At 63.5% G+C, this 56702-nt stretch carries 52 protein-coding genes and 2 pseudogenes (1 of these 54 running past the window's edge); 36 read left to right on the top strand and 18 right to left on the bottom strand.

Annotated elements, in window-relative coordinates; all coding sequences use genetic code 11:
* The 5 genes from ACP7E3_RS29880 to ACP7E3_RS29900 all read right to left on the bottom strand — a co-directional run.
* A partial coding sequence (locus ACP7E3_RS29880) for a substrate-binding domain-containing protein (protein WP_426125293.1) occupies nt 1–590 on the bottom strand: 590 nt, incomplete at its 3' end.
* 161 nt (nt 591–751) lie between these two features.
* Nucleotides 752–1615 carry an SMP-30/gluconolactonase/LRE family protein gene (locus tag ACP7E3_RS29885; protein WP_046383883.1) on the bottom strand — a complete coding sequence of 288 codons (864 nt, stop codon included), beginning with the start codon at nt 1613–1615 and terminating at the stop codon, nt 752–754.
* 36 nt (nt 1616–1651) lie between these two features.
* Nucleotides 1652–3232 (bottom strand): aldehyde dehydrogenase (NADP(+)), encoded by a 1581-nt coding sequence (locus ACP7E3_RS29890; protein WP_057006023.1) that lies wholly within the window; start codon nt 3230–3232, stop codon nt 1652–1654.
* Between the two features lie 11 nt (nt 3233–3243).
* On the bottom strand, nt 3244–4236 hold the full coding sequence (gene araD1, locus ACP7E3_RS29895; RefSeq protein ID WP_046383885.1) for an AraD1 family protein: 993 nt from the start codon (nt 4234–4236) through the stop codon (nt 3244–3246).
* A 15-nt stretch (nt 4237–4251) separates the two neighbouring features.
* Entirely contained in the window at nt 4252–5574 is a 1323-nt protein-coding gene (locus ACP7E3_RS29900) for an MFS transporter (protein WP_017847889.1), read from the bottom strand.
* A gap of 193 nt (nt 5575–5767) precedes the next feature.
* Between ACP7E3_RS29900 and ACP7E3_RS29905 the strand changes: the two genes are divergently transcribed.
* Together ACP7E3_RS29905 and ACP7E3_RS29910 are read left to right on the top strand one after the other, a co-directional pair.
* A complete protein-coding gene (locus ACP7E3_RS29905; protein WP_017847890.1) occupies nt 5768–7504 on the top strand; it encodes an IlvD/Edd family dehydratase in 1737 nt (578 codons plus the stop codon).
* Nucleotides 7505–7551: 47 nt separating this feature from the next.
* Nucleotides 7552–8274 carry a FadR/GntR family transcriptional regulator gene (locus ACP7E3_RS29910; protein ID WP_017847891.1) on the top strand — a complete coding sequence of 241 codons (723 nt, stop codon included), beginning with the start codon at nt 7552–7554 and terminating at the stop codon, nt 8272–8274.
* A 180-nt stretch (nt 8275–8454) separates the two neighbouring features.
* Here ACP7E3_RS29910 and ACP7E3_RS29915 read toward each other — a convergent pair whose 3' ends face one another.
* Complete coding sequence (locus tag ACP7E3_RS29915) at nt 8455–9546, bottom strand: NADH:flavin oxidoreductase/NADH oxidase (protein ID WP_126589593.1); 1092 nt, start codon at nt 9544–9546, stop codon at nt 8455–8457.
* 89 nt (nt 9547–9635) lie between these two features.
* On the opposite strand from ACP7E3_RS29915, the gene ACP7E3_RS29920 reads away from it, so the two are divergent.
* Nucleotides 9636–9935, top strand: coding sequence for an ArsR/SmtB family transcription factor (locus tag ACP7E3_RS29920; protein ID WP_032804674.1), 300 nt, complete (start codon nt 9636–9638; stop codon nt 9933–9935).
* A gap of 44 nt (nt 9936–9979) precedes the next feature.
* Here the strand turns inward: ACP7E3_RS29920 and ACP7E3_RS29925 are convergent, their stop codons facing one another.
* The gene (locus ACP7E3_RS29925) at nt 9980–10735 is read right to left on the bottom strand and encodes a Fic/DOC family protein (RefSeq protein ID WP_017847894.1); all 756 of its coding nucleotides are present in this window, start codon (nt 10733–10735) and stop codon (nt 9980–9982) included.
* Nucleotides 10732–10995 carry a hypothetical protein gene (locus ACP7E3_RS29930; protein ID WP_017847895.1) on the bottom strand — a complete coding sequence of 88 codons (264 nt, stop codon included), beginning with the start codon at nt 10993–10995 and terminating at the stop codon, nt 10732–10734. The genes ACP7E3_RS29925 and ACP7E3_RS29930 overlap by 4 nt, the downstream gene beginning before the upstream one ends.
* A 180-nt stretch (nt 10996–11175) precedes the next feature.
* On the opposite strand from ACP7E3_RS29930, the gene ACP7E3_RS29935 reads away from it, so the two are divergent.
* The 10 genes and pseudogenes from ACP7E3_RS29935 (at nt 11176) to ACP7E3_RS29980 (ending at nt 19595) form a co-directional block, all read left to right on the top strand.
* Complete coding sequence (locus ACP7E3_RS29935) at nt 11176–12066, top strand: bestrophin family protein (protein ID WP_017847896.1); 891 nt, start codon at nt 11176–11178, stop codon at nt 12064–12066.
* A 132-nt stretch (nt 12067–12198) separates the two neighbouring features.
* A pseudogene (locus ACP7E3_RS29940) lies at nt 12199–13281 on the top strand (HAMP domain-containing protein); the annotation flags it as partial.
* A 318-nt stretch (nt 13282–13599) separates the two neighbouring features.
* A pseudogene (locus ACP7E3_RS29945) lies at nt 13600–14142 on the top strand (methyl-accepting chemotaxis protein); the annotation flags it as partial.
* Nucleotides 14143–14407: 265 nt separating this feature from the next.
* Nucleotides 14408–14998, top strand: a complete 591-nt coding sequence (locus ACP7E3_RS29950) for an amino acid synthesis family protein (protein WP_046383889.1) — start codon at nt 14408–14410, stop codon at nt 14996–14998.
* A gap of 42 nt (nt 14999–15040) precedes the next feature.
* Complete coding sequence (locus ACP7E3_RS29955; RefSeq protein WP_046383890.1) at nt 15041–15874, top strand: alpha/beta fold hydrolase; 834 nt, start codon at nt 15041–15043, stop codon at nt 15872–15874.
* Nucleotides 15871–17352, top strand: a complete 1482-nt coding sequence (locus ACP7E3_RS29960; protein WP_046383891.1) for an aldehyde dehydrogenase — start codon at nt 15871–15873, stop codon at nt 17350–17352. Before ACP7E3_RS29955 ends, ACP7E3_RS29960 begins: the two co-directional genes overlap by 4 nt.
* 12 nt (nt 17353–17364) lie before the next feature.
* Complete coding sequence (locus ACP7E3_RS29965; RefSeq protein WP_010567340.1) at nt 17365–17850, top strand: flavin reductase family protein; 486 nt, start codon at nt 17365–17367, stop codon at nt 17848–17850.
* Nucleotides 17851–17863: 13 nt separating this feature from the next.
* Nucleotides 17864–18253 (top strand): carboxymuconolactone decarboxylase family protein, encoded by a 390-nt coding sequence (locus ACP7E3_RS29970; RefSeq protein WP_046383892.1) that lies wholly within the window; start codon nt 17864–17866, stop codon nt 18251–18253.
* A 23-nt stretch (nt 18254–18276) separates the two neighbouring features.
* Nucleotides 18277–19029: a GntR family transcriptional regulator gene (locus ACP7E3_RS29975; RefSeq protein ID WP_010567342.1), complete on the top strand. Its 753-nt coding sequence runs from the start codon at nt 18277–18279 to the stop codon at nt 19027–19029.
* 2 nt (nt 19030–19031) lie between these two features.
* The gene (locus tag ACP7E3_RS29980) at nt 19032–19595 is read left to right on the top strand and encodes an NUDIX hydrolase (protein ID WP_046383893.1); all 564 of its coding nucleotides are present in this window, start codon (nt 19032–19034) and stop codon (nt 19593–19595) included.
* A gap of 311 nt (nt 19596–19906) precedes the next feature.
* Here ACP7E3_RS29980 and ACP7E3_RS29985 read toward each other — a convergent pair whose 3' ends face one another.
* Entirely contained in the window at nt 19907–20200 is a 294-nt protein-coding gene (locus ACP7E3_RS29985) for a DUF1330 domain-containing protein (protein ID WP_426125300.1), read from the bottom strand.
* A 69-nt stretch (nt 20201–20269) separates the two neighbouring features.
* On the opposite strand from ACP7E3_RS29985, the gene ribBA reads away from it, so the two are divergent.
* The 5 genes from ribBA to ACP7E3_RS30010 all read left to right on the top strand — a co-directional run bounded on the left by ribBA (nt 20270) and on the right by ACP7E3_RS30010 (nt 25533).
* A complete protein-coding gene (gene ribBA, locus ACP7E3_RS29990; RefSeq protein ID WP_108526657.1) occupies nt 20270–21379 on the top strand; it encodes a bifunctional 3,4-dihydroxy-2-butanone-4-phosphate synthase/GTP cyclohydrolase II in 1110 nt (369 codons plus the stop codon).
* Nucleotides 21380–21605: 226 nt separating this feature from the next.
* Entirely contained in the window at nt 21606–22631 is a 1026-nt protein-coding gene (locus tag ACP7E3_RS29995; protein WP_126589596.1) for an ABC transporter substrate-binding protein, read from the top strand.
* A complete protein-coding gene (locus tag ACP7E3_RS30000) occupies nt 22628–23545 on the top strand; it encodes an ABC transporter permease (RefSeq protein WP_046383897.1) in 918 nt (305 codons plus the stop codon). Before ACP7E3_RS29995 ends, ACP7E3_RS30000 begins: the two co-directional genes overlap by 4 nt.
* A gap of 6 nt (nt 23546–23551) precedes the next feature.
* Nucleotides 23552–24361 (top strand): ABC transporter permease, encoded by an 810-nt coding sequence (locus ACP7E3_RS30005; protein ID WP_079443540.1) that lies wholly within the window; start codon nt 23552–23554, stop codon nt 24359–24361.
* Nucleotides 24362–24378: 17 nt separating this feature from the next.
* Nucleotides 24379–25533 carry an ABC transporter ATP-binding protein gene (locus ACP7E3_RS30010; protein WP_232566498.1) on the top strand — a complete coding sequence of 385 codons (1155 nt, stop codon included), beginning with the start codon at nt 24379–24381 and terminating at the stop codon, nt 25531–25533.
* 809 nt (nt 25534–26342) lie between these two features.
* Here ACP7E3_RS30010 and ACP7E3_RS30015 read toward each other — a convergent pair.
* From ACP7E3_RS30015 to ACP7E3_RS30025, 3 genes are read right to left on the bottom strand one after another with little or no spacing between them, the layout of a single operon-like run.
* Entirely contained in the window at nt 26343–27089 is a 747-nt protein-coding gene (locus ACP7E3_RS30015; protein WP_169865983.1) for a PAS domain-containing protein, read from the bottom strand.
* A complete protein-coding gene (locus ACP7E3_RS30020) occupies nt 27090–27749 on the bottom strand; it encodes a response regulator (RefSeq protein WP_046383903.1) in 660 nt (219 codons plus the stop codon).
* The gene (locus tag ACP7E3_RS30025; protein ID WP_232591586.1) at nt 27718–28830 is read right to left on the bottom strand and encodes a sensor histidine kinase; all 1113 of its coding nucleotides are present in this window, start codon (nt 28828–28830) and stop codon (nt 27718–27720) included. Before ACP7E3_RS30025 ends, ACP7E3_RS30020 begins: the two co-directional genes overlap by 32 nt.
* 182 nt (nt 28831–29012) lie before the next feature.
* On the opposite strand from ACP7E3_RS30025, the gene ACP7E3_RS30030 reads away from it, so the two are divergent.
* From ACP7E3_RS30030 to folD (ACP7E3_RS30070), 9 genes are all read left to right on the top strand, one after another.
* Nucleotides 29013–29459 (top strand): dimethylamine monooxygenase subunit DmmA family protein, encoded by a 447-nt coding sequence (locus ACP7E3_RS30030; protein WP_046383904.1) that lies wholly within the window; start codon nt 29013–29015, stop codon nt 29457–29459.
* Nucleotides 29456–30385: a PDR/VanB family oxidoreductase gene (locus ACP7E3_RS30035; protein ID WP_046383905.1), complete on the top strand. Its 930-nt coding sequence runs from the start codon at nt 29456–29458 to the stop codon at nt 30383–30385. The genes ACP7E3_RS30030 and ACP7E3_RS30035 overlap by 4 nt, the downstream gene beginning before the upstream one ends.
* 11 nt (nt 30386–30396) lie before the next feature.
* Nucleotides 30397–31413: a heme-dependent oxidative N-demethylase family protein gene (locus tag ACP7E3_RS30040; protein WP_102618264.1), complete on the top strand. Its 1017-nt coding sequence runs from the start codon at nt 30397–30399 to the stop codon at nt 31411–31413.
* A gap of 40 nt (nt 31414–31453) precedes the next feature.
* Entirely contained in the window at nt 31454–32584 is a 1131-nt protein-coding gene (locus ACP7E3_RS30045) for an aminomethyltransferase family protein (protein ID WP_057006012.1), read from the top strand.
* Between the two features lie 30 nt (nt 32585–32614).
* Nucleotides 32615–33481: a formyltetrahydrofolate deformylase gene (purU, locus tag ACP7E3_RS30050; protein ID WP_046383908.1), complete on the top strand. Its 867-nt coding sequence runs from the start codon at nt 32615–32617 to the stop codon at nt 33479–33481.
* 21 nt (nt 33482–33502) lie between these two features.
* Nucleotides 33503–34870: an NAD(P)-binding domain-containing protein gene (locus ACP7E3_RS30055; RefSeq protein ID WP_046383909.1), complete on the top strand. Its 1368-nt coding sequence runs from the start codon at nt 33503–33505 to the stop codon at nt 34868–34870.
* 13 nt (nt 34871–34883) lie between these two features.
* Nucleotides 34884–37193 carry a DUF1989 domain-containing protein gene (locus ACP7E3_RS30060; protein WP_128192585.1) on the top strand — a complete coding sequence of 770 codons (2310 nt, stop codon included), beginning with the start codon at nt 34884–34886 and terminating at the stop codon, nt 37191–37193.
* Between the two features lie 88 nt (nt 37194–37281).
* A complete protein-coding gene (locus ACP7E3_RS30065; RefSeq protein WP_046383910.1) occupies nt 37282–38961 on the top strand; it encodes an APC family permease in 1680 nt (559 codons plus the stop codon).
* 63 nt (nt 38962–39024) lie between these two features.
* Nucleotides 39025–39942, top strand: a complete 918-nt coding sequence (folD, locus tag ACP7E3_RS30070; protein WP_256823823.1) for a bifunctional methylenetetrahydrofolate dehydrogenase/methenyltetrahydrofolate cyclohydrolase FolD — start codon at nt 39025–39027, stop codon at nt 39940–39942.
* 754 nt (nt 39943–40696) lie between these two features.
* Here the strand turns inward: folD (ACP7E3_RS30070) and ACP7E3_RS30075 are convergent.
* From ACP7E3_RS30075 to glnT, 5 genes are all read right to left on the bottom strand, one after another.
* Nucleotides 40697–42022: an ammonium transporter gene (locus ACP7E3_RS30075; RefSeq protein WP_046383912.1), complete on the bottom strand. Its 1326-nt coding sequence runs from the start codon at nt 42020–42022 to the stop codon at nt 40697–40699.
* A 188-nt stretch (nt 42023–42210) separates the two neighbouring features.
* Entirely contained in the window at nt 42211–43533 is a 1323-nt protein-coding gene (locus tag ACP7E3_RS30080) for an FMN-binding glutamate synthase family protein (RefSeq protein ID WP_046383913.1), read from the bottom strand.
* A 15-nt stretch (nt 43534–43548) separates the two neighbouring features.
* The gene (locus ACP7E3_RS30085) at nt 43549–44223 is read right to left on the bottom strand and encodes a protein glxC (RefSeq protein ID WP_046383914.1); all 675 of its coding nucleotides are present in this window, start codon (nt 44221–44223) and stop codon (nt 43549–43551) included.
* Nucleotides 44224–44234: 11 nt separating this feature from the next.
* Entirely contained in the window at nt 44235–45140 is a 906-nt protein-coding gene (locus ACP7E3_RS30090) for a class II glutamine amidotransferase (protein ID WP_108526650.1), read from the bottom strand.
* Between the two features lie 22 nt (nt 45141–45162).
* Nucleotides 45163–46497 (bottom strand): type III glutamate--ammonia ligase, encoded by a 1335-nt coding sequence (gene glnT, locus ACP7E3_RS30095; protein ID WP_057005902.1) that lies wholly within the window; start codon nt 46495–46497, stop codon nt 45163–45165.
* A 282-nt stretch (nt 46498–46779) separates the two neighbouring features.
* Between glnT and ACP7E3_RS30100 the strand changes: the two genes are divergently transcribed.
* The 8 genes from ACP7E3_RS30100 to ACP7E3_RS30135 all read left to right on the top strand — a co-directional run bounded on the left by ACP7E3_RS30100 (nt 46780) and on the right by ACP7E3_RS30135 (nt 55634).
* Nucleotides 46780–47379, top strand: coding sequence for a helix-turn-helix domain-containing protein (locus ACP7E3_RS30100; RefSeq protein ID WP_046383917.1), 600 nt, complete (start codon nt 46780–46782; stop codon nt 47377–47379).
* Between the two features lie 284 nt (nt 47380–47663).
* On the top strand, nt 47664–48530 hold the full coding sequence (gene purU / locus ACP7E3_RS30105; protein ID WP_046383918.1) for a formyltetrahydrofolate deformylase: 867 nt from the start codon (nt 47664–47666) through the stop codon (nt 48528–48530).
* Nucleotides 48527–49432, top strand: a complete 906-nt coding sequence (gene folD / locus ACP7E3_RS30110) for a bifunctional methylenetetrahydrofolate dehydrogenase/methenyltetrahydrofolate cyclohydrolase FolD (protein WP_079443521.1) — start codon at nt 48527–48529, stop codon at nt 49430–49432. Before purU (ACP7E3_RS30105) ends, folD (ACP7E3_RS30110) begins: the two co-directional genes overlap by 4 nt.
* Entirely contained in the window at nt 49414–50655 is a 1242-nt protein-coding gene (locus ACP7E3_RS30115; RefSeq protein WP_046383920.1) for an FAD-dependent oxidoreductase, read from the top strand. Before folD (ACP7E3_RS30110) ends, ACP7E3_RS30115 begins: the two co-directional genes overlap by 19 nt.
* A gap of 13 nt (nt 50656–50668) precedes the next feature.
* Nucleotides 50669–50968 carry a sarcosine oxidase subunit delta gene (locus ACP7E3_RS30120; RefSeq protein ID WP_046383921.1) on the top strand — a complete coding sequence of 100 codons (300 nt, stop codon included), beginning with the start codon at nt 50669–50671 and terminating at the stop codon, nt 50966–50968.
* Complete coding sequence (locus ACP7E3_RS30125; protein ID WP_426125311.1) at nt 50965–53862, top strand: 2Fe-2S iron-sulfur cluster-binding protein; 2898 nt, start codon at nt 50965–50967, stop codon at nt 53860–53862. The genes ACP7E3_RS30120 and ACP7E3_RS30125 overlap by 4 nt, the downstream gene beginning before the upstream one ends.
* A gap of 3 nt (nt 53863–53865) precedes the next feature.
* Nucleotides 53866–54438, top strand: coding sequence for a sarcosine oxidase subunit gamma (locus ACP7E3_RS30130; protein ID WP_104903464.1), 573 nt, complete (start codon nt 53866–53868; stop codon nt 54436–54438).
* Nucleotides 54439–55148: 710 nt separating this feature from the next.
* A complete protein-coding gene (locus tag ACP7E3_RS30135; protein ID WP_046383924.1) occupies nt 55149–55634 on the top strand; it encodes a flavin reductase family protein in 486 nt (161 codons plus the stop codon).
* A gap of 53 nt (nt 55635–55687) precedes the next feature.
* Here the strand turns inward: ACP7E3_RS30135 and ACP7E3_RS30140 are convergent, their stop codons facing one another.
* On the bottom strand, nt 55688–55906 hold the full coding sequence (locus ACP7E3_RS30140; protein ID WP_046383925.1) for a hypothetical protein: 219 nt from the start codon (nt 55904–55906) through the stop codon (nt 55688–55690).
* Nucleotides 55907–56094: 188 nt separating this feature from the next.
* Here ACP7E3_RS30140 and ACP7E3_RS30145 point away from each other — a divergent pair, with 188 nt between their 5' ends.
* Nucleotides 56095–56702, top strand: partial view of an LLM class flavin-dependent oxidoreductase gene (locus tag ACP7E3_RS30145; protein ID WP_046383926.1) — the 5' portion only. 436 nt of this gene lie beyond the right edge of the window; 608 of the gene's 1044 nt are visible here — the first part of the coding sequence; the start codon lies at nt 56095–56097; the stop codon falls past the right edge of the window.

Here is a 56702-nt window from a genome sequence, read left to right on the forward strand (position 1 = left end):
TGGTCTTTGGGGATGCCGGCTTCTTCGAGGGATTTGATCGAACCGTCGGTGCGTTTTTTACCGGTGTCGAGTTCGTTGAAGGTGTTGATCACCGCGTAGGTGTCCTTCCAGTCCCAACCGCGTTTCTTCGCCTCGGCGGCCATCGCCGCGCCTTGCTTCTGGCCGACTTCGAACGCGGCCATGCCCAGGTACGGCACGTCTTCCATGAAATTGCCCTTGGCGTCGACGAAGCGATCATCCACGGCCATGACTTTCAAGCCGTTGACCTTGGCCTTGGCGACAATGGCCGGGCCGAGGGACACGTCCGGCGGGCAGATCACAAAGCCCTTGGCGCCGTTGGCGGCCAGGCTGTCGATGGCCGAGAGGGTCTTCTCGCCGTCGGGCACAGCGATCTTGATCACAGTGAAACCATGTTCCTTGCCGGCTTTTTCGGCGAAGGCCCATTCGGTCTGGAACCAGGGTTCTTCGGCTTGTTTGACCAGGAAGCCGATTTTTACTGCTTCAGCGGCCAGCGACAGCCCACTCAAGCTGATGGCCGAGACCGCCACAGCGGCGCAGCACAAGGAACGGATAGCACGACGACGATTCATACGGTTGACTCCTTATTGTTGTTTTCTTTTTTTTGTAGGAGCGAGCTTGCTCGCGAAAAGCCAGAGAGCGCCGCGTGCATTCAGGATGCGCGCGTCATCGTTAACGTTTTTCGCGAGCAAGCTCGCTCCTACAGGGGTAAAGCGGTGAAGCGGTATAGCGTTCAGCCAGCAAAGCGGTGACACGGTTTGCCGGGCACATCGACCTCCATGGCCAACACCGCACCGTCCAAGGGGTGATCCAAGGGGCTGGCGGCGCTGGTGATGTACAGGGTGGTGAGGTCGGGCCCGCCGAACACGCAACTGGTGGGGCGGCTGACGGGCAGTTCGACGATGCGATCGACTTCACCGTCCGGCGTCAGGCGCAGCAGGCAACTGCCGTTCCAGCGCGCGTTCCAGATGTAGCCCTGACTGTCCATCGCCGACCCGTCCGGCCCGCCGCGCCCATGCGGGCCGAACCAGGGCTGGGCGGGGTCGAGTTGGCCGTTCGCTTGGATCGCATGCCGATACAGCGTGCCGTCGAGGCTGTCGCCGAAATGCACCTGGCGGCCGTCGTCGCTCCACAGCAAGGTGTTGGGAATGCCCAGGCCGTGCAGCAGCGGCGTGACCCGCGCATCGGCATCCACGCGAAACAGCCCGCCGGAACGTCGCGTAACGGGCAGGTCTTCGCCGTGCTCGCCGATGTTGTTCTGCATGGTGCCCAGCCACAGGCGGCCCTGGGCGTCGCAGCGCGCTTCATTGCCACGGTTGCCCGCGTGCGGGTCGGCCACGCAGAACAGGCTCAAGGCGGCGCTCGCCAGGTCCAGTCGGTAGACGCCGCTGCTCAAGGTCACCAGCGCATCGCCGCGTTCACACGGGATAAACGCGGACACATGCTCCGGCAACCGCCAGGCCTGCAACTGCCCGTCCAGCAGGCGCAGCGCCTGTTTGCCAGCGATGTCGACCCAATACAGGGCCTGGGTGGGCACGTCCCAGAACGGGCCCTCCCCCAGTTGCGCACGGTGTGCGCTGACGGCGTGAAACGACATGTTGCCTCCTGGATTGTTATTGTTCTCAGGTGCGCGTTACAGCGAGTCGCGTGACGGTGTGCCATCCACCAGGCGCTGGATACGCAACGGGTTGGCGTTTTTCAACGCGTCGGGCAGCAGGCTGTCCGGGTAGTTCTGGAAACACACCGGGCGCAGGAAGCGGTCGATGGCCAGGCTGCCGACCGAGGTGCCACGCGCATCCGACGTCGCCGGGTACGGCCCGCCATGCACCATCGCATCGCAGACTTCCACGCCGGTCGGGTAACCATTGAGCAGGATACGCCCGACTTTCTGCTCCAGCAGCGGCGTGAGTTCGGCGAACTGTTGCAGGTCGGCCGGCTCGCCGATGATCGTCGCCGTGAGCTGGCCGTGCAGGCCATGCAAGGCGGCGCTGAGCTGGGCCTGGTCGGCGACTTCGACGAACACCGTGGTGGGGCCGAACACTTCCTCTTGCAGCACTTCATCGCCGTCGATCAGCAGGCTGACATCGGCCTTGAACAACTGCGGCCGTGCCTGATGCCCGGCTTGAGCCTGACCGGCCAGGTGTTGGATGCCGGGGTGCGCCAGCAGTTTTTGCAGGCCCTTGTCATAGCTGCTCAAGGTGCCGGCATTGAGCATGGTCTGCGCCGGCTGATCGCCGATCAGTTGCGCCACCTGCTGGGTGAACGCGCTGAAGGCCGGCGACGCGAGGCCGATCACCAGACCGGGGTTGGTACAGAACTGGCCGCAGCCTTGCACCACCGAGGCAGTCAGCTCGCGTGCCACGGTTTCGGCCCGCGCCTGCAGGGCCTGGGGCAACACGATGACCGGGTTGATGCTCGACATCTCGGCGAATACCGGGATCGGCTGCGGACGCGCCGCCGCCATGTCGCACAGGGCGCGCCCGCCCTTGAGCGAGCCGGTAAAGCCGACCGCCTGGATCGCCGGGTGCTTGACCAGCGCTTCACCGACGCCGCCACCAAAGATCATGTTGAACACGCCCGCCGGCATCTCGGTGGTCTCGGCCGCGCGAATGATCGCATCGGCGACGCGCTCGGCCGTGGCCATATGCCCACTGTGGGCCTTGAACACCACCGGGCAGCCGGCCGCCAGCGCGGCGGCGGTATCCCCGCCCGCCGTGGAAAACGCCAGGGGGAAGTTGCTCGCGCCAAACACCGCAACCGGGCCCAGACCGATGCGGTATTGGCGCAGGTCCGGGCGTGGCAGCGGCTGGCGATCCGGCAGTGCCTTGTCGATGCGCGCGCCGTAGAAATCGCCGCGACGCAACACCGTGGCGAACAGCCGCATCTGCCCGCTGGTGCGGCCGCGCTCGCCTTTGATACGCGCAGCGGGCAGCGCGGTTTCACGGCAGACCAGTTCGACGAAGGCATCGCCCAGCGCGTCCAGCTCATCGGCGATCGCGTCAAGGAACTGCGCGCGGCGCGATGCACTCAGGGCGCGGTACGCCGGGTAAGCCGCTGCCGCGGCCTTGGCGGCGGCGTCGACTTCCTGCGGGGTCGCCTGGTAGAAATCCTGGGGCAAGGCTTCGCCGGTCGCCGCATCGACGCTCTGCAGCTTGAGGCTGCCGTTGGCGCTGCGCTGGCCGCCGATGTAGTTGTGACCAAGGAACTGGGGCATGTGGCTCTCCTTTAAAGGGTGATGACGTCGCCGGGTTCGAAGACGGCGTCGGCACTGCCGACGCGATTGACAAGCGGCGCGCCGAACTCGGCCTGGCTGATCTCGAACACATCGCCCGGTTGGGTACGTATACCGTCGGCGAATGACAGGGTGGCGGTGCCGAAGAAATGAATGTGTACATCGCCGGGTTTGAGGAACTGGCTGTACTTGAAGTGGTGGTACTCAAGGTTTTCCAGACTGTGGCACATATTGGCCTCGCCACTGAGGAACTCGTTCTGCCAGATCGCCTCGCCGTTGCGCAGGATGCGGCTGGTGCCCGCAAGATGCCGGGGCAACTCGCCCACGCGCAACTCCGGGCCGTAGCTGCAACTGCGCAGTTTGGAATGGGCCAGGTACAGGTAGTTCTTGCGTTCCATCACATGGTCGGAGAACTCGTTGCCCACCGCGAAACCCAGGCGATAGGGCTTGCGGTCGTGGCCGATCACATACAGCCCGCCGATCTCCGGCTCTTCGCCGGCGTCTTCGGCAAAGGGCGGCACCGGGAACGCCGCGCCGGGGCGCACCACGATGCTGCCATCGCCCTTGTAGAACCACTCCGGCTGCACGCCCGCCTGGCCGGCCGCCGGTTTGCCGCCTTCCACGCCCCACTTGAAGATACGCATGGTGTCGGTCAACGCGCTGTCGTCACCGGCCTGCTGGTGCATCTTGTCCCGCGCCGACGCGCTGCCCAGGTGGGTCAGGCCGGTGCCGCTGATCAGCATATGGGCCGGGTCCGGGTGGTCCAGCGGTGGCAGGATCTTCAGGTCGGCCAGCAGCTCGGCGTAATGATGACTGTCGCCCAGGCCGAGGCTCTGCACCTGCTGCACCAGGCCCACGCCGGCTTCGATCGCGGCCAGCGCCAACTCGCGCACACTGTGGGCGCTGAGCACTTCGCGCACCTGGCTGCCCTCCACCACACCGACCCGGCGCTCGCCGTTGGACACCTCGAACTGAACTAAACGCATGAAACTTCTCCTCGATTAAGTACGTGTGGCGCCACGGGCACTGGCGGCAAATTGCTCGGCAGGCAGCACATGCTTGCGCTCCAGCACGCGGTAGACCACGCCGGTCAAGACCAGCCCGAACACCATCACCAGGGACAAAAAGTACAAGCCCGAAGCCAGGTTGCCGGTGTATTCCTTGAGCGCGCCGATCACGAACGGGCCGATATAGCCGCCGAGGTTGCCCACCGAGTTGATCAACGCAATGCCCGCTGCCGCACTGGCGCCGGCGAAAAACCGCCCCGGCAGGGTCCAGAACACCGCCGTGCAGGAAAACAGCGCGAACGCCGCCAGGCACAGCGCGGCCATTTGCAGCACCGGCACACTCAGCCAGGCACTGCAGAACAGGCCGATGGCACCCAGTACATAGAGCACCGCCAGGTGGCCATAGCGGTCGTTCAAACGGTCGGAACTGCGCGGGATGATCAACAGCCCGACGATGCCGAAGATATACGGCACCGCCGACACAAAGCCGGTAACCAGGTCCGTGCCGCCGAACTGCTTGATCAGGGTCGGCAACCACAGGCCCAGGCCGTAGATGCTCAGGGTCACCGGCAGGTAGAACAGCGCCAGCAGCAACACGCGCTTGTCCTTGAGGGCGTGCAGTGGATTGCCGTGGCGGGTCTGGCCGTAGGCTTGCAGGTCCTTGGCCAGTTCGCCGGTGAGCCAGGTTTTTTCGTCCTCGCTCATCCAGTTGACCTGCTTGGGGCCGTCCGGCAGGTAGCGCAGCACCGGCCAGGTGAGCAGGAGCGCCGGGGTGCCGATGACGATGAACAGCCATTGCCAGCCGTGCAGGCCGAGGACGCCGTCCATGCCCAGCAGGCCGCCGGACACGGGGCCGGTGATCATCATCGCGATCGGCTGGGAGAGGATGAACAGCCCGAGGATCTTGCCGCGATGGCGCACCGGGAACCACTGAGTGATGTAGTACAGAACGCCGGGAAAGAACCCCGCCTCCGCCGCGCCGAGCAGAAAGCGCATCACATAGAAGCTGTGTGGCCCCTGCACGAACGCCATGCCGATGGTGATGGCGCCCCAGGTGAGCATGATGCGCGCGAACCAGCGCCGCGCGCCGAAGCGATCGAGCATCAGGTTGCTGGGAATCTCGAACAGGAAATAGCCAATGAAGAACAGACCCGCGCCCAAACCGTAGGCCGCATCACCGATGCCGACGTCGGCGCCCATGTGCAGCTTGGCGAAGCCCACGGCGGAGCGGTCCACGTAGGCGATCAGGTACAGCAGGATGAGGAAGGGAATCAGTTTCAGCGTGATGCGCCGTATAAGCCGCAGTTCCTGGCTCATGGGGGTCGATCTCCGATTGTTGTTTTTATAGAAGCTCGGGGGACGCCTCTCGCGAAAATCCGCCAGGGCCATACCTCAGTTAAGCCAGACTATATAGTAGGACTATTTGCAAAACAACTCTTCCAAAGCTTCGATTTTGCGCTTATGTTTAAGCACGCATAGAACATATAGTCATACAATAAGAGAAACCATCATGCCTGATAAAAAGCCCGGCCTACGCTCCGCCCAGTGGTTCGGTACCGCCGACAAGAACGGCTTCATGTACCGCAGCTGGATGAAGAACCAGGGCATCGCCGACCATCAGTTCCATGGCAAACCGATCATCGGTATCTGCAATACCTGGTCGGAATTGACGCCGTGCAACGCGCATTTCCGCCAGATCGCCGAGCATGTCAAACGCGGCGTGATCGAGGCCGGCGGCTTCCCCGTGGAATTCCCGGTGTTCTCCAATGGCGAATCGAACCTGCGCCCTACCGCCATGCTCACGCGCAACCTGGCGAGCATGGACGTGGAAGAAGCGATTCGCGGCAACCCCATCGACGGCGTGGTGTTGCTGACCGGCTGCGACAAAACCACCCCGGCGCTGCTGATGGGCGCGGCCAGTTGCGACGTGCCGGCCATCGTGGTCACCGGCGGGCCGATGCTCAACGGCAAGCACAAGGGCCAGGACATCGGCTCGGGCACGGTGGTGTGGCAGCTCAGCGAACAGGTCAAGGCCGGCACCATCAGCCTGGATGACTTCCTCGCGGCCGAGGGCGGCATGTCGCGTTCGGCGGGCACCTGCAACACCATGGGCACCGCGTCGACCATGGCCTGCATGGCCGAGGCACTCGGCACCTCCCTGCCCCACAACGCGGCGATCCCGGCGGTGGATGCACGGCGTTATGTGCTGGCGCATATGTCCGGCATGCGTGCGGTGGAGATGGTGCGCGAAGACTTGAAGCTGTCGAAGATCCTCACCAAGGAAGCCTTCGAAAACGCGATCCGCGTGAACGCGGCCATCGGCGGTTCGACCAATGCGGTGATCCACCTCAAAGCCATCGCCGGGCGCATCGGCGTGGAGCTGGACCTGGACGACTGGACGCGCATCGGGCGCGGCATGCCGACCATCGTCGACCTGCAACCGTCCGGGCGTTTCTTGATGGAAGAGTTCTACTACGCCGGTGGCCTGCCGGCGGTGCTGCGCCGGCTCGGTGAAGCCAACCTGATCCCGCACCCGAACGCCTTGACCGTCAACGGCAAGTCGCTGGGCGAGAACACCAAGGACTCGCCGATCTACGGCCAGGACGAAGTGATCCGCACCCTCGACAACCCGATCCGCGCCGACGGCGGCATCTGTGTGCTGCGCGGCAACCTGGCCCCGCTGGGCGCGGTGCTCAAGCCGTCGGCCGCCAGCGCGGAGCTGATGCAGCACCGTGGCCGCGCCGTGGTGTTCGAGGATTTCGACATGTACAAGGCGCGCATCAACGACCCGGAACTGGAGGTGGACGCCCACTCGATCCTGGTCATGAAAAACTGTGGGCCCAAGGGTTATCCGGGCATGGCCGAAGTCGGCAACATGGGCCTGCCCGCCAAGCTGCTGGCCCAGGGCGTGACCGACATGGTGCGGATTTCCGATGCGCGCATGAGCGGCACGGCGTATGGCACGGTGGTCTTGCACGTCGCACCGGAAGCCGCTGCCGGCGGGCCGTTGGCTGCGGTGCGCGAAGGCGACTGGATCGAACTCGACTGCGCCAACGGGCGCTTGCACCTGGACATCCCCGACGCCGAGCTGGCGGCGCGCATGGCTGACCTGAAACCACCGCAGAAGCTGATCGTCGGCGGCTATCGCCAGCTGTACATCGACCATGTGCTGCAGGCGGACCAGGGCTGCGACTTCGATTTCCTGGTGGGTTGCCGCGGGGCCGAAGTCCCACGTCATTCCCACTAATTGGGATGCTATGATGCCGCCTATTTAGCCAGAGCATCCCTGTCGTTATGGATCACCAGCCGTCCAAGCCGCGCAAGAGCATGCATGCCCAGATCGTCCAGGACTTGGGCATGCACATCGTTTCCGGTCGCTTCAAGCCAGAAGAACGACTGCCCATGGAGGCCACGCTGTGTGAGGAGTACAAGGTCAGCCGCTCGGTATTGCGCGAGGCGACCCGGGTGCTCAGCGCCAAGGGCCTGGTGTATTCCAAGCCACGGGTAGGCGCGGTGGTGCGGCCGCGGGTGAAGTGGCACCTGCTCGACCCGGACGTACTGTCCTGGTTGATGCAGTCCACCCCCCATAGCGAGTTCTTCAACACCCTGGCTGGCGTGCGGCGCATCCTCGAACCGGAAATCGCCGCCATGGCCGCGACCACCGCGACCGCTGAAGACATCGCCACCATCGAAAAAGCCTACCTCGGCATGGAAACCGCGCAGACCCACGACGCGCTGCTACAGGCCGACCTGGACTTCCACCGTGCGATTGCCGACGCCACGCGCAACGACCTGCTGGCGTATATGTGCAACATGCTGTCGCTGCCGCTGCGCGAGTCGATCAACATCACCAACCGCCGCCCGGATATCCAGGGCCTGAGCCTGCCCCGGCACAAGGCGATCCTCACCGCGATCCAGAACCGCGATGCCCTCGGCGCCCGGCATGCCTCGCTGGTGCAACTGGACGACACGCGGGTGGCGCTGGATACGGTGATGAATGTGCTGACGCCGTTATAAGCCCCACCCTCGCTCGACAACCGTGAGGCTCGACGGCACCCGCAAGGCGGGGCGCAAGAACACTTTCTGTCAGCCCTGGAGATCAAATGTGGGAGATGTCGAGCTTTAGCGAGGCTTCGATGGCGGCGGGCCTGCCGGCATCGGTGTGACATCTCCCACAGGTCGGGCTGAGCGGCCGCCTCAGCGATAGCGTTCCAACCAATAGGCATACGGCGCTGGCAAGGTCCAGGAGGCGTTCTCTACCCCCAGTTCCTTGGCGGCAAAGTACGCCCAATGCGGATCAGCCAGATGCGCGCGCCCCACCGAGACCAAATCCACCTGCCCGGCCTGCAACGCACCTTCCGCCAATTGCGGCGTGCCAAACCCCCAGGCCGAAGTGACCGGGATGCCGGCTTCGCGACGCACGCGCTCAGCGATCGGCCCCAGGAACGCCGGGCCCCACGGGATCTGGGTGTCAGCAATGGTGAAGCCGACGCTGACGCTCAGCAGGTCGAGGCCACCGGCCTTGAAGCGACGGGCCAGTTCGATGGATTCGGTCAGCGTCTGCTCGTCACGGCCGTCGTATTCGATCACGCCGAAACGCGCGGTCAACGGCAGGTTTTCCGGCCAGACTTCGCGCACCGCGGCCAGGGTTTCCAGGAGGAAACGGCTGCGATTGTCGAAGCTGCCGCCGTAGGCGTCGGTGCGCTGGTTGGAATGTTCGGAGAAAAAGCTCTGGCCCAGGTAACCGTGGGCGAAGTGCAGTTCGATCCATTCAAAACCGGCGTCGCGGGCACGGCGGGCGGCGTCGACGAAGTCCTGGCGCACGCGGGCGATGTCGTCCAGGGTCATGGCGCGCGGCACGTTAGGCAGGTTGGCGCCGAACGCAATGGCCGAAGGCGCAATGGTCTCCCAGCTGCGCGCATCGGAAGCGGGGATATGGTCGTCGCCTTCCCATGGGCGGTTGGCACTGGCCTTGCGGCCGGCGTGGGCGATCTGAATGCCTGGCACCGCGCCAGCAGCCTTGATGGTCTTGACCATCGGCACGAACGCCTGGGCGTGGGCATCGCTCCAGATACCTGCACAACCGGGAGTGATACGGCCTTCAGGAGACACCGCGGTGGCTTCGACCACCAGCAAACCGGCGCCGCCACGGGCCATGCTGGCCAGGTGAACGTGGTGCCAGTCGTTGACGATGCCATCGTTGGCCATGTACTGGCACATCGGCGGGATCGCGATGCGATTGCGCAAGGTCACGTCTTTGAGTTTGTAGGGTTCAAACAAGGCAGCCATCAGGCACCTCCAGGAGCGAGTGATTGATTCGATAGTTCGATGGTATTCGAACTATGGTATTCAACACCAGCCCTGTTATCATTTGTTTTATGCGAGCCTTCAAACACCCCGCCCTGCAAGACCTGACACTCGAACGCGTGCTCTACGCCTTGAGCGACCCGGTGCGCCTGGAAATCATCCGCTACCTGGCCGACGTGCCCGAGGCCACCTGCGGCGAACTGGACGGCGGACGGCCGAAATCCAGCATGTCCCACCACTTCCGCGTGCTGCGCGATGCCGGGCTGGTCCACACCCGCAGCGTCGGCACCACGCATCTGAATTCGTTGCGCGCGGATGTGCTTGAGGCGCGTTTTCCCGGGTTGCTGGCGAGTGTTCTGGCTCAGCGGTAAACGATAGGATCAGGACAGCGATCCGAGCGTATTACGTCACTGCTCTATTTTGCGGACGGGGGCGTATCGATCAGTTGTGCTCGATAGGTTTTGTAGATCTGTTGAACCTCAGGATCGTCCAGATTTTCGTAAGTTATCCCTTCTTTATCCAGGCCATCCAATCCCTTGATGCCACCTATCATCCCCGGCCATTCATCACGGTGGGCAATATCGACGACAAAGGGTTTCAAGTAATTATTCAGATGCCCCTTGAACGGTGCCCTGAGCTCTTCGCTAAGTGCCCGAAGATAATCGTCCTTGTTCGTTTTCGACCACTCAATGGCGAACTTGGCGCGATAACAAAGCTCCATGAAAACAAGCAGAATCGTGCGCCCATTACCATCAAGAAAAGGGTGCGCAAATGCTAGTTGCCCCATCACATCGCCAGGACGCTCTCTGAAGCGCTTCTTGTTCGACGCCAGTTCAAGCGCATAGTCAATGGAGCGCTTGATCGAGCCAGGATGTTCAAAGACAGTATGCCAAGGATCGTCGTGGGAACCCTTGAATACGGCAAGATGCGGCACCAGATCATTTCGATCTTTACCCGCCCAGTGATAGAAATCAGAAAACAAGATTTCGTGTACTTTGAGGACCGACTTGTAATCAATCGGTTTTTTCTTGGCCAAATAACCCAGTGCATCTTCCATGCTCAACTCAAAGGACAGATGCTCAGACTCCTTGACCTCCATAGGATCTTTAAGCTGTAACGCGTTTTGAAGATATCCAGCGGTATCAAAATCTCCGAAAGGATCAAAACTCATGCGCTGAGTTTCTTCTTGGCGCGGCGCTTCTCCTGAAGATAACTGCCTTGAAGTGCAAGGGTTTCCGACTTGCTCAAAATACCCTTGCGCTTAAGGTTGACCAATAACTGTTCCACACCATCCAATTCGACCGCATCACCAGCCAGTCCGGTGATGGCAACCGCCATTCGGCTGATGCTGTCACGTTCAGCGGTGACATGATGCGCTTTAGCCAGCCTGCGCACTTTGCTGGCAATACTGACATCGGTTGTACTCGTCATTTGGAATCCCTCTGTTAGCTTTTCGAGCATAGCATGGTGGTGGTCCTTGCTCTCTACCCAGCTCGACGGGCGCAATCATTGATTTGATCCGGTGTACCGCCCTCCTTCACCGAACCTTTCACGGCAAACCAACGTCCGAGCTTAGGCACTGTTGCTTACCGCTCGCCGCGAGGTCTCCGTTTGAAAGCCGCCATCGTCAAAAAATACCGCCTGATCATCAAAACCATGGGTTATGTCGGTTGGGCCCTGTTCTGGCTGTTGCTGTGGGACGTCGCCGTCACCGTGGACTTCATGCTGTTTCTCACCACCAAGATCAACCTGCCGCTGATGCCCCTGACCTTGCTCGGCTCAGCGCTGGTGGTGCTGATCAGTTTTCGTAACAGCAGCGCCTACAACCGCTGGTGGGAAGCGCGCACCTTATGGGGCGCGATGGTCAACAATTCGCGCAGTTTCGCGCGGCAGGTGCTGACGCTATTGGATGACCTCGGCAACGACGTGAACCCGGTAAAGGCCACCCTGTTGCGCCGCCATGTGGCCTATGTGAACTGCCTGGCCGCCCATCTCAAGGGCCGGCCGTGCCCGGACGAGGTGCGGGCATTTATCCCGGCCGAGGAATTTGCGCGCAACGGCGCCACCAACAATTTCGCCAATGACATCCTCACCGGCTCGGCGGCGCTGTTGGCCAGGGAATACAAGGCCGGGCACCTGGACAGCATCCGCCTGGCGCGGCTGGAGTCGACGCTGGTGGATTTGTCCAACGCCCAGGGCGGCATGGAACGCATCGCCAATACCCCGCTGCCCTACCCTTACGTGTACTTCCCGCGCCTGTTCATTTCGTTGTTCTGCCTGATCGTGCCGGTGGGCCTGGTCGAATCCCTGGGCTGGTTCACCCCGCTGGCCTCCACGGTGGTGGGCTTCATGCTGCTGGCCATCGAGCGCATCGGCACCGACCTGCAAAGCCCGTTTCATTCCAGCGAACATCAGATCCAGATGGAAACCATCTGCGAAACCATCGAGAACAACCTGCAGTCGATGCAGCGCGATGCGCTGGGCGGCAACCGTATCGGCTGAACGCCTCCACGGCCTCAAGTGCGTGCCCCGACGGTCGATATAAGGGGTACGCATGGGCGCACCCCTCATAACAATACATGCGACGCTACTGTTTTCCCCTTGCCAAAACTATAAATACCCGCGGGAGAAGTCATGAATATCAAGCAAAAGCTGACCTGGGCGTTTGCGGCCATCGCGTGCGTGCCGGTTATCCTGGTGGCGGTGCTGGTGGTGCTGAACCTGCGCGAGGCGGCTGTGGCCAATTTCCTCGACAGCAGCGGCCGCGAGATCCGCCAGATCGATAACGGCATGAAGCAGTTCTTCGACGGCATCAGCCAGAACGTCGAGTACGTGGCCAAAGACCCTCGCGTTGTCGCGGCCAAGGAGCTGAAGAACTACGCCGGTGCCGACGCCGCACAAATCCCGCTGACGCCAACGAATAAAGAGCTGCTGGCGATATTCGAGCAGTTCGCCAAAAGCCATCCAAGCACCGCCTACCTGTCCCTGGGCCTGAGCGACGGCGGTTATGCGAGCTGGCCTGACGACACCAAACTGAACAACTACGACCCGCGTGTACGCCCCTGGTACAAAGCCGCCGTGGCCGCTCCGGGCACCACCGTGCGGACCGGGGCCTATTACTGGGCGCCGGACGATGTGGTGCTGATCGGCACGGTCCACACCGTGGTCGACGCCAGCGGCACCCTGCTCGGCGTGGTCGGCCTGGACGTCTCGCTCAAGCAGCTCACCGAACTGGTGCGCAACATCAAGCTGGGCGACAGCGGCTACCTGATGCTGGTGGAAGCCAACGGCAACGTGCTGGTGGACCCCAGCGATGCCAAGCACAACTTCAAGCCGATGACCGAACTCGGCGCCAACTACGCCGAACTGGCCAAGCGCGGTGACGGCGTGACCCGAGTGGATATTGATGGTGTGGCTTACATGGCCAACGTGGTCAGCTCCAAAGACCTGGGCTGGCGCTTTATCGGCTTGATCAAGCGCGACGAAGTCATGGCCGACGCCACCCGCCTGACCTGGCTGATCGCAGCCATCGCAGCGGTACTCGCCGTGGTCTTCGCGATTGTCGGCGCGAGCTTCGCCAGCATGATCGTGCGCCCGATTCGCGGGGTCGCCGACGGTCTGCAAGAAATCGCCGAAGGTGAAGGCGACCTCACCCGCCAACTCAAGGTGCAAGGCAAGGACGAAACCGCTAGCCTGGCCGGCTGGTTCAACCAGTTCCTGGGCATGATCGCCCAGTTGGTACAGCGCATCGGCAGCGCATCCTCCGACCTGCAAAGCGCCGCCGCCGACACCCGCGAAGTGGCCAACAACCTGAACCAGGCCGCCGGTCGCCAACGTGAAGCCGTGGAGCTGGTGAGTACCGCATTCAACGAAATGGTGGCCACCGCCAACGAAGTCGCCCGCTCCTGCAGCGCCGCCGCGTCCAGCGCCGACGCAGGCTACCGCGATGTACACGACGGCCAGCAGCATATCGGCGAAGCCACCGGCAGCGTGCTCAAACTGAGCGAAGACCTGCAGAAGTCGACCCAGACCATGCAGCAGTTGGAGCAGGACAGCAAAAACATCAACACCATCCTCGACACGATCCGCTCGATTGCCGAGCAGACCAACCTGCTGGCGCTCAACGCGGCGATTGAAGCCGCGCGCGCCGGTGACCAGGGCCGCGGCTTCGCGGTGGTCGCCGACGAAGTGCGCGCCCTGGCCCGCCGCACCGCCGACTCCACCGGCGAGATTGACAGCCTGCTCGGCAACCTCGCGCGCCGCACCCAGGAAGTCACCCTGCAGATGCAGGGCAGCCTGCAGGTGTCGCAAACCAGTGTGGAACGCATCCAGCAGGCCCGCGACAGCTTCGACAAGATCCAAGGCTCGGTGGACTCGATCCGCGACCAGAACACCCAGATCGCCACCGCCGCCGAGGAACAGCACCAGGTCGCCGAACAGATCAACCAGCACATCGCGCAAATCCACGCCGATGCCCAACTGGTGGAAGACTTTGCCCACTCGGCGCAGACCGGCTCTGGCCGTTTGACGGATATCTCCGGGCAGCTCAAAGGCCTGGTAGGCCGCTTCAAGTTCTAACCCCCGCCAATGCAAGGCGGTGAGCCACTCACCGCCTCTGCTGCTTACCCCACGCCAGCCTCTACCTTGAGCCCGACCGCGCAACCGGTCGCCTTGAGGTGCATCAACACGCCAATACCTCCCGCCGACCTCGGCGTCACTGTCCGCATCCGCGGATAAGGCTGGCGTGCAACCGCCGATCATTCGAACGTGCTGACGTCTATTGCGATTCTCGTATTATGGTATACCATCATACGCAGACCTCTCACATCAGACGGAGCAGCCCATGAGTTTCGAAATCCGCAAGATCGTCAGCTACGTAGAAGAAACCTTTATCGAAGGCGGTAAAGCCGCGGACACTCCCGTGACCATGGTCGGCCTGGCCGTGGTGCTGAAAAACCCTTGGCTGGGTCGCGGTTTCGTCGAAGACCTCAAGCCTGAGATCCGTGCCAATTGCTCCGACCTCGGCGCGCTGATGGTCGAGCGCCTGGTGGGCATCATCGGCGGCGCGGAAAAAATCGAGGCCTACGGCAAGGCGGCAGTGGTCGGTGCCGACGGCGAGATCGAACATGCCAGCGCGATCATCCACACCCTGCGCTTCGGCAACCACTACCGTGAGGCGGTCAAGGCCAAGAGCTACCTGAGTTTTACCAACAAGCGCGGCGGCCCGGGCACGTCGATCCAGATCCCGATGATGCACAAGGACGACGAAGGCCTGCGTTCGCACTACATCACCCTGGAGATGCAGATCGAAGATGCGCCGCGTGCCGACGAAATCGTCGTGGTCCTGGGTTGCGCCGATGGCGGCCGCCTGCATCCGCGCATCGGCAACCGTTATATCGACCTGGAAGAGCTGGCGGCTGAAAAAGCCCAGTAAGCAAGACCGGCCACCCCAACAAAAAGCATGCAGGAGCGCTCCATGATTCGGCTCACCGCTGAACGCACCCCGGCTGGCACCAGTTATCTGGCGACCGGCCAAGGCCAGCCTGTGGTTTTGATCCACGGCGTGGGCCTGAATAAAGAAATGTGGGGCGGGCAAGTCGTTGGCCTGGCCACGAACTACCGCGTGATCACCTATGACATGCTCGGCCATGGCGCCAGCCCGCGCCCGGCCGCCGACACCCCGCTGCTCGGCTATGCCGATCAGTTGCTGGAACTGCTCGACCACCTGCAACTGCCCCAGGCCACGGTGATCGGGTTTTCCATGGGCGGCCTGGTCGCGCGGGCGTTTGCCTTGCATTACCCCGAGCGTCTGAAGGGCCTGGTGGTGCTCAACAGTGTGTTCAACCGCAGCCCTGAACAGCGTGCCGGGGTCATCGCACGTACCGCCCAGGCCGCCGAACACGGCCCCGACGCGAATGCCGAAGCCGCACTGTCGCGCTGGTTCAGCCGTGAATACCAGGCGGCCAACCCGGCGCAGATCGCCGCGCTGCGTGAAACCCTGGCGGGCAACGACCCCCAGGGTTACCTGACCACCTATGAACTGTTTGCGACCCAGGACATGTACCGTGCCGACGACCTCCCGGGGTTGCGCGCACCGACCCTGGTCGCCACCGGCGAACTCGACCCTGGCTCGACCCCGGAAATGGCCCGGCAACTGGCCGATCGCATTCCCGGCGCCAGCGTTGCGGTGCTGGCCGAGCAACGGCATATGATGCCGGTAGAATCGCCGCGCCTGGTCAACCAGTTGCTGCTGGGGTTCCTCGACACGGTGTACGCCCAAAACACTCCAATCAAGGGGATCGTTGCATGACACTCGCACGCTTCCAGATGTGCATCGGCGGTGAATGGGTCGATGCCCTCTCCGGCAAGACCTTCGACAGCCTCAACCCGGCCCTGGCCGAACCCTGGGCGCAATTGCCCGACGCCGACGAAGCCGACGTGGAGCGCGCCGTGCAGGCCGCGCAAAGTGCCTTCGACAGCCCGGCCTGGCGCGGCCTCACCGCCACCGCGCGGGGCAAACTGCTGCGCCGCCTGGGTGACCTGATCGCCGCGAACAAGGAACACCTGGCCCAGCTGGAAAGCCGCGACAACGGCAAGCTGATCCGCGAAACCCGTGGCCAGGTCAGCTACCTGCCGGAGTTTTTCCACTATACCGCCGGCCTGGCCGACAAGCTCGAAGGCGGCACCCTGCCGTTGGACAAGCCCGACCTGTTCGCCTACACCGTGCATGAAGCCATGGGCGTAGTCGCTGCGATCATTCCGTGGAACAGCCCGCTGTACCTGACCGCGATCAAACTCGCGCCGGCCCTGGCGGCGGGCAATACCATCGTGATCAAGCCGTCGGAACATGCCTCGGCGACCGTCCTGGAACTGGCGCGCCTGGCCCTCGAAGCCGGCATTCCAGCGGGCGTGGTCAACGTGGTCACAGGCTTTGGCCCCAGCACCGGCGCCGCCCTCACCCGCCACCCGCTGGTGCGCAAGATCGCCTTCACCGGCGGCGCGGCCACGGCAAGGCATGTGGTGCGCAGCAGCGCGGAGAACTTCGCCAAACTCTCCCTGGAACTGGGCGGCAAGTCGCCGAATATCATTTTTGCCGACGCCGACCTCGACAGCGCCATCAATGGTGCAATCGCCGGCATCTACGCGGCGTCCGGGCAGAGTTGCGTCTCCGGTTCGCGCCTGCTGGTGCAGGACGCTATCTACGACGAATTCGTCGAGCGCCTGGTAGCGCGCGCCCAACGCATCCGCATCGGCAACCCGCAAGACGACGCCAGCGAAATGGGCCCCATGGCCACCGCGCAGCAACTGGCCGTGGTCGAAGGCCTGGTGGCGGACGCCATCGCCGAAGGGGCACGCCTGCGCACCGGCGGCAAGCGCCCGCAGAACCTCGGCGAAGGCTGGTTCTATGAGCCGACGCTGTTCGAGTGCGACCGCAACTCGATGAAGATCATGCAAGAGGAAGTATTCGGGCCGGTGGCCTCGGTCATCCGTTTCAAGGACGAAGCCGAAGCACTGGCCATCGCCAACGACTCGCAGTTCGGCCTCGCTGCCGGTATCTGGACCCGCGACCTCGGGCGCGCCCACCGCCTGGCGCGCGACGTGCGCTCGGGGATCATCTGGGTCAACACCTACCGCGCGGTGTCGGCCATGGCGCCCATCGGCGGCTTCAAGAACAGCGGCTACGGACGCGAAAGCGGCATCGATTCAGTGCTGGCCTACACCGAGCTGAAGACGGTGTGGATCAACCTCTCCCAGGCGCCCATGCCTGATCCTTTTGTGATGCGTTAAGAGTCCACAACCATGATCGAACCCGGCATTTACAAAGACGTCATGAGCTCGTTCCCGTCCGGGGTCACGGTGGTCACCACCCTCGACCCGGACGGCGGCATCGTCGGCATCACCGCCAGCGCGTTCAGCGCGCTGTCGATCGACCCGGCCCTGGTGCTGTTCTGCCCCAACTATGCGTCGGACACCTACCCGATCCTGCGTGACAGCAAGCGCTTTGCGATCCACTTGCTGTCCGCCGACCAGACCGCCGAAGCCTATGCCTTCGCCAGCAAAGGCAAGGAAAAAGCCAAGGGTATCGAGTGGCACCTGAGCGAATTGGGCAACCCGCTGCTGGCCAAGGCCACGGCGATCATCGAGTGCGAGCTGTGGCGCGAATACGACGGCGGCGATCACGCGATCATCGTCGGCGCCGTGAAGAACCTGATCCTGCCCGAGCAACCGGTCACGCCGATGATCTATCACAAAGGCAAGCTGGGCCCGCTGCCCACCCTGGCTTGAGGAGCTGTGTGCAATGAGCAACGAAAAGTATGAGCAGGGGCTGAAGATCCGCACCCAGGTGCTGGGCGAAGCCTATGTGCAGCGCTCGATCGAGAACGCCGACGACTTCACCCGCCCCTTGCAAGAGATGGTCACCGAATACTGCTGGGGCCATGTGTGGGGCCGGGAGGGTTTGTCGCTTAAAGAACGCAGCATGATAAACTTGGCAATGATTTCGGCCCTCAATCGGCCTCACGAGCTCAAGCTGCATGTGCGCGGCGCCTTGCGTAACGGCCTGAGTCGTGAACAAATACGCGAAATTCTGCTTCAGGTCGGCATCTATTGCGGGGTTCCCGCCGCCGTGGACAGCTTCCGGCTGGCCCGGGAAGCCTTCGCCGAAGCCGATGCCGAGGCCTCCCGTTAACCGCCCCATTCAGAGCAGCCCCCATGAAACGCCTGCCCCTCGACGACAGCTTCAAGGTCAATCACAACCCGGTCACCCTGCGCGAAATCGTGCTGGAGAAACTGCGCAGCGCCATCATGAACTTCCAGCTGCTGCCGGGTGATCGCCTGGTGGAACGCGACCTGTGCGACCGCCTCGGCGTCAGCCGTACCTCGGTGCGCGAAGCCTTGCGTCACCTGGAGTCCGAAGGCCTGGTGGAATTCGCCGATGCCAAGGGGCCCCAGGTGGCGATCATCACCCTGGCCGATGCCGTCGACATCTATGAACTGCGCTGCGTGCTCGAAGGTTTGATCGTGCAGTTGTTCACCCTGCGCGCCAAGGCCAAGGACATCAAGGCCCTGGAAAAAGCCCTGGAGGAAAACCGCAAGGCCCTCAAGGACGGCGAACTGCAACAGGTCATCGATTCGGTACAGGGGTTCTACGACGTGTTGCTCGAAGGCTCCGGCAACCACGTGGCCGCCACCCAGTTGCGTCAGTTGCAGGCGCGTATCAGCTACCTGCGTGCGACGTCGGTGTCCCAGGAAAACCGTCGCGGCACCAGCAATCAGGAAATGGAACGCATGGTCCAGGCGATCAAGAGCGGCGACCCACTCGCCGCCCACCAGGCCTGCGTCGATCACGTGCGCGCTGCGGCGGCCGTGGCCCTGGATTACCTCAAGCGCAAACAGGAAGAGACCGGCAAGATCCCCGAGATCACCCTGCCCATCGCCCTCAAAGAACCGCGTATAGGTCACTGACCGTGTTCAGGCCAAGCTTTTGCCCCAAATGCGGCGGCAGTGACCTCGGTCACCAGCTGCCTCCGGGTGATACGCATGAGCGCCTGATGTGCCGCGGTTGCGGCTATATCCACTACATCAATCCCAAGATCATCGCCGGCTGCATCATCGAGCAGGACGGCAAGTACCTGCTGTGCCAACGGGCGATCCCACCGCGCCCCGGCACCTGGACCCTGCCGGCCGGTTTCATGGAAGGCGGCGAGACCACCGAGCAGGCCGCGTTGCGCGAAGTCTGGGAAGAAAGCGGCGTGCGCGCCGAGATCGTCTCGCCCTACTCGATCTTCAGCGTGCCGAAGATCAGCGAGGTGTACATCATCTTCCGCGCCATCGCGCTGGAGATCACCGGCCAGTTCGGGCCGGAGACCCTCGACTATCAATTCTTCGCGCCCGAGGACATTCCCTGGGACAGCATCTACTACCCGGCGATCCGGCAGATCCTCGAACGCTACATCGAGGAACGCCAGGCCGGGGTGTATGGCATCTACATCGGGAATGACGACAGCGGCAAGATCCACTTCATCCGCTGATCCTCAAGCTGAACTCGGTTCAAATGTGGGAGGGGGCTTGCCCCCGATGGCAGTGGTTCAGTCACCTCATTCAGTGGCTGACACACCGCTATCGGGGGCAAGCCCCCTCCCACATTGGGTTCGGTGGTGTGGAATAGGATGCGTTGCAGCGCCCTGGTTTCGACGATGAGCAGGGCTGATTCACGCGCTTCAAACTGTGGGAGGGGGCTTGCCCCCGATAGCGGTGTGTCAGCCAACGGCGATGTTGAATGTGCCACTGCCATCGGGAGCAAGCCCCCTCCCACATTTGGACAATACTTGGACTGATATACCTAAGGCGCCAGCCCTTCCACGATGATGATCTGCGCCTCCCCCACGCCCTCACGGTGGGCCTTCGCCGCCTGATACTCGGCGGATTCGTAACACGCCACCGCCTGCTCATAGCTATCGAACTCAATCACCACATTACGCTGCCGCGCCGGCCCGCCTTCCATCGCTTCGCTGCGCCCGCCCCTGGCCAGAAACCGCCCGCCAAACTGCGCAAACGCCGCCGGCGCGCGTTGGGTGTACTGCGTGTACTGCTCTGCATCGGACACATCTACATGGGCAATCCAGTAGGCCTTCATCGCGACATCCTCTTGCTTGGTTTTTGTGGTATACCATAATACATACAACCAACAAATCGAGCACCCAACATGTCCTTCAACAGCATCGCAGACATCATCGAAGACTACCGCCAAGGCAAGATGGTGCTCCTGGTAGACGACGAAGACCGGGAAAACGAAGGCGACCTGCTGCTGCCTGCGGCGTGCTGCAGTGCCGAGGCTATCAGTTTCATGGCCCGTGAAGCCCGTGGTCTGATCTGCCTGACCCTCACCGACGAACACTGCCAGCGCCTGGGCCTTGAGCAGATGGTACCGAGCAATGGCAGCGCGTTCAGCACCGCGTTTACCGTGTCCATCGAAGCGGCCAGCGGTGTGACCACCGGTATCTCTGCCGCCGACCGCGCACGCACGGTGGCGGCAGCCGTGGACGTGAATGCCGGGCCGGCCGATATCGTGCAGCCCGGGCACATCTTTCCGTTGCGCGCCAAAGACGGCGGCGTGCTGACCCGCGCCGGCCACACCGAAGCCGGCTGTGACCTGGCACGCCTGGCCGGGCATACGCCAGCCTCGGTGATCGTCGAAGTGATGAACGACGATGGCACCATGGCCCGCCGGCCTGAGCTGGAGATCTTCGCGCGCAAGCACGGGATCAAGATCGGCACTATCGCCGACCTGATTCACTACCGCCTCAGCACCGAACGCACCGTGGCGCGCATTGGTGAACGCGACCTGCCCACGGTGCATGGCACGTTCCGCCTGATCACCTTTGAAGACCGCATCGACGGTGGCGTACACATGGCCATGGTGATGGGCCCGTTGCGCCACGATGAACCTACGCTGGTGCGCGTGCATGTGATCGACCCGCTGCGCGACCTGGTCGGCGCCGACTACAGCGGTCCGTCCAACTGGACGCTGTGGGCCGCCCTGCAACGCGTCGCGGCCGAAGGTCGTGGCGTGGTGGTGGTGCTGGCCAATCATGAATCGTCCCAGGCGCTGCTGGAGCGCGTACCGCAACTGACCCAGGCGCCGCGCCAGTTCAACCGTTCGCAATCGCGGATTTATTCGGAAGTCGGCACCGGGGCGCAGATATTGCAGGACCTGGGCGTCGGCAAGCTGCGTCACCTCGGCCCGCCCCTGAAATACGCCGGGCTGACTGGCTACGACCTGGAGGTGGTCGAGAGCATTCCCTTCACCGAGTGACGGATAACCGGTAAGGCAAAATGCTTGCACAAAGTTTGGAATACCATAATATGATATTCCATAGACCGAACGCTTTCGCCAAGTGCGCCCGCCAGGGACAGCACCAATAAAAGCCCTTGGCACGGTCGCCTTTTGGGCCTCGATTAGAGGCTCCGATGGACCTACTGCTCCCGATAGGCGGGCATTACCAAGCCCGCTCAAAAACACAACAAATGAGGGCGTGAAAATGGTGTTGAACAAACGTGCAACCGCAGTGCTGTTCGCGGGTTTATTGGCTACGGTCACTCACGCGGCCCTGGCGGCCGAAAGCGTGAATTTCGTGAGCTGGGGCGGTAGCACCCAGGATGCGCAGAAGCAGGCGTGGGCCGACCCTTTCAGCAAGGCCAGCGGCATCACCGTGGTGCAGGACGGCCCGACCGACTACGGCAAGCTCAAGGCCATGGTCGAAAGCGGCAACGTGCAGTGGGACGTGGTAGACGTCGAGGCCGACTTCGCCTTGCGTGCCGCCGCCGAAGGCCTGCTCGAACCGCTGGACTTCTCGGTGATCCAGCGCGACAAGATCGACCCGCGCTTCGTCTCCGACCATGGCGTCGGTTCGTTCTTCTTCTCCTTCGTGCTCGGCTACAACGAAGGCAAGCTCGGCGCCGCCAAGCCCCAGGATTGGACCGCGCTGTTCGACACCAAGACCTACCCCGGCAAACGCGCCCTCTACAAATGGCCCAGCCCTGGCGTGCTCGAACTGGCCCTGCTCGCCGACGGCGTGCCCGCCGACAAGCTCTACCCCCTGGACCTGGACCGCGCCTTCAAGAAACTCGACACCATCAAAAAAGACATCGTCTGGTGGGGCGGCGGCGCGCAATCGCAGCAACTGCTGGCCTCCGGCGAAGTCAGCATGGGCCAGTTCTGGAACGGTCGCATCCACGCCCTGCAGGAAGATGGCGCACCGGTGGGCGTCAGCTGGAAGCAGAACCTGGTCATGGCCGACATCCTCGTCGTGCCTAAGGGCACCAAAAACAAAGCCGCCGCGATGAAGTTCCTGGCCAGTGCCAGCAGCGCCAAGGGCCAGGCCGATTTCTCCAACCTGACCGCCTATGCACCGGTGAACATCGACAGCGTGCAGCGCCTGGATTCAGTCCTGGCGCCCAACCTGCCGACGGCGTATGCCAAGGACCAGATCACCCTCGATTTCGCCTACTGGGCCAAGAACGGTCCGGCCATTGCGACACGGTGGAATGAATGGCTAGTCAAATGAAAATGACGGCAACCACACCGACCGGGAGCGCCCTCGGCGCTGCCGGCGCGGTTTGCAGCAAAGCCGTATCGCCGCCCCTGGCCCAGCGCTGGCGCGGGGCGGGCAACCTGATCCCGGCCCTGCTGTTCCTCGGCCTGTTCTTCCTCGCACCGCTGATCGGGCTGTTGCTGCGCGGCGTGCTGGAGCCCGTGCCGGGCCTGGGCAACTATGAACAGCTGTTCGCCAACTCGGCCTACGCCCGCGTGCTGCTCAACACCTTTTCGGTGGCGGGCCTGGTGACCCTGTTCAGCCTGTTGCTGGGCTTCCCGCTGGCCTGGGCGATTACCCTGGTGCCACGCGGCTGGGGCCGCTGGATGCTGAATATCGTGCTGCTGTCGATGTGGACCAGCCTGCTGGCCCGCACCTATTCCTGGCTGGTGCTGCTGCAAGCCTCGGGGGTGATCAACAAGGCGCTGCTGGCCATGGGCATCATCGATGTGCCCCTGGAGATGGTGCACAACCTGACGGGCGTGGTGATCGGCATGAGCTACATCATGATCCCGTTCATCGTGCTGCCGTTGCAGGCGACCATGCAGGCCATCGACCCGATGATCCTGCAGGCCGGCTCCATCTGTGGCGCGAGCCCGTGGACCAACTTCTTCCGGGTGTTCCTGCCGCTGTGCCGGCCGGGGTTGTTTTCCGGCGGGTTGATGGTGTTCGTGATGTCCCTCGGTTACTACGTCACCCCGGCGCTGCTCGGCGGTGCGCAGAACATGATGCTGCCCGAGTTCATCATCCAGCAGGTGCAGTCGTTCCTCAATTGGGGCCTGGCCAGTGCCGGTGCCGCGTTGCTGATCTTCATCACGCTGGTGCTGTTCTACTTCTACCTGAAGCTTCAGCCGGAATCCCCGGTTGGCGCCAGCCATGCGAGGTAAGCCGTCATGCTGCTGACTCCGAATGCCATGAGCCGCAGGATGCGTCTGGGCCTCTACGCCACCACCGGTTTGATTGGGCTGTTCCTGCTGCTGCCGATCGTGTTTATCGTGCTGCTGTCGTTCGGCTCGTCGCAATGGCTGGTGTTCCCGCCACCGGGCTGGACGCTGAAATGGTACGGCCAGTTCTTCTCCAACGCCGACTGGATGAACGCGGCGCTGGCCAGCCTCAAGGTCGCCGTGCTGACCACCGTGTTCGCCGTGGCGCTGGGCCTGCCCACCGCATTTGCCCTGGTGCGCGGGCGCTTCCCCGGCCGCGAACTGCTCTATGGCCTGTTCACCCTGCCGATGATCGTGCCACTAGTGATCATCGCCGTGGCGGTGTACGCGCTGTTCCTCAAGCTCGGCTACACCGGCACGATGTTCGCCTTTGTGGTCAGCCACGTGATTGTCGCGTTGCCGTTCACCATCATCTCGATCATCAACTCGCTGAAACTGTTCGATCAGTCGATTGAAGACGCCGCGGTGATCTGCGGCGCGTCGCGCCTGCAGGCGGTGTTCAAGGTGACCTTCCCGGCGATTCGCCCGGGGATGGTGGCCGGTGCGCTGTTCGCCTTTCTCGTGTCATGGGACGAAGTGGTGCTCAGCGTGATGATGGCCAGCCCGACCCTGCAAACCCTTCCCGTGAAAATGTGGACCACCCTGCGTCAGGACCTGACACCCGTGATCGCCGTCGCCTCGACGCTGCTGATCGGCCTCTCGGTGCTGGTCATGGTCATCGCCGCCGCCGTTCGCCGGCGCACAGAAACCCGCGCTTGAGCGCCCAGGAGCAGAACATGAGTGCAGTGATCCAAGATGCCGCGCAGAACCCTGGCCAACCCCTGGTCAGCCTGCGCAACCTGAACAAGTTCTATGGCGAATTCGCCGCCGTGGACAACATCTCGCTGGACATCAAGGACGGCGAGTTCCTCACCTTCCTCGGCTCCAGCGGCTCGGGCAAAAGCACCACCCTGTCGATGCTCGCCGGTTTTGAAACGCCGAGCAGCGGCGAGATCTTGGTGAGCGGCCAATCGCTGGTCAACGTACCGCCGCACAAGCGCGACATCGGCATGGTGTTCCAACGCTACTCGCTGTTCCCGCACCTGTCGGTACGCGACAACATCGCCTTCCCCCTGGCGATCCGCAAACTGGCCAGTGCCGAGCGCGAGAAGCGCGTCGACGCCATGCTCAAGCTGGTGCAACTGGAACAGTTCGCCCATCGCCGCCCGTCGCAACTGTCTGGCGGCCAGCAACAGCGCGTCGCCATCGCCCGGGCGCTGGTGTATGAGCCGCGTATCCTGCTGATGGACGAACCGCTCGGCGCCCTCGACAAGAAGCTGCGTGAAGACTTGCAGGACGAGCTGCGCCAGTTGCATCGGCGCCTGGGCATCACCATCGTCTACGTGACCCACGACCAGGAAGAAGCCATGCGCCTGTCCCAGCGCATCGCGATTTTCAGCCACGGCAAGATCGTCGGCCTGGGCAGCGGTTTCGACCTGTACCAGAACCCGCCGAATGCGTTTGTCGCCTCATTCCTGGGCAACTCCAACTTCCTCAAGCTCAAGGCCCAGGGCAACGCGGCGGCGTCGTTCGAAGGCCAATCCCTGTCGATCCGCCTGACCGGCGGCCTGCGCAGCGAGCAGGACGTGCTGCTGATGGTGCGCCCGGAAAAAGCCCTCGCGCTGAGCGTCGAACAGGCCGCCGGGCAACCATTGACCGCAGGCTGGAACGAAGTGTCGGCCATCGTCGGCGAAGTGCTGTTCCTCGGTGAAAGCCAGACCTGCAGCGTGAAAACCCTGGGCGGCACCTCGATGACGGTCAAGGCATTGTCCGCCGCCGGCATGCCGCTCAAGGCCGGCGACCCGGTGCGCGTGCGCTGGGCCACGGCGGATGCCTGTGTGTATACCGAATGGGCCGAAAACGATCTGAACAAGGCCGCCGGCGCCCATTAATCCAAACAAAAAGCTGAACCATCCCCTGTAGGAGCTGGCTTGCCAGCGAAAAACCCACAGCCACCGCGGGCATCCAGGCTTCCCCCGTCATCGTTAACGACCATCGCCGGCAAGCCGGCTCCTACAGGGTTATGCCCCCACGGTAGGAGCTGGCTTGCCAGCGAAAAAACCACAGCCGCCGCGGGCATCCAGGCTTCCCGCGTCATCGTTGACGACCCTCGCCGGCAAGCCGGCTCCTACAGGGTTATGCCCCACTGTAGGAGCTGGCTTGCCAGCGAAAAACCCACAGCCACCGCGGGCATCCAGGCTTCCCCCGTCATCGTTAACGACCATCGCCGGCAAGCCGGCTCCTACAGGGTTATGCCCCCACTGTAGGAGCTGGCTTGCCAGCGAAAAAACCACAGCCACCGCGGGCATCCTGGCTTGCCGCGTCATCGTTGACGACCATCGCTGGCAAGCCGCCTCCTACAGGGTTATGCCCCCACGGTAGGAGCTGGCTTGCCAGCGAAAAAACCACAGCCACCGCGGGCATCCAGGCTTCTCGCGTCATCGTTGACGACCCTCGCCGGCAAGCCGGCTCCTACAGGGTTATGCCCCCACGGTAGGAGCTGGCTTGCCAGCGAAAAACCCACAGCCACCGCGGGCATCCAGGCTTCCCGCGTCATCGTTGACGACCCTCGCCGGCAAGCCGGCTCCTACAGGGTTATGCCCCATGGTAGGAGCTGGCTTGCCAGCGAAAAAACCACAGCCACCGCGGGCATCCAGGCTTCCCGCGTCATCGTTGACGACCATCGCCGGCAAGCCGGCTCCTACAGAACTCTGCGCTCGAAAATCGCGCCCTCGATGCCCAGCACCTCGCAGGTATCGGCATAGATCCCCACGCCCTTCTCCCATACGTGCTTGATCGACTGGTCGGCGCAACGAATCTGGTAATTGAGTTCGAACGGTTCCTGGCGCGACAACGCATATTGCACCTCGCGCCATACGTAGTCGGCATCCTCGGCGAGGATCAGGCTGTTGTAGGTGAACTCATGGTTGTCCACCAACCGCTCGGCGGGGTAGCCGGTCAATTGCAGGCAGCCGGCACTGACGAATTCCATGGTCCAGTCGCGGTTGTTACGGCCGCGATAGATCAGCCCAGGCATGCTGTCGAGCAAGCTCATGCTGCTGCGTTGGCTGGCCTGCAGGGCGATTTCGCGGCGCTTGTGCGCGGTGATATCTCCGGCTACCAAGTAGAAGCCCTGCGGGCCGCGCTTGAGGCTGACCTCGAACCAGCGCAGCTCGCCGCACGGATGCACGAAACGCAGGCGTTGGTTGAACGAGGTCTCGGGACGCCGGCGTAGCTCATGCAAGGCCTGGCGCCACAGCGGGCGGTCTTCCTGGTGGACGTAGTCGACGACGTTGCGTTCCGCGCCCGGCGCGCCCATCAACTCGGCCCAGGCCAGGTTGAAGTGAGCGATCTGGCCGTTGTCGCGCAGGTGCAGCAAGGCGGCGGGAAAACAATCCATCAGGTGCGCGGGCGGTGTCTGCACCCAAGCGTCAGAGCTTTCCCTCATCTAGTGACGCTCCTCGTGTTTGAGCAAGGCGCCGCTGTGTACCCGGGCCGCCAGCTCCAGGCGCGAATGCAGGTTGAGTTTCTGCAACAGGCTGCGCACATAGATTTTCACCGTGCCGTCGCTGATCCCCAGCTCCCTGCCGATCTGTTTATTGCTCATGCCGGCGGCGATCAGCGCCAGGGTCTGGCCTTCGCGTTCGGTGAGGTTTTCACCGCCCGGCGTCTCACCGTGTGGCCTGGGCTCGGCCGGGTCGGCGAGCAAGGCGATCAGGGTTGAGTCGAGCATGATCGCGCCCTTGTGGCAGTTGCGCATATACGCCAGCAACGCCTCGGGCTCGGTTTCCTTGAGCACATAACCGCTGGCGCCCAGGCGCAGGGCGCTGAGCAGTTCGGCGCGGTCCATCGAAGCGGTGAGCACCACCACCTGGCAGTCCAGGCGCAATTGGCGCAGTTCGTCCAGCACCTGCAGGCCGCTGAGGCCAGGCATGTGCAGATCCAGCAACACCTGCTGCGGCGTCAGGCTCACGGCCAGGTTGATGCCCTCCCGGCCACTGGCCGCCTGCCCCACCACTTCAAAGTCGTCGCTGGCATCGAACAGTTGCGCCAGGCCTTTGCGAAACAGTGGGTGATCATCGATCAGTAATAAGGTCGTGCAGTCCATCGAGACTCCCGTGTGGCAGGTCGTGGTGGCGGCGCAGGCCAAGATGCACGCGCACGCCGTGCGGGCGGATCGCTTCAATGCTCAGCCGCGCGCCGATGCTGGCGGCGCGCTCGCGGATAATCGCCAGGCCGAAATGGTTATGCTCATCGCAAGCCGGGCTCAAGCCGATGCCATCGTCCTCCACCGACACCGAGGCATCGCCGTCCTGGGTCTGGCGCAGTTCGATACGCACATGCCGTGCGTGGGAATGGCGCACCGCATTGGCCAGGGCCTCGCGAACGATCTGCAGGATCTGCAATTCGGTTTCCGGGCTCAGGGCATCGTCGGCCAGGCGGTTATCCAACTCGAACACGATGATGCAACGCCGCGAAAACTCCGCGACGGAGTCGGCCAGGGCCTGGCGCAGTGAGCGTCCGTCCATGGTCAGGCGTGCGCTGGTGATCAGCTCGCGCACCTGGCGTTGCAACTGGCTGAGGCCGGCGCACAGGTCCTGCAGGGCAGGCGCGCCCAGCTGTGACTGCAAGCCGTGGGCCTGGAACGCCAGGTAACCCAACTGTTGCGCCACCGAATCGTGCAGCTCACGGGCCAGCGCGCCGTGGCGTGACGTTGCCTGCCTGCGCTGCTGCTCACGGTTGTCGCTGCGCAGACGCACGCTGACCGCCACGGCTTGCGCCGCTTCCTCCAGCAACTGGCGCCAACTGGCACCGGCCCGTCTGGGGGTGTCGAGCAGTAACGCGCCTTTTTCACCCTCGGGCAAGGCGCACACCAATCGGTGTACCCCACGCTGCCGGCAAGGGCCGCAGGCCTGGGGCGTGTCCATCGCACTCGCGTCGCGCCAGGGGCAGCGCGCCACGTTCTGGCAGCCCTCGATCAAGCCACGTCGCGTAGGGCCCAGGTCTTCGCCGCCCAGGATCAGGTTGAGCCTGGCGGCGGGCAGCAGTGCGTCGAAACGGTCCAGAAAACCCGACAAGGCACCGTCAGCGTGCAGGGGCAACCCGGCCAACAGCCTGCGCACGCTGCGCGCCTGTTCGGGGCGCACAGGCCCCAACCAGAGCGGCCAGCTCTTCGGTCGCGTTCGCACTCTTCGATAACTCCCCGTCCGGTTGCTGAGCATTAGTGCAAGACCAGCAACTTCCATGCCCCGAACGCCAGTGCGGCAAGGCTTATCTCCAAAGGCATAGCCCTTTTTCCAGATTGAGAAGATTTTCCTCATAGGAAAGTATCTCTCCCAACAGGAAACAAAACGCACCTTGGAGAGCCCGCATGACGCACACCCACAACCGCCCCATCGTGGTGATGCAATCGGCAACCGCCGGCATGGCGGTTGCCGCCGACCTGCACAAGCCTTTGCTGCTGAGCGGCGAACAACCCGACTTCAGCCGGCGTTTACAACAGGCATTGGCCAGCGCAACCGTGGGTTGTCGGCTCTACCTGTTGGGCGATGAGGCCTTTGTCTGGCGCATTCACGCCGAGGCCCGCGCCGCCGGCCTGGAAGACGACGAGATCAGCGTGACCTGCACGATGCCCGGCCTGCGCCAGGTGTATTGCGCCCATTGCGGGCTGACCCAGACCGCAGGCCCAGAGCCGGTGTTGAACTGCATCGGCTGCAACGTCGGGCTGGAAGTGCGCGCACACTTTTCCCGGCGCCTGGGGGCTTACCTCGGCGTGTGCATCAACCCCGACCAGCCCTACGCGGGGTTCCAGCCATGAGCGCCGCCCTCAAGGTTCAGGTCAGTGCGGCCAGAATGCTCACCCCCGTGGTGCGCGAGTTCACCCTGACTGCCTGCGACGGTGCCCTGCCCGCTTTCTCGCCCGGCAGCCACGTCCAGGTACATCTGCCGCTGGCCGAGGGCACGGTGCGTAATGCCTACTCGTTGACCAGCGACCCGGCGCACACGCGCCACTACCGCATCGCCGTGCGCCTGCAGGACGCGTCTCGCGGCGGTTCGCAGTACTTGCATCGCCAGGTGCAGGTCGGCGACACCTTGCGGATTTCGCCGCCGGCCAATCTGTTCGCGCCCCATGGCACCGCACGCCGGCACATCCTGATCGCCGCCGGCATCGGTATCACGCCGTTCATGGCCTATATCGCCACGATGGAACAACAGCAGGCCGACTTCGAACTGCATTACCTGTTCCGGCCAGGCCTCAGCGATGCCTACCTCGATGAATTGCAACAGCGCCTCGGCCCGCGCCTGCACGCCTACGACCGCCGCCCGGACCTGAGCCGCATCCTCGCCAACCGGCCGCTGGGCAGCCACGTCTACACCTGTGGCCCGCAACCCTTGATCGAGGCGGTCGAGCAACACGCCGATCGCCTCGGTTGGCCGCGCAATCGGCTGCATGCCGAGGCGTTCAAAGGCGCGCAACCGGGCCAGCCGTTCGACCTGCAACTGCTGCGCAGTGGCCGCACCCTGCGCGTGGAGGCCGAGCAGAGCCTGCTCGAAGCCTTGGAGCACGCGGGGTTGCAGGTGCCCAACCTGTGCCGTGGCGGGGTCTGCGGCCAGTGCATCACGCGCCATCAAGGCGGTGCCATCGAACACCGCGACAGTTTCCTCAGCCCGGCCGAGCAGGCCGAATTTCTGATGCCCTGCGTCTCACGCGGCAGCGGCCCCTGCGTTTCGCTGGACCTATAGGAGTGAGTGCCATGCCCCTGCAATCGAGCCCTGTGCTGAGCTATCGCGACGATTTCAGCTTTCGCAACAGCCCGGCGGCGATCCGTCGCTTCCCGTTCCCGTTTATCGAGGACAGCTACCTGTACTCGGTGAACATCGAACCAGCCACCTCCCGCGACCCGGGTTCCGTCTACGAGCACGCCTTCGACATCGACGAGCACTACCGCTCGGAAATGGCCGAACGCGCCCTGATCCTGGACAACGACCCGCGCCGCTACCTGGTGATGCCGCACATGCAAGCGGCGGCCTGGGATGCGCTGCAAATGCTCATGGAAAACCTCGCCGTCGACTACCCGCAGTGGTTCAGCCTGGTGCGTGACGGCGACCGCTGGCACTGGCGCAACCACCTGCTGCAGATCGATCAACCGTTCATCTTCGGCGATGCCGCCAGCCTGCCCTGCGCACCGCTGGAATACATCGGCCGCCAGGTGCAAGGGGATTTCGCCCTGCTCGACCAGCGCGACGGCGACCTGTACATGGACGCCGGCCTGGTCACCAGCCCGGCCGACTGGTCACTGGCGTTCGATGCCGGGATGAGTTTCAAACAGTGGCATGCACCGGTGCCCATGGCCCACCAGATGGGCGTGTTCGAGCGCGCGCTGAAGTACCTGCTCAACCTGCAGGCCGGCCAGCCGGTCCGGCGCCTGAACTGGACCCTGACCATCAACCCGCGCCTGGATTCGTCGCCGGAAACCTTCCATCAATGGGGCGCCGACCGCGGCCGGATCACCGCGCAGAACGTCGGGCAACAGGTGCATCTGCGGGTCGAACTGCAAGTGATGGCGCGCCTGCCGCGCAGCAACGCAGTGATGTTCAGCATTCGCACCTACCTGATCAGCCTGGACGAACTGGTCAGCCACCCCGGCTGGGGCTGCCGCCTGCACCGCGTGCTGCGCGACCTGCCCGATGCCATCGCCGACTACAAGGGCATGACCCGCTATCGACAGACCCTGGTCGAGTGGCTGAGCCAGTTCGATCCACTCGCCTGAACCATTTCCCGGTGCTCTTTTTCACAGCAAGGAATCTCACATGACCCACTCCTGGCGTATTTCTGCATTGGCCGAGCGGCACCGCGCGCTCGGCTCGAACCTCGAAGACTGGAACGGCATGGGCACCGCCTGGACCTACAGCAGCGCGCTGGCCGACCACCACGAAGCGATCCGCACCCGCGCCGGCCTGATGGACGTATCGGGCCTGAAAAAAGTCCACTACGTCGGCCCGCACGCCGAAAGCCTGTTGCAGTGGGCCACCACCCGCGACATCGCCAAGCTCTATCCCGGCAAATCGGTGTATGCGTCGATGCTCGACGAGGACGGCAAATTCGTCGATGACTGCATCGTCTACCGCACCGGGCCCAATGCGTTCATGGTCGTGCATGGCGCCGGCACCGGGCATGAAATGCTGGTGCGCTCGGCCCAGGGCCGGCAAGTGGCGGTGCTGTTCGACGACGATCTGCACGACCTGTCGCTGCAAGGCCCGCTGGCGGTGGATTTTCTCGCCGAGCACGTGCCTGGCATCCGCCAGCTGCCGTACTTCCATCACCTGCAAACGCGCCTGTTCGAGCGCCCGGTGATGATCTCCCGCACCGGCTACACCGGCGAGCGCGGCTACGAGATTTTCTGCAAGGCCGCCGACGCCCCGTTCCTGTGGGACAGCATCCTCGAACAGGGCGCGAGCCTGGGAATCATTCCCTGCGCCTTCACCGCCCTGGACTGGCTGCGAGTGGAAAGCTCGCTGATGTTTTTCCCCTACGACAACTCGCAGATGTACCCCTTCGCCGACCAGAAGGCCGGCGACACCCTGTGGGAGATGGGCCTGGACTTCACGGTTTCGCCCGGCAAACAAGCGTTCCGAGGCGCCGAGGAACACCTGCGCCTGCGCGGCCAGGAGCGCTTCAAGATCACCGGCGTGCTGCTCGACGGCGTGCGTCCGGCCGAGGCTGGCGACACCTTGTGGCAGGGCAACCAGCAAGTCGGCGTGATCACCTGCGGCATGTATTCGCGCCTGAGCAAACGCTCGATGGCCATCGCGCGCATGAGCGTCGCCTGCGCCGCACCCGGCATCGCGCTGCAGGTGCGCGGCAGCTTCGAAGGTACCGCCACCACCCACGCCCTGCCCTTCGACGACCCGCAAAAAACCAAGCGCACGGCCAAGGGCTGAGCCTTCCTTCACCGCATTCAGGAGCCTTCGATGGACGCCTCAAGCGAACATTACATTCTCAAGATCACCTGCCCGGCGGCGTCCGGGATCGTCGCCGCGATCAGCGCCTGCCTGGCCCGGCAGCAGTGCTACATCAGCGAGTTGGCGCAATTCGACGACGAGTTCACCGGGCAGTTTTTCATGCGCGCGGTGTTCCGTTTCAACAAGGGCGTCAGCGGTGATATCGGCGACCTGCGCAAAGGCCTGGGCGAGCTCGCCGGCGGCTTCGACATGCAGTGGCAGTTGTTCAGCTCACGCCAGCCGACCCGCGTGCTGCTGATGGTCAGCAAGTTCGACCATTGCCTCACCGACCTGCTCTACCGCCACCGCAAAGGCGAAATGGACATGACCATCACCGCCGTGGTCTCCAACCACCTGGACCTGCGGGCGATGGCCGAGCGTGAGGGCATCCGCTTCATCTACCTGCCCATCACCAAGGACACCAAGGCCGGCCAGGAAGCCGAACTGATGCGTATCGTCGAAGACACCCAGACCGATCTGGTAGTGCTCGCGCGCTACATGCAGATCCTGTCCGACGGCCTGTGCCAGCAACTGTCGGGGCGGGCGATCAACATCCACCACTCGTTCCTGCCCGGTTTCAAGGGCGCCAAGCCGTATCACCAGGCCTATGACCGGGGGGTGAAGCTGATCGGCGCCACCGCCCACTACGTCACCAGCGACCTCGACGAGGGCCCGATCATCGAGCAGGAAATCCAGCGCGTCGACCATACCCACTTGCCCGATTCACTGGTCGCCATCGGCCGCGACACCGAAACCGTCGCCCTTTCCAAAGCCCTGAAATACCACCTGGAACACCGGGTGTTCATCAACCACGACAAGACAGTGATCTTTCGCTGAAACCCTTCAGGAGGCACGCTCATGACTCTACGTGTAGCAATCATCGGCGCCGGCCCATGCGGCCTGGCACAACTTCGCGCCTTCCAGTCGGCCCGCGACAAGGGCGCCGCCATTCCCGAACTGGTGTGCTTCGAGAAACAGCAGGACTGGGGCGGCATGTGGAACTACACCTGGCGCACCGGCCTGGACGAAAACGGCGAGCCGGTGCATGGCAGCATGTACCGCTACCTGTGGTCCAACGGCCCCAAGGAATGCCTGGAGTTCGCCGATTACACCTTTGAAGAACATTTCGGCCGGCCCATCGCCTCCTATCCGCCCCGCGAAGTGTTGTGGGACTACATCAAGGGCCGCGTGGAAAAGGCCGGCGTGCGCGACTACATCCGCTTCAACAATGTGGTGCGCCAGGTCACCTTCGACGAACAGACCCAGCGCTTCACCGTGTACGCCCACGACTACACCCACGACACCTTGACCTGTGAAGAATTCGACTACGTGATCAACGCCTGCGGCCACTTCTCCACGCCCAAGGTGCCGTACTTCGAAGGCTTCGAGCAGTTCGCCGGGCGCATCCTGCATGCCCATGACTTTCGCGAGGCGCTGGAATTCAAGGACAAGGACCTGCTGATCATCGGCAGCAGCTATTCGGCCGAGGACATCGGCTCGCAATGCTACAAATATGGCGCGCGCAGCATCACCAGCTGTTACCGCACCACGCCCATGGGCTATGCGTGGCCGGACAACTGGGAAGAAAAGCCGCTGCTGCAACGCCTGGAAAACAACCGTGCGTTCTTTGCCGATGGCAGCAGCAAGCACATCGACGCGGTGATCCTGTGTACCGGCTACAAGCACCACTTCCCGTTCCTGCCGGATGAGCTGAGCCTCAGGACCGACAACCGCCTGTGGCCGATGAACCTCTACAAGGGCGTGTTCTGGGAACCCAACCCGCGGCTGATCTACCTCGGCATGCAGGACCAGTGGTACTCGTTCAACATGTTCGACGCCCAGGCCTGGTATGCCCGCGATGTGATCCTGGGGCGTATCCCATTGCCCAGTCAGGCCGCGATGATCGCCGACAGCCAGCAATGGCAGGCACGGGAACTGACTCTGGAAACCAACCAGCAGATGTTCGAGTTCCAGGGCGCCTACATCCAGCACCTGGTGGACGCCACCGACTACCCGGATTTCGACATCGCCGCCGTCAACGAGACCTTTCTGCACTGGAAGCACGACAAGGCCGAAAACATCATGGGCTATCGCGACAAGTCCTACCGCTCGCTGATGACCGGCACCCAGTCGCCGCCGCACCACACCCCGTGGCTGCTGGCCCTGGACGACTCGATGGCGGCGTACCTGGGCGAGCCCGTGACGCCCATCAAATCAGTCGGCTGAGCGGGTGCCCATGATGAATGCTCCGCGTGTTTCCCACCCGCGAGAACCCGGGCTGTTTGCCCGGGCGCCAAACCTCGAACGCTACCGCGTGGCCGTCGGCGGTGTGACGCTGGTCGACCTGCAGCCCGGCGACGGCCTGCAGGTGATCGACCTCGAAGGCCGGCAAACCTGCGAACTGCTGGCCCTCGACGCCAGCGGCCGCAGCGCCCTGGCGAGCTGGGGGCTGAGCGGCTCGAGCGCCTGCCGCGTGCCACCGCGTGTCGGCCAGGCGCTCAAGCGGCGCGGCATCGACGCGCAGGCATTGCCCCTCGCCGCCGCGCTGTGGGACGACGCCAGCCCGCCCGGTCACACTCGGCAGTTTGTCGCCCATGACCGCCTGCTGGTGATCGTCGCCGCTCCCGCCGGGCCCACCGCCGTCGACCGGCAATACCGGCCCAGCGAACTGCGCCTGCTGGTGACACGGGCCAACCCGTCGCCCCTGCTGGTGCCTGCCCTGCCCGAGCCATTGGGCGAGGTGCTGGACGAGTTCACCGTGCGCGCGGGCACGGCCCACGGCTACAGCGTCGCCAAGGGCCAGTACGTGCAGGTGCTGGACGTCGCCGGCCGCCAGTGTTCGGACTTCGTCGCCCTCGACCGCCGCGCCCTGGATCGCGGCGTGGAGCTGGACCTCGACCAGACCGTGACACGCACGCTGAACGGCAGCGCCTACCCGGCGCCGGGGCTGTTCTCGAAGTTTTTCGACCGCCGGATGCAGCCGATGCTGGAGGTGGTGCAGGACACCGTCGGGCGCCACGACGCCTTCGCCCTGGCCTGCGCGGCGCGCTACTACGAATCCCATGGCTATTTCGGGCACGACAACTGCAGCGACAACCTCAGCCGCGTACTCGCGCCCTACGGCGTGCAAGCGCGCAACGGCTGGCCGGCGATCAATTTCTTCTTCAACACCGGCATTGATGCACACCAGCAGATGACCCTGGATGAGCCGTGGTCGCGGCCCGGCGACTACGTACTGCTGCGGGCCATGACCGAGCTGGTGTGCGGCAGTACCTCGTGCCCGGATGACATCGACCCGGCCAATGGCTGGAACCCGACCGATATCCATGTCCGTATCTACCGCGAGAAGGAGCGTTTTTCCATCGCCATGAGCACTCGAACCACGGCCGATGCCGACCCGATACTGACCCGTGAGACCGCGTTCCACTCACGCACCAGCGCCCTCACCGGCAGCTTCATCGACTACCGCAACTGGTGGCTGCCGTTGCGCTACGACGGTTATGGCGCCACCGAGGAATACCTCGGCTGCCGCGAACGCGTGGCCGTAATGGACCTGACCGCCCTGCGCAAATTCGAGATCATCGGCCCCGACGCCGAAGCCCTGTTGCAATACTGCCTGACCCGCGACGTGCGGCGTCTGGCGGTGGGCCAAGTGGTCTATTCGGCGATGTGCCACGAACACGGCGGCATGCTCGACGACGGCACCCTGCTGCGCCTGGGCCCGGACAACTTCCGCTGGATCTGCGGCGAAGACTACGCCGGTGTGTGGCTGCGCGAGCAGGCCCACAAACTGGGGATGAAGGTGTGGGTCAAGTCCGCCAGCGAGCAGATTCACAACCTGGCGGTGCAAGGGCCGCTCAGCCGCGAGCTGCTCAAGCAGATGGTCTGGACGCCGCCCACCCAACCGAGCGTGGACAGCCTCGGCTGGTTCCGCTTCCTGGTCGGCCGGCTGGACGGTTTCGAGGGCTGCCCGTTGATGATTTCGCGCACCGGCTACACCGGCGAACTGGGCTTTGAGGTGTGGTGCCAGCCCGAAGACGCCGAACGGGTGTGGGACCGCATCTGGCAACTCGGCCAACCCTTGGGCCTGGTGCCCCTCGGCCTGGAAGCGCTGGACCTGTTGCGCATCGAAGCCGGGCTGATTTTTGCCGGCTACGAGTTCAGCGACCAGACCGACCCGTTCGAGGCCGGCATCGGCTTCAGCGTGCCACTCAAGAGCAAGACCGATGACTTTATCGGCCGCGACGCCCTGTTGCGGCGCAGCGCCCATCCCAGCCACAAGCTGGTCGGTCTGCACCTCGGCGGCAACGAGGCGGCCCACCACGGCGACCCGGTGTACCACGGCCGCGCCCAGGTCGGGGTCATCACCAGCGCCTGCCGCTCACCGTTGCTGGCCAGCAATATCGCGCTATGCCGGGTCGACGTGAGCTGCGCCGAGCCCGGCACCCTGCTTGAGATTGGCAAAGTCGATGGCCTACAGAAGCGCATCAGCGCCACGGTCAGCGCAGCGATTTTCTATGACCCGGACAAGAGCCGCGTGCGTAGCTGATCGTCCCGATACCGATGTGTGCCACCCCACTTTGACTGCCCACTTTGATTGCCCTTCTTAACCGCTACTCAGACATGGGAATACGAAGATGGAAGCGACGACGTTCGAGGCTGTACCGCAGGCTGCCAGCTCAGTGGGCAGCCTGCACCGCAAGATCGATTGGCGCGGTGCATTCTGGGTCGCCAGTGGCGTGCCCGCGCTGGTGCTGTTCTCCATCGGCGCGATTGCCGCCACGGTGGGCAAACCGGCCTGGATCGTGTGGATCGTGTCGATCCTGTTCGGGTTTATCCAGGCCTTCACCTATGCCGAGATCGCCGGGCTGTTCCCGCACAAGTCCGGCGGCGCCTCGGTGTACGGCGCGGTGGCCTGGGTGCGCTACAGCAAGTTGATCGCGCCGGTGTCGGTGTGGTGCAACTGGCTGGCCTGGTCGCCGGTGCTGTCCATCGGTTCGGGGCTGGCGGCGGGGTATATCCTCACCGCGCTGTTTCCCGCCGATGCGCTGATCAACACCTGGCAACTGACCCTGCTTGACCTGGGTTGGGTCAAGAGCGGCCTGTCGTTGCGCATCAACGCGACGTTCGCCATTGGCCTGTTGATTCTGCTCACGGTGTTTGCCGTGCAGCATGGCGGCATCCTGCGCTCGGCGCGCCTGACGCTGGTGCTCGGGGTCACCTCGCTGATCCCGCTGTTGCTGGTGGGCGTGGTGCCGTTGTTCACCGGGGACGCGACCCAGGCCAACTTCCTGCCGCTGTACCCGCTGGCCCATGACGCAGCCGGGCAAGTCATCGACGGCCCGTGGGATATGTCCGGCTGGTCGCTGATGGCCGGCGGGCTGTTCATGGCCGCGTGGTCCACCTACGGGTTCGAAACGGCGGTGTGCTACACCCGCGAGTTCAAGGACCCCAAGCGTGACACCTTCAAGGCGATCTTCTACGCCGGCCTGCTGTGCATCCTGGTGTTCACCCTGGTGCCGCTGGCGTTTCAAGGCAGCCTGGGGCTGGGCCAACTGGTGACCCCGGCGGTGCTCGACGCCAGCGGCGCGGTAGTGACTCCGGCGGTGTACAGCGGCCTGCTGTCGCCGGCGATCTACAGCGGCATGGGCGTTGGTCAGGTGATGGCCGACAGCATCGGCGGCGGCAAGGTGGTCGCCAATATCGTGCTGATCATGCTGGTGCTCGCCACGTTGCTGGCGATCATGACCTCGATGTCCGGCTCGTCGCGCACCCTGTATCAGGCGTCGGTGGACGGCTGGCTGCCCAAATACCTGGGGCGCACCAACGAACACGGTGCGCCCACGGCGGCGATGTGGACCGACCTCTCGTTCAACCTGCTGTTGTTGCTGATGTCGGACTATGTGTTCGTGCTGGCGGCGTCCAACGTCAGCTACATCATTTTCAACTTCCTCAACCTCAACGCCGGCTGGATCCACCGCCTCGACCGCCCCGACTGGGTGCGCCCGTACAAAGCCCCCACCGTGCTGCTGGCGGCCGGCGGCGTGCTGAGCTTCGTCAACCTGGCGTGCATGGGCCTGGGTGCGGATATCTGGGGCGCAGGCACGCTGGTCACCGGCTTGCTGCTGGCGCTGTTGATCCTGCCGGTGTTCTGCTACCGCCACTATGTGCAGGACAAAGGTCGCTTCCCCGCGGCCATGCTCAGTGACTTGTATATCCAGGCCGATGACGGCCAACGCCGCGCCGGCTGGCTGCCCTACGCCACACTGATCGCCGGTGTGCTGGTGGTGTATGCCTGCCATCAACTGGTAGCCTGAATGCCATGGGCTGCCTATTGCTGAGGGATTTATCCCTCAGCGCCCCTATTTCTCCAGACAACGGTGACGCTTTTGACCAGCACTCTCCCTTCCCTTGCCCGCGATATCGACGGCAAGGCCATTTCTGCCCAGGTTCTCGACGAGGTTCGCGAAGAGGTCCTGCTGCTTGCCGCGCAAAAAATCTTCCCGGCCCTGGCTGTCGTGCTGGTGGGCGACGATCCGGCCAGCGAAGTGTATGTGCGCAACAAACTGCTGCGGGCCAAGGAAGTCGGGATTCGCTCCCTTGAATACCGGCTGCCGGATGACGCCAGCCAGGCGCAAGTGCTCGATCTGCTGGCCCAGTTGAACGCCGACGTTTCGGTCAATGGCGTGCTGGTGCAGTTGCCGTTGCCGGCGCATATCGACGAGGCGGCCGTGATCCATGCGATTGACCCGATCAAGGACGTGGACGGTTTCCACCGTGAGAACGTCGGCGGCCTGGTGCAAGGCATCGAGGTGCTCACGCCTTGCACGCCCAGCGGCTGCATGCGCCTGCTGCATGAAACCTGCGGCGATTTGAGTGGCTTGCACGCGGTGGTGATTGGCCGCTCGAACATCGTCGGCAAACCGATGGCGACCCTGCTGTTGCAGGCCAACTGCTCGGTCACCGTGGTGCATTCACGCAGCGTCGATGCTCAGGCATTGTGCCGCTTGGCCGATATCGTCGTCGCTGCGGTCGGTCGGCCGCAGTTGATCGATGCCAGCTGGCTCAAGCCTGGCGCGGTGGTGATCGATGTGGGGATCAACCGCATCAGCACCGAGACCGGTACGCGGTTGGTGGGCGATGTGGACTACGCCAGCGCACGCACCGTGGCCAGCGCGATTACGCCGGTGCCGGGTGGTGTGGGGCCGATGACGATTGCCTACCTACTGAAAAACACCCTGGTGGCGAGCCAGTTGCAACGCAAAGCCCTGCCCCGAGCGCTGGCGCTGTACCTGTAGGAGCGAGCTTGCTCGCGAAAACCGTCCAGGCAACGCGGTCATCCAGGATGCCCGCGTTATCGTTAACGACCTTCGCGAGCAAGCTCGCTCCTACAGGGTTCTCAGGGGTTGTAGGCGGCCAGGTCCCGACTCATGGGCACGCAGGCTGAAAAACACTCTGGTGGCGAGCCAGTTGCAACGCAAAGCCCTGCCCCGAGCGCTGGCGCTGCACCTGTAGGAGCGAGCTTGCTCGCGAAAAACGCCCAGGCAACGCGGCCATCCAGGATGCCCGCGTTATCGTTAACGACCTTCGCGAGCAAGCTCGCTCCTACAGGGTTCTCAGGGGTTGTAGGCGGCCAGGTCCCGACTCATGGGCTCGCAGGCTGAAGAACACTCTGGTGGCGAGCCAGTTGCAACGCAAAGCCCTGCCCCGGGCACTAGCGCCGCACCTGTAGGAGCGAGCTTGCTCGCGAAAAACGTCCAGGCAACGCGGTCATCCAGGATGCCCGCGTTATCGTTAACGACCTTCGCGAGCAAGCTCGCTCCTACAGGGTTCTCAGGGGTTGTAGGCGGCCAGGTCCCGACTCATGGCCACGCAGGCTGAAAAACACCCTGGTGGCGAGCCAGTTGCAACGCAAAGCCCTGCCCCGAGCGCTGGCGCCGCACCTGTAGGAGCGAGCTTGCTCGCGAAAAACGTCCAGGCAACGCGGTCATCCAGGATGCCCGCGTTATCGTTAACGACCTTCGCGAGCAAGCTCGCTCCTACAGGGGGCCGTTAGTGGTTGTAGGCGCGCTCGTTGTGCTCGGCCAGGTCCAGGCCCATCTCTTCCACCGACTCATGGGCACGCAGGCCGACCAGGGCATTGACCACCTTGAGGATGATCCAACTGACCACGAAGCAGTACACCGTGGTCAGCAACACCCCCTTGATCTGGGCGACGACTTGGCCGCCCATGGTCACGCCTTCCACCAGGCCGCCCATGGACGGCACGCAGAACACCCCGGTGAGCACCGCGCCGATCATGCCGCCGATGCCGTGCAGGCCGAATACGTCGAGGCTGTCGTCGTAGCCGAAGCGCCGCTTCAACACCGTCACGCTCAAGTAGCAGAACACCCCGCACAGCAAGCCGATGGCCAACGCGCCGCCGACGCCGACATAGGCGCACGCCGGGGTGATCCCCACCAGACCGGCCAATGCACCGCTGGCCAGGCCCAGGGCGCTGGGTTTGCCGACCTTGAACCACTCGGTGAACATCCAGCCGAGAATCCCCGCACACGCGCCCAGTTGGGTGTTGAGCATGACAATCCCCGAGGTGCCGTTGAGGCCGCCGCCGGAGCCGATATTGAAGCCGAACCAGCCGACCCAGAGCATCGCCGCACCGGCCATGGTCAGGCTCAGGTTATGCGCGGGCATCGGCGTGTTCTGGTAGCCCTTGCGCTTGCCGAGGATCAGGCATGCGGCGAGCGCGGCCACACCGGCGTTGATGTGTACGGCGGTGCCGCCGGCAAAGTCGAGCACGCCCCAGTTATGCATCAAGGCCCCCGAACCGCCCCAGACCATATGCGCCACCGGGGCATACACCAGGGTGAACCAGATGGCCATGAACAGCAGCGCCGCCGAGAACTTCATGCGTTCGGCGAAGGCGCCGGCGATCAGCGCCGGGGTGATGATTGCGAAGGTCATCTGGAAGGTCACGAACACGCCTTCCGGAATATCCCCCACCAGGCTCTCGGGGGTCATGCCCGCCAGGAACGCGCGGCTCAGGCCGCCGACAAAACTGTTGAAGGTCACCTGCCCTTCGACCATGCCCGTGGTGTCCACCACCATGCTGTAGCCGTAGATCACCCACAGCACGCCCACCAGCCCGGCGACGCCAAAACACTGGGTGAACAGCGAGAGCATGTTTTTCGCCCGAACCAGCCCGCCGTAGAACAGCGCGAGCCCCGGCAGGCACATGAACAGCACCAGCACCGCGGCGGTGACCATCCAGGCGGTGCTGCCGGTGTTCAAGGTGGGCGCATCGGCGGCCTGGGCCAAGGGGGCGAAGGCACAGGCGGCCAATAAGCCGAAGAGGGATTTGCCGAGAAGACGATTGATCATGTTCAAAGCTCCTGCAAAAGATAGGGGAGATGCATGTAGGAGCGAGGGGGACGCCTAGTTCTTGCTCGCGAAAAACGTCCAGGCAACGCGGTCATCCAGGATGCCCGCGTTATCGTTAACGACCTTCGCGAGCAGGCTCGCTCCTACAGGGGTGGAACGCCGTAGCAGCCGGCAAGCCGGCTCGTCACTCAGTAACCGGAACCCGGTATCCAACGGGTCCCCGCCAACGGCACCCGGGCCATGGCGGCCGACTCCACCGTCAGCGCCACCAGGTCCTCGGGGTCGAGGTTGTGCAGGTGCGACTTGCCGCACGCACGGGCCATGGTCTGGGCCTCCAGCACCATCACCCGCAGGTAGTTGGCCAAACGACGCCCGCCTTCCACCGGGTCCAGGCGTTTCGACAGCTCCGGGTCCTGGGTGGTGATGCCGGCCGGGTCGCGGCCGTTCTGCCAGTCGTCGTAGAAGCCGGCGGCCGAGCCGATCTTTTTCAGTTCCGCGTCCAGCCGTGGGTGGTTGTCGCCCAGGGCAATCAACGCCGCCGTGCCGATGGCCACCGCATCCGCGCCCATCGCCATGGCCTTGGCCACATCGGCGCCGTTGCGAATCCCGCCCGACACAATCAACTGGACCTTGCGGTGCATGCCCATCTCTTGCAAAGCCTGTACCGCTTGCGGGATCGCCGACAAAATCGGGATGCCGACGTGTTCGATAAACACTTCCTGGGTCGCCGCGGTGCCACCCTGCATGCCGTCGAGTACGATCACATCGGCACCGGCCTTGACCGCCAGCTTCACGTCGTAATACGGCCGGCTGGCGCCGATTTTCACGTAGATCGGTTTTTCCCAATCGGTGATTTCGCGCAACTCGGCAATCTTGATCGCCAAGTCGTCCGGACCGGTCCAGTCCGGGTGGCGGCAGGCGCTGCGCTGGTCCACGCCGATCGGCAAGGTACGCATGCCGGCCACGCGTTCGGTGACCTTCATGCCCAGCAACATGCCGCCACCGCCGGGCTTGGCGCCCTGGCCGAGGACGATCTCGATGGCATCGGCCTTGCGCAGGTCATCGGGGTTCATGCCGTAGCGCGACGGCAGGTACTGGTACACCAGGTGCCGCGACTGGCCGCGCTCTTCCGGGGTCATGCCGCCGTCACCGGTGGTGGTGCTGGTGCCGGCGATGCTCGCGCCACGGCCCAGGGCTTCCTTGGCGTTAGCCGACAACGCACCGAAACTCATGCCGGCGATGGTCACCGGGATCTTCAGGTGGATCGGCTTCTTGGCGAAGCGGTTGCCGAGGATCACATCGGTGCCGCACTTCTCGCGATAGCCTTCCAGCGGGTAACGCGACACGCTGGCGCCCAGCAGCAGCAAGTCATCGAAGTGCGGCAACTTGCGCTTGGTACCGCCGCCGCGAATGTCGTAGATGCCGGTTTCGGCGGCACGCTGGATTTCCTGGATGGTCAGGCGGTCGAAGGTGGCCGACTCGCGCAACACTGGAGGGGTTTTTTCACTCATGGTGTAGCTCCTGGTTCAGTACGCGGAGGCGTTATCGACTTTGAAGTTGTACAGCTGGCGGGCCGAGCCGTAGCGCTTGAAATCCGCCGCGCGGTGGGCGAAACCGGCGCGATCGAGCAGCTCCTGCAGCTCTTGCAGGTGCTCGCTGCGCATCTCTTTTTCGACGCAATCGGAGCCCAGCGACTCGACCGTGCCCTTCACGTAGATGTGGGTCTCGTACAGCGAATCGCCCAGCGCATCGCCGGCATCGCCGCAGACGACCAGACGCCCGGCCTGGCCCATGAAGCAGCTCATGTGGCCGATGCTGCCGCCGACCACGATGTCGATGCCTTTCATGGAAATCCCGCAACGTGCCCCCGCGTCGCCTTCGATCACCAGCAAGCCGCCATGGGCCGTGGCCCCGGCCGCCTGGGACGCGCTGCCTTTGACGCGCACAGAACCAGACATCATGTTCTCGGCGCAGCCCACGCCGACGTTGCCGTGTACGGTGATCGACGCCTGTTGGTTCATGCCCGCGCAGTAGTAGCCGGCGTGGCCTTCGATATCGATGGACACCGCCTGATTCACCCCCACCGCAAGGTTGTGCTTGCCGTTGGAGTGGGTGACGCGCCACTCGTTGTCGATGGCCTGGGCGTGCAGCGCCTGGTTGAGGTCACGCACGGTCGCGGTGGAAAGGTCGATGGTTTTCATGTGTGCGCTCCTTAAGCTGACTGGCGTTCCCAGATGTACAAAGTGGCCGGTGCGGGCTCCCAGATGCGGGCATTCTCGATGCCTGGCAGGCTCGACAGCGCCTGGTACTCGGAGGCCATGGCGACGTAGTCGTCGGTCTCGGCGAGGATCGCCGGCTTGCACGCGATCGGATCGCGGATCACCGCAAAACCGTTGCGCGTGCCGATGGCGAAGGTGAAGAAGCCGTCGAGGTCTTCCAGGGCGTGGTCCAGCGCGTCTTTGAGCGAGTCGCCCTGTTGCAGGCGCCAGGTCAGGTAGCCGGCGGCGACTTCGGTGTCGTTGTCGGTTTCGAAATGAATGCCTTCGCGCTTGAGTTCCTGGCGCAGGCGGAAGTGGTTCGACAGCGAACCGTTATGCACCAGGCACAGGTCGGCACCGGTGGAAAACGGGTGGCTGCCTTCCATGGTCACCGCGCTTTCGGTGGCCATGCGGGTGTGGCCGATGATGTGGCTGCCCTGCATGCTCGCCAGGCCGAAGCGCTGGGAAATCTCCTGGGGCAGGCCCATGCCCTTGAGGATCTCGATGCTCTGCCCGGCGCTCATGACCCGCACGCTCGGCGCCAGTTCGGCCAGGGCCAGGCGCACCGGGGCTTCGTCGGCGTGGATCTTCAACACGGCGGCGCTGGCGTTCTGAAACCAGTCCAGCGAACAGCCCAGCCGCCCTTCCAGCTCGCCCATCAGGGCTTTCCAGTCGAAGGCCTCGGTGGTCGCTTGCAGGGTCAGCTTGACCCAGCCGTCGGCGACTTCATCACCGTAGATGGCAAAGCCCGCACTGTCCGGGCCACGGTCGGTCATGGCCTGCAACATCGGTTCAAACAGCTGGCCGAGTTGGGGTTCCAGCCGGGGGTTTTTCAGGTACAGACCTACGATTCCACACATATCAAGTCTCCGTCACACGGTGTCAGAAAAATTCGGTATAGCGCTGGACTTCCCAGTCGCTCACATGGCGGCTGTATTCCACCCACTCCATGCGCTTGAGTTTGATGAACTCACCCACGATCTGCGGGCCGAGCACCTCGGCGAACAGCGGGTCGGCTTCCAGCGCGTCGCAGGCTTCCTTGAGGGATTGCGGCAAGGTCTTGATGCCGCGCTCGGCGATTTGTTCCAGGCTCAGGCTGTAGAGGTTTTCATTGCAGACGTGGTCGATTTCCAGCTGGCGATCGATACCGTCCAGGCCCGCCGCGATGATTGCGGCGCTGACCAGGTAAGGGTTGCAGCCGGCATCCGGCAGGCGGAACTCCAGGCGGCCGTAAGGCACGCGCACCATGGCCGAACGGTTGTTGGCGCCAAACGCGATAAAGGCCGGGGCCCAGGTGGCGCCGGACAGCGAGTGGCCCACCACCAGGCGCTTGTAGGAGTTGACGGTGGGCGCGGCGAACGCACACAGCGCCGGGCCATGGGCGAGCAGGCCGGCGGCGAAGTGATAGGCCAGCTTCGACAGGCCCATGCCGCTCGGGTCGCTGGCGTCGTGGAACAGGTTCTTGTTCTCGGCGCTGCTGATCGACAGGTGAAAGTGCATGCCGTTGCCGGCGCGTTTCGGGTCGGGCTTGGGCATGAAGGAACAGATCATGCCCAGGTCATTGGCGATCTCGCCGGCAGCCATGCGGAAGAAGGTGAAACGGTCGGCCGAGGTCAGGGCGTCGCTGTAGGTGTAGTTGATCTCGAACTGGCCGTTGGCGTCTTCGTGGTCGATCTGATAGACCTCGAAATCCACCGCCTGCAAGGCTTCGGTCAGGCGCTCCAGGAATACCCGCGAGCGCGACAGGCCCTTGTAGTCGTAGCAGGGCTTGTCGAGGTTGTCGCTGGGGTCGACCAGTTGCAGCTTGCCCTGCTCGTCGCGGCGCATCAGGTTGAATTCGGGTTCCAGGCCCGTGTTCAGCGTCCAGCCCTTGTCCTGCAGGCGCTGCACCTGCTGCTGCAGCACGTAGCGGCTATCAAAGGGATGGGGCTTGCCGTCGACATGCCCGACGCACACCACGCGCCCGTAACCCGGCTGCCAGGGCACCGGGGTCAGCGTGGACAGGTCACCCCGCGCCATGAAGTCCGGGCCGTGGGGTTCCATGCCCATGCCGCTGATGGCAAACCCGGCAAACCCGGCGCCCTCTTCGGCCACCGTCTTGAGCCCGCAAATCGGCACCGACTTGGTCTTGGCCGCACCGTGTATATCCACAAACTGCGCAAGCACGTACTTGATGCCGTACTTGTCGATGATGCGCTGGGTTTCTGCTGGCAACATTGCGTGTCACTCCTCGCGAAAGGCAAAACCGTGTGGGTGGGCCTGGACTGTCTTTTTATTCCTAAAAAGAAAGTTAGTTTCTCCACAGGAATGCAATACCCTTGCCAGATTCGCGAGCGGCCGATTGAAGTGCCGGTGAAAGCGCTTTTGTGCTGTATATATGGGAAAATTGTTTTCCCCGTGGGAATACGTGCCTGGGCACGGCCGCCAAGCGCCGCTGCTTGCACTTTCCTAGTGCGAAACTAATATTACTGAACGGAAAGCGTGCAGGATCTGATGACTATGTCCACCGAAACCGCCCCCCGCCTCAAACTCGAGCAATACCTGGGTTTGCAGATCAAACGCCAGCGCCAGGCCCAGGACCTGAAGCTGTCCGACGTGGCGAAGATTGCCGATATCAGCCAGGGCATGTTGAGCAAGATCGAAAACGCCCAGGTCTCCACCAGCCTCGACACCCTCAGCCGCCTGTGCGATGTGCTCGGGCTGCCGTTGTCGAAATTGTTCGCCGAATACGATCAACAGGACGGCAGTGCCTTGCTGGTCAAGGCCGACCAAGGCATGGAAGTGGTGCGCCGCGGGACGGAAAAGGGGCATACCTACCATCTGCTCAACCATACCCGGGGGCCGAAGAAGAGCTTCGAGGCGTACATGGTCAGCATGGACGATGCCAGCGAGGAGTTCCCGACCTTTGCCCACCCTGGGACCGAGTTTCTGCACTTGTTGGAAGGGGAGCTGATTTATCGGCATGGGAATCAGCTGTATCGGATGGAAGCCGGCGACAGCCTGACGTTCGAGGGCGAGATTCCCCATGGGCCGGAAGAATTGGTGCGGGTGCCGATTCGCCTGCTGTCGATCATGAATTACGGCAACGACAAAGAATAATCCGGACTCGCGATACACCTGAAGCACAGAGATCCAATTGTGGGAGGGGGGCAAGCCCCCTCCCACATTTTCAACAGCGTTCGATGCCACTGGGCCTGTGGAAAATTTCCCCTCAGTTAAAAAACTTTCCCAAAACCCCTAGACGCCCCGCGTCCATTCCCCTATAAAGCCACTTCAGGAATATTTTATTCCTCACAAGAAAATGCGCTCACGGAATGAGCCTGCTGTCCTCTGACGTTTTTTCGCTATGCGATGAGCTGCCGCCATCATCCCGAGGACGTGTCATGCAACACGAAAAAAACCATTTCATCATCAAGGTCACTTGTCCCGCGGTGTCCGGCATTGTCGCTGCCGTCACCACGTACCTGGCGGACAACGCGTGCTACATCGGGGAGATGGCGCAGTTCGATGATGACTTCAGCGGTCGCTTCTTCATGCGTGCCGTGTTCCGTTTCAACGATGGGCACGCCGGCGACCTGGAACAGATCCGCGCCGGTTTCGCCGACGTCGCCCAGGCCTTCGACATGCAGTGGGCGCTGTACGACACCCGCGAGCCGATGCGCGTGCTGCTGATGGTGAGCAAGTTCGACCACTGCCTCACCGACCTGCTCTACCGCTACCACAAGGGCGAGATGGACATGACCATCACCGCCATCGTCTCCAACCACCTCGACCTGCGGCCCATGGCCGAGCGCGAGGGCATCCGCTTTATCTACCTGCCCGTGACCAAGGACACCAAGGCCGCGCAGGAAGCCGAGCTGATGAAGATCGTCGACGACACCCGCACCGAACTGGTGGTGTTGGCGCGCTACATGCAGATCCTCTCCGACGACCTGTGCCGGCAACTGTCGGGGCGCGCGATCAATATCCACCATTCGTTCCTGCCCGGTTTCAAAGGCGCCAAGCCCTATCACCAGGCCTATCAGCGTGGCGTGAAGTTGATCGGCGCCACCGCGCATTATGTGACCAGCGACCTGGATGAGGGCCCGATCATCGAACAGGAAGTGCAGCGCGTGGACCACGTGTACAAGCCCGACGACCTCGTCGCCATCGGCCGCGACACCGAAACCGTGGCCCTGTCCAAGGCGGTCAAGTACCACCTGGAGCATCGGGTGTTCCTCAACCAGGACAGAACGGTGGTGTTCCGGTGAGCGCGCCCAAACTGATCGACGGCAAAGCCGCCGCCGCACGGGTACTGCTGCAAGTGCGCGAAGACGTGGCGCGCCTGCACGAGCAAGCCATTCAACCGGCCCTGGCGGTGATCCTGGTGGGCAACGACGCCGCCAGCCAGGTGTATGTGCGCAACAAGATCCTGCGCGCCGAAGAAGTGGGCATCCGCTCCGTGGAGCATCGGCTGCCCAGCGACACCAGCACCGAACAACTGTTGATCCTGATCGCCCAGTTGAATGCCGACCCGGCGATCCACGGCATTCTCTTGCAATTGCCGCTGCCCAAGCAGATGGACGAACTGCGCGCCCTGGAAGCCATCGCGCCGCAGAAGGACGTGGACGGTTTCCACAGCCAGAACGTCGGCGGCCTCAGCCAGGGGCGCGCCGTGCTCACGCCCTGCACTCCCAGCGGTTGCCTGTACCTGCTGGAGCAAACCTGTGGCGACCTGCGCGGTAAACACGCGGTGGTGGTCGGCCGCTCGAACATCGTCGGCAAGCCCATGGCGGCGCTGCTGCTCAAGGCCGATTGCTCGGTGACGGTGCTGCATTCGCGCAGCCACAACGCCCAGGCCCTGTGCCGCCAGGCCGACATCGTGATCGCCGCCGTGGGCCGCCCACGCTTGATCGATGCCAGTTGGCTCAAACCCGGCGCGGTGGTGATCGACGTCGGCATCAACCGTATCGATGACGACGGCCGCAGCCGCCTGGTGGGCGATGTCGACTTTGACGCCGCCCTGCCCCACGTCGCCGCCATCACCCCGGTCCCCGGCGGTGTCGGCCCGATGACCATTGCCTTCCTGATGAAAAACACCGTGACCGCCGCCCTTGCGCAACATCACGCCCTACGCAGCCAATCGGAGGCCGTATGCCATTCAATCTATTGAAATACGGGCTGAGTTCGGAGTACCCGGTGGAGGTGGATCTGCCGCCGCCCAAAGAACTCAAGTCGAGTTACGACGTGGTGATCATCGGCGCCGGCGGCCACGGCCTGGCGACCGCCTACTACCTGGCCAAGTACCACGGCATCAGCAACATTGCCGTGCTGGAAAAGTCCTATCTGGGCGGCGGCAACACCGCGCGTAACACAGCGGTGATCCGCTCCAACTACCTGACCAGCGAAGGGGTGCGTTTCTACGCCGAGTCAGTGAAGATGTTCCAGGCGCTGTCCAACGAATTCGATTTCAACATCATGTATTCCGAGCGCGGCCAACTGACCCTGGCCCACACGGACGCCACCGTGCGTTCGTTCCGCCAGCGCGCCGAGGTCAACAAGCACTTCGGCGGGCGCACCGAGATGATCGACCGCCAGCAGATCCGCGAACTGGTGCCCAGCCTCAACCTCGATCCCGGCCACCTGCCGGTGCTCGCCGGGCTCTGGCACATCGACGGCGCCACCGCGCGCCACGATGCCGTGGCCTGGGGCTACGCCAAGCAGGCGGCCAAGCGCGGCGTGGAAATCCATCAGCTCACCGAAGTGCAAGACCTGATCATTGAAAACGGCGCCATCACCGCGGTGAAAACCAATCGCGGCACCATCCGGTGCGGCTGCGCGGTGCAGGCGATTGCCGGGCACAGCTCACTGTTGATGGCCAAGGCCGGCATCCGCTCGCCGATCCAGACCTTCCCGCTGCAGGCCATGGTCACCCAGCCGTTCAAGCCGTTCCTCGACCCGCTGGTGAGTTCCTCGGCCCTGCACTGCTACGTGCAGCAAACCAGTCGCGGCGAAGTGGTGTTCGGCGGCGGTTCCGACCCCTACCCGCTGTTCAACACACGCTCGACCCTGGACCTCAAGGAAAGCCTGCTGGCCCATGCCATCGAAATGTTCCCGTTCCTGGCCAACGCCAAGTTGATGCGCCAGTGGGCCGGGATCACCGACATGACCCCGGACTACAGCCCGATCATGGGCCTGTCGCCGGTGAAGAATTACTACCTCGACGCCGGTTGGGGCACCTGGGGTTTCAAGGCCACGCCGATCTGCGGCAAGACCATGGCCGAGTTGGTCGCCAGCGGCGGCAAGGTGCCGGAGCTGATCAAACCCTTTGGCCTCGAACGTTTCTCGACCTTCCAGCAAGTCAATGAGATGGGCGCCACGGCGGCCAGTCACTGATGGAGAGCGGACTATGAAAATCATGATGTGCCCGCTCAACGGGCCGCGCAATATCAGCGAGTTCACCTACGGCGGCGAGTTCAAGCCCATGCCCGATCCGGTCAACTGCAGCGACGCCGAATGGGCCGACTACGTGTTCAACACCGACAACCTCGCCGGTGTAGTGCGTGAATGGTGGATGCACACGCCGTCCAGCTACTGGTTCCTCGCCGAGCGCCACACCGTCACCGACGAGATCCTGCGCACCTTCGACCCCAGGGAATTGTTCAACACGCGCGTCGACTTCAACACCGCCAAGGAGATCGCCGGATGAACCGCCTCCCCGCCCCCATGGGCCTGCTGATCCAGCGTGACCAGCCACTCGATTTCAGTTTCGACGGCCACCCCTACCAGGGCCTGCAGGGCGACAGCATCGCCAGCGCCCTGCTCGCCAACGGGCGCTTTCTGATGTCGCGCTCGTTCAAATACCACCGCCCACGCGGGCCGCTGAGCATGGCCGGCCAGGACGCCAACAGCCTGGTGCAATTGCCCCAGGAACCCAACGTGCTGGCCGATGCCCACGCACTGAGCAACGGCCTGGCGGTGACCGCGCAGAACGTCAACGGCACGCTGGACCACGACCGCGATGCCTATATGGGCAAGTTCTCCAAATTCATGCCGGTGGGTTTCTACTACCGCTCGTTCTACAAGCCCAAGGGCATGTGGAAAGTGTGGGAGCCGATCATCCGTAAAAAAGCCGGCCTGGGCGTGCTCGACCTGAACTTCCAGCCCGAGTACTACGACAAGGCCTACCTGTTCACCGACCTCGCCGTCATCGGCGCCGGCCCCGCCGGCTTGCAGGCGGCGCTGACCGCCGCGAATGCCGGGGCGAAGGTGCTGCTGATCGAGCAGCAGCCGATCCTCGGCGGTTCGCTCACTTATGCGCGCTTCGATATCGCCGGCACCCGCGCCGACAGCCTGCGCCGCGAATTGCTCAGCGCGGTGCAGCAACACGCGAATATCCAGGTGCTCACCGAGGCCACCTGCAACGCCTGGTTCACCGACAACTACCTGCCGGTGATCCAGGGCAAGCGCCTGTACAAAGTGCGCGCGCAGCAGTGCCTGGTGTGCAGCGGCTCGTTCGACCAACCGGTGATCTTTCGCAACAACGACCTGCCCGGGGTGATGCTGACCAGCGCCGCGCAACGCCTGATCAAGCTCTACGCCGTCAAGCCCGGCAAACGCGCGGTGGTGCTCACCGGCAACGATGACGGTTACCTCGCCGCCCTCGACCTGCATGACCAGGGCGTGGACGTCGCCGCCCTGATCGACCTGCGCCACGCCCCCGCCGACCAGGCCCTGGCCGGCGCGCTGGCGCAGCGCAAGATCCGTTGCCTGACTAACAGCACGGTGTTCGAGGCCTTGCATGAAAAAGGCCTGCGCCATGTGAAGGGTGTCGATGTGCGCCAGATCACCGCTCAGGGCCAGGTCAGTGACAAGGGGCAGGTGATCGACTGCGACCTGCTGTGCATGTCGGCCGGCTATATGCCGGTGTACCAACTGCTGTGCCAGGCCGGCGGCAAATTGGCCTATGAGGACTCGCGTGCGGAGTTCAGTCTCAGCGGCCTGCCGCAGAACCTGAATGTGGCCGGTTCGGTCCACGGTCGGCACCAACTGGACAATGTGCTGGCGGACGCGAGCAACGCCGCCCACGACATCACCCTCGCCCTCGGCTTGAGCCCTGCCGCAGCGCCTACCCCGCTGCGCAGCGAAGCCCAGGTCAACTTCAACTGGCCGATCTTCCCGCACCCCAAGGGCAAGGATTTCGTCGACTTCGACGAAGACCTGCAAGTGGCGGATATCGTCAACGCCACCCGCATCGGCTACCGCGATGTGCAGTTGGTGAAACGCTACTCCACCGTCGGCATGGGCCCGTCCCAGGGCCGCCACTCGGCGTTGCCGACTGCGCGCCTGGTGGCCTGGGCGACCCAGCGCAATATCAGCGAAACCGGGGTCACCACCGCACGGCCGCCGTTCGTGGCAGAGAAACTCGCCCACGTCGCCGGGCGCGCCTTCGACCCCTACCGGCAAACGCCGATGCATGCGCGGCACCTGCAGGCCGGGGCGAAGATGATGCCCGCCGGCATCTGGCAGCGCCCGGCCTATTACGGCAAGGCCGAGGACCGCGACGCCTGCATGCAGGCCGAAGCCCTGCATGTGCGCAACAAGGTCGGGCTGATCGATGTGTCCACCCTCGGCGGCCTGGACGTGCGCGGCCCGGATGCCGCCGAACTGCTCAACCGGATGTACACCTTCGCATTTCTCAAGCAGCCGGTGGGCCGTTCGCGTTATGCGCTGATGACCAATGAACACGGGGTGGTGATCGACGACGGCGTGTGCGCGCGGCTGGCCGACAAGCACTTCTACGTCACCGCCACCACCAGCGGCGTCGACCGCATCTACCAGCAGATGCTCAAGTGGAACGCGCAATGGCGCCTGGACGTGGATGTGGCCAACGTCACCGCCGCGATCTGTGCGGTGAACGTGGCCGGGCCGGATTCGCGCAAAGTGCTGGAACAGCTGTGCAGCGACCTCGACCTGAGCGCCGAGGCCTTCCCTTACCTGGGCGTGCGCCAGGGCACGGTGGCCGGGATCAAGGCACGGCTGCTGCGGGTCGGTTTCGTCGGCGAACTGGGTTATGAAATCCACGTTGCCGCACGTCATGGCCTGGCATTGTGGGATGCGTTGATGGCCGCCGGCAAAGCCTTCGACATTCGCCCCTTCGGCGTCGAAACCCAGCGCCTGCTGCGCCTGGAAAAAGGCCACGTGATCATCAGCCAGGACACCGACGGCATGACCCACCCGGCGGAAATCGACATGGGCTGGGCGGTCAGCCGCAACAAGCCGTTCTTCGTTGGTCGCCGCTCGGTGGACATCCTCGAAGCCCAGCCGCTGAAACGCAAACTGGTCGGCTTCAGCTTGCCCAAGGGCAGCGTGCAGCCGCTGGAAGGCCACCTGGTGCTCAACGGCCCGGACATCAGCGGCAACGTCACCTCGTGTGAATACTCCGCCAGCCTGGGCCGGATCATCGGCCTGGCCTACGCCGGGATCGACCAGAGCACACCGGGGCAATGCATTCCGATTCGCGTCGAAGGCGGCATCGTCGTCCAGGCCGAAGTGGTGCAGCTACCGTTCTTCGACCCCACCAACCAACGCCAGGAGGGTTAAGCCATGACCAGTCTGAAAGCCCACGAATTGCTCACGCCGCCCTGCCGCCTGATCGACCAGACCGACCTGCCCCGGGTCGGCTTTCGCGGCGCACACAGCGCCGAGTACCTCACGGCCCGCGGTTTCACCCTGCCCGACGCGCCCAACCGAGCGACCGCGCAGGCGGACGGCAGCTGGGTGGCGCGCCTGTCACAGAACGAATACCTGCTGCTGGGCAGCCCGGCGGATCAAGGCCAGCGCATCGCCGATGAAGAAGCGCGCTGGGAACTCGACCACCGCGCCCACTACCTGCTGCCGCGCCAGGACAGTCATGCTTGCGTGCTGCTCAGCGGCGCGGTGATTGCCCAGGTGATGGCCAAGCTGTGCGGCGTCGATCTCAGTTTTCCGGCGTTCAAGCCGGGGGCGGTGGCGCAGACGGCGGCGGCGCGGATCAATGTGATCGTCATCCACTCGGGAAGCGTGGACGCGCCGGCGTTCCACATCCTCTGGGACCGCGCCTCGAAGGACTACTTCGACGGCGCGTTGCGGGATGCGTTGGAGGAGTTTGGCGGGGTGGGGCTTGCCGATCGCGCGTAAAACCAGGGTCAACGCGGCGCTCTCGGGTTTTTCGCGAGCAAGCTCGCTCCTACAGATGACCCCGTCACCGTAGGAGCGGAGCTTGCCCGCGAGGATCGTTAACGATGACGCGGTAAGCCAGGATTAACGCAGCGGCCTCAGGTTTTTCGCGAGCAAGCTCGCTCCTACAGATGACCCCGTCACCGTAGGAGCGGAGCTTGCCCGCGAGGGTCGTTAACGATGACGCGGTAAGCCAGGGTCAACGTGGCGCTCTCGGGTTTTTCGCGAGCAAGCTCGCTCCTACAGATGACCCCGTCACCGTAGGAGCGGAGCTTGCCCGCGAGGATCGTTAACGATGACGCGGTAAGCCAGGATTAACGCCGCGCTCTCGCCAGAAAAACCTGTTCAGTCGGTATACCCCAACCGCCCCGACCTGACCGACTGCGTGTGCTGACGCGTCGCCAGGCAGCAATCGATGAGGATCACGCTCGACAGCGCCACACGCCCCCCAGTTTTTTACACGACTGATCCGTAGCTCTGGCGCTAATCTGATCGGCTAATGTGCCACATGGCCAATAGCCATTTCTCGCCTTTACCCCAGTATTTATTGGTTACAAGACCAATAATTGACGTTCATCGGGCGCTTGAAAAAGCAGTTGCATGCTTTGTATTACGGTATACCATAATACCTACAAGTCTATAAAAACCGCTCCACCGCCGAGGACCGTCCCATGATCGATGCCGCTATCTACAAACAAGTGATGGGTTCGTTTCCGTCCGGGGTCACCGTGATCACCACGCTCGATGACGACGGGCAAATCGTCGGGCTGACCGCCAGTGCTTTCAGCTCGTTGTCGATGGACCCGGCGCTGGTGCTGTTCTGCCCCAACTACAGCTCCGACTCGTACCCGGTGTTGATCAAGAACAAACGCTTTGCCATCCATGTGCTCTCCGGCGGGCAGCAAACCGAAGCGTATGCCTTTGCGCGCAAGGGCAAAGACAAGGCCCAAGGCCTCGAATGGACGCTCAGCGAGCGGGGCAATCCGATCCTGGCGAATGCCACGGCGGTGATCGAATGCGAGCTGTGGCGCGAGTACGAAGGCGGCGACCACGCGATCATGGTCGGCTCGGTGAAGAACCTCATCGTGCCCCAGCAGAACGCCGGACCACTGGTGTATTGCCACGGCAAGATGGGCGCATTGCCCATGCCGGCTTAAGCCACACACAAAACTTTGTGGGAGGGGGCTTGCCCCCGATAGCGGTGGGTCAGCTACAGATAAGCTGGCTGTTCCTCCGCCATCGGGGGCAAGCCCCCTCCCACAGTTTGATTGCGGGGTGTCAGCCCCTCCCAGTGGCGTGAGACCACGCGATCATGGTCGGCTCGGTGAAGAACCTCATGCACGTTGAGGATGATCAGCACAGCCACCAAAATCACCGGTAGGCTGGCAATCACCGCAAAGGCCAGGATCAGTTTTTGTTTTATGTTCATCGGGCTCGCCTTCCTTGTGAGGTGGGGGTGTAACCGTTGGAGAGAAAAGTTTTGTGGATATTCCATATTATGGTATACCAACAATCAATCCGCCGAACAGCCGTTATCCCCGGCAAGCGTTACAACGGCGAGAGCACTTAAGGGCCCGCGGTCGACAGGCCGATCACAATAGATCCGAGGTACGCGTCATGAAGTTTTCCCTGTTCGTACACATGGAACGTTGGGACGAGAGCATCAGCCACCGCCAGTTGTTCGAAGACTTGACCGAATTGACCCTGATGGCCGAAGCCGGTGGCTTCAGCACCGTCTGGATTGGCGAACACCACGCCATGGAATACACCATCTCGCCAAGCCCGATGCCGTTGCTGGCTTACCTCGCGGCCAAGACCACCACCATTCACCTGGGCGCCGGCACCATCATCGCGCCGTTCTGGCACCCGCTGCGGGTGGCGGGTGAATGCGCCTTGCTTGACGTGATCAGCAACGGCCGCATGGAAGTCGGCCTGGCCCGTGGCGCCTACCAGGTCGAGTTCGACCGCATGGCCGGCGGCATGCCCGCTTCCAGCGGCGGCCAGGCGCTGCGCGAAATGGTCCCGGTGGTGCGCGCGTTGTGGCAAGGCGACTACGCCCACGACGGCGACATCTGGAAATTCCCCACCTCCACCAGCGTGCCCAAGCCCGTACAGAAGCCCAACCCGCCGATGTGGATCGCCGCCCGCGACCCGGACTCCCACAACTTCGCAGTGGCCAACGGCTGCAACGTGATGGTCACGCCGCTGATGAAGGGCGATGAAGA

Origin of the sequence: Pseudomonas sp. PSPC2-3, from assembly GCF_049898265.1 — a bacterium.
In the GTDB taxonomy this organism is placed as follows: Bacteria; Pseudomonadota; Gammaproteobacteria; order Pseudomonadales; family Pseudomonadaceae; genus Aquipseudomonas; species Aquipseudomonas veronii.

Excerpts from the sequence above, each read along its gene's own strand:
- ACP7E3_RS29965 (WP_010567340.1), top strand. The coding sequence starts at position 17,365 with ATGATCGAACCCGGCATTTACAAAGACGTCATGAGCTCGTTCCCGTCC.
- ACP7E3_RS29955 (WP_046383890.1), top strand. The coding sequence starts at position 15,041 with ATGATTCGGCTCACCGCTGAACGCACCCCGGCTGGCACCAGTTATCTG.
- ACP7E3_RS29890 (WP_057006023.1), bottom strand. The coding sequence starts at position 3,232 with ATGCCCCAGTTCCTTGGTCACAACTACATCGGCGGCCAGCGCAGCGCC.
- ribBA (WP_108526657.1), top strand. The coding sequence starts at position 20,270 with ATGTCCTTCAACAGCATCGCAGACATCATCGAAGACTACCGCCAAGGC.
- ACP7E3_RS29885 (WP_046383883.1), bottom strand. The coding sequence starts at position 1,615 with ATGTCGTTTCACGCCGTCAGCGCACACCGTGCGCAACTGGGGGAGGGC.
- ACP7E3_RS30090 (WP_108526650.1), bottom strand. The coding sequence starts at position 45,140 with ATGTGTGGAATCGTAGGTCTGTACCTGAAAAACCCCCGGCTGGAACCC.
- ACP7E3_RS30020 (WP_046383903.1), bottom strand. The coding sequence starts at position 27,749 with ATGGACTGCACGACCTTATTACTGATCGATGATCACCCACTGTTTCGC.
- ACP7E3_RS30085 (WP_046383914.1), bottom strand. The coding sequence starts at position 44,223 with ATGAAAACCATCGACCTTTCCACCGCGACCGTGCGTGACCTCAACCAG.
- ACP7E3_RS30075 (WP_046383912.1), bottom strand. The coding sequence starts at position 42,022 with ATGATCAATCGTCTTCTCGGCAAATCCCTCTTCGGCTTATTGGCCGCC.
- ACP7E3_RS29915 (WP_126589593.1), bottom strand. The coding sequence starts at position 9,546 with ATGGCTGCCTTGTTTGAACCCTACAAACTCAAAGACGTGACCTTGCGC.
- ACP7E3_RS30015 (WP_169865983.1), bottom strand. The coding sequence starts at position 27,089 with ATGAGGGAAAGCTCTGACGCTTGGGTGCAGACACCGCCCGCGCACCTG.
- purU (WP_046383908.1), top strand. The coding sequence starts at position 32,615 with ATGGACGCCTCAAGCGAACATTACATTCTCAAGATCACCTGCCCGGCG.
- ACP7E3_RS30065 (WP_046383910.1), top strand. The coding sequence starts at position 37,282 with ATGGAAGCGACGACGTTCGAGGCTGTACCGCAGGCTGCCAGCTCAGTG.
- ACP7E3_RS30030 (WP_046383904.1), top strand. The coding sequence starts at position 29,013 with ATGACGCACACCCACAACCGCCCCATCGTGGTGATGCAATCGGCAACC.
- glnT (WP_057005902.1), bottom strand. The coding sequence starts at position 46,497 with ATGTTGCCAGCAGAAACCCAGCGCATCATCGACAAGTACGGCATCAAG.
- ACP7E3_RS29975 (WP_010567342.1), top strand. The coding sequence starts at position 18,277 with ATGAAACGCCTGCCCCTCGACGACAGCTTCAAGGTCAATCACAACCCG.
- ACP7E3_RS29910 (WP_017847891.1), top strand. The coding sequence starts at position 7,552 with ATGGATCACCAGCCGTCCAAGCCGCGCAAGAGCATGCATGCCCAGATC.
- ACP7E3_RS30135 (WP_046383924.1), top strand. The coding sequence starts at position 55,149 with ATGATCGATGCCGCTATCTACAAACAAGTGATGGGTTCGTTTCCGTCC.
- ACP7E3_RS30045 (WP_057006012.1), top strand. The coding sequence starts at position 31,454 with ATGACCCACTCCTGGCGTATTTCTGCATTGGCCGAGCGGCACCGCGCG.
- ACP7E3_RS29905 (WP_017847890.1), top strand. The coding sequence starts at position 5,768 with ATGCCTGATAAAAAGCCCGGCCTACGCTCCGCCCAGTGGTTCGGTACC.
- ACP7E3_RS30080 (WP_046383913.1), bottom strand. The coding sequence starts at position 43,533 with ATGAGTGAAAAAACCCCTCCAGTGTTGCGCGAGTCGGCCACCTTCGAC.
- ACP7E3_RS29920 (WP_032804674.1), top strand. The coding sequence starts at position 9,636 with ATGCGAGCCTTCAAACACCCCGCCCTGCAAGACCTGACACTCGAACGC.
- ACP7E3_RS29950 (WP_046383889.1), top strand. The coding sequence starts at position 14,408 with ATGAGTTTCGAAATCCGCAAGATCGTCAGCTACGTAGAAGAAACCTTT.
- ACP7E3_RS30000 (WP_046383897.1), top strand. The coding sequence starts at position 22,628 with ATGAAAATGACGGCAACCACACCGACCGGGAGCGCCCTCGGCGCTGCC.
- ACP7E3_RS30040 (WP_102618264.1), top strand. The coding sequence starts at position 30,397 with ATGCCCCTGCAATCGAGCCCTGTGCTGAGCTATCGCGACGATTTCAGC.
- purU (WP_046383918.1), top strand. The coding sequence starts at position 47,664 with ATGCAACACGAAAAAAACCATTTCATCATCAAGGTCACTTGTCCCGCG.
- ACP7E3_RS30100 (WP_046383917.1), top strand. The coding sequence starts at position 46,780 with ATGTCCACCGAAACCGCCCCCCGCCTCAAACTCGAGCAATACCTGGGT.
- ACP7E3_RS30005 (WP_079443540.1), top strand. The coding sequence starts at position 23,552 with ATGCTGCTGACTCCGAATGCCATGAGCCGCAGGATGCGTCTGGGCCTC.
- ACP7E3_RS29995 (WP_126589596.1), top strand. The coding sequence starts at position 21,606 with ATGGTGTTGAACAAACGTGCAACCGCAGTGCTGTTCGCGGGTTTATTG.
- ACP7E3_RS29960 (WP_046383891.1), top strand. The coding sequence starts at position 15,871 with ATGACACTCGCACGCTTCCAGATGTGCATCGGCGGTGAATGGGTCGAT.
- ACP7E3_RS30120 (WP_046383921.1), top strand. The coding sequence starts at position 50,669 with ATGAAAATCATGATGTGCCCGCTCAACGGGCCGCGCAATATCAGCGAG.
- ACP7E3_RS29925 (WP_017847894.1), bottom strand. The coding sequence starts at position 10,735 with ATGAGTTTTGATCCTTTCGGAGATTTTGATACCGCTGGATATCTTCAA.
- ACP7E3_RS30010 (WP_232566498.1), top strand. The coding sequence starts at position 24,379 with ATGAGTGCAGTGATCCAAGATGCCGCGCAGAACCCTGGCCAACCCCTG.
- ACP7E3_RS30140 (WP_046383925.1), bottom strand. The coding sequence starts at position 55,906 with ATGAACATAAAACAAAAACTGATCCTGGCCTTTGCGGTGATTGCCAGC.
- ACP7E3_RS29930 (WP_017847895.1), bottom strand. The coding sequence starts at position 10,995 with ATGACGAGTACAACCGATGTCAGTATTGCCAGCAAAGTGCGCAGGCTG.
- araD1 (WP_046383885.1), bottom strand. The coding sequence starts at position 4,236 with ATGCGTTTAGTTCAGTTCGAGGTGTCCAACGGCGAGCGCCGGGTCGGT.
- ACP7E3_RS29900 (WP_017847889.1), bottom strand. The coding sequence starts at position 5,574 with ATGAGCCAGGAACTGCGGCTTATACGGCGCATCACGCTGAAACTGATT.
- ACP7E3_RS30060 (WP_128192585.1), top strand. The coding sequence starts at position 34,884 with ATGAATGCTCCGCGTGTTTCCCACCCGCGAGAACCCGGGCTGTTTGCC.
- ACP7E3_RS30055 (WP_046383909.1), top strand. The coding sequence starts at position 33,503 with ATGACTCTACGTGTAGCAATCATCGGCGCCGGCCCATGCGGCCTGGCA.
- ACP7E3_RS30125 (WP_426125311.1), top strand. The coding sequence starts at position 50,965 with ATGAACCGCCTCCCCGCCCCCATGGGCCTGCTGATCCAGCGTGACCAG.
- ACP7E3_RS29970 (WP_046383892.1), top strand. The coding sequence starts at position 17,864 with ATGAGCAACGAAAAGTATGAGCAGGGGCTGAAGATCCGCACCCAGGTG.
- ACP7E3_RS29985 (WP_426125300.1), bottom strand. The coding sequence starts at position 20,200 with ATGAAGGCCTACTGGATTGCCCATGTAGATGTGTCCGATGCAGAGCAG.
- ACP7E3_RS30035 (WP_046383905.1), top strand. The coding sequence starts at position 29,456 with ATGAGCGCCGCCCTCAAGGTTCAGGTCAGTGCGGCCAGAATGCTCACC.
- ACP7E3_RS30130 (WP_104903464.1), top strand. The coding sequence starts at position 53,866 with ATGACCAGTCTGAAAGCCCACGAATTGCTCACGCCGCCCTGCCGCCTG.
- ACP7E3_RS30115 (WP_046383920.1), top strand. The coding sequence starts at position 49,414 with ATGCCATTCAATCTATTGAAATACGGGCTGAGTTCGGAGTACCCGGTG.